Origin of the sequence: Thermomonas sp. (genome assembly GCF_047606765.1) — a bacterium.
Classification (GTDB): domain Bacteria; phylum Pseudomonadota; class Gammaproteobacteria; order Xanthomonadales; family Xanthomonadaceae; genus Thermomonas.
The window spans coordinates 1-57,671 of record NZ_JASGED010000070.1; the positions used below are offsets into that span (position 1 = coordinate 1).

Annotated in this window: 47 protein-coding genes (1 of these 47 running past the window's edge); 22 read left to right on the top strand and 25 right to left on the bottom strand. The window is 66.3% G+C overall.

The window, feature by feature from the left end; all coding sequences use genetic code 11:
* Positions 1-208: 208 nt before the first annotated feature.
* Entirely contained in the window at positions 209-2,056 is a 1,848-nt protein-coding gene (rpoD, locus tag QM612_RS06640) for an RNA polymerase sigma factor RpoD (protein ID WP_415253110.1), read from the bottom strand.
* A 111-nt stretch (positions 2,057-2,167) separates the two neighbouring features.
* Positions 2,168-2,608, bottom strand: coding sequence for a D-aminoacyl-tRNA deacylase (gene dtd / locus QM612_RS06645; RefSeq protein ID WP_415253111.1), 441 nt, complete (start codon positions 2,606-2,608; stop codon positions 2,168-2,170).
* 79 nt (positions 2,609-2,687) lie between these two features.
* Between dtd and QM612_RS06650 the strand changes: the two genes are divergently transcribed.
* A complete protein-coding gene (locus QM612_RS06650) occupies positions 2,688-3,608 on the top strand; it encodes a lauroyl acyltransferase (RefSeq protein ID WP_415253112.1) in 921 nt (306 codons plus the stop codon).
* Between the two features lie 29 nt (positions 3,609-3,637).
* Here the strand turns inward: QM612_RS06650 and QM612_RS06655 are convergent, their stop codons facing one another.
* Positions 3,638-4,777, bottom strand: a complete 1,140-nt coding sequence (locus QM612_RS06655) for a glycosyltransferase (protein ID WP_415253113.1) — start codon at positions 4,775-4,777, stop codon at positions 3,638-3,640.
* A gap of 69 nt (positions 4,778-4,846) precedes the next feature.
* Between QM612_RS06655 and QM612_RS06660 the strand changes: the two genes are divergently transcribed.
* On the top strand, positions 4,847-5,656 hold the full coding sequence (locus QM612_RS06660) for a DUF5672 family protein (RefSeq protein WP_415253114.1): 810 nt from the start codon (positions 4,847-4,849) through the stop codon (positions 5,654-5,656).
* A gap of 9 nt (positions 5,657-5,665) precedes the next feature.
* Here QM612_RS06660 and rsmB read toward each other — a convergent pair whose 3' ends face one another.
* From rsmB to def, 3 genes are all read right to left on the bottom strand, one after another.
* Positions 5,666-6,955, bottom strand: a complete 1,290-nt coding sequence (rsmB, locus tag QM612_RS06665) for a 16S rRNA (cytosine(967)-C(5))-methyltransferase RsmB (protein WP_415253164.1) — start codon at positions 6,953-6,955, stop codon at positions 5,666-5,668.
* A gap of 168 nt (positions 6,956-7,123) precedes the next feature.
* Positions 7,124-8,044 (bottom strand): methionyl-tRNA formyltransferase, encoded by a 921-nt coding sequence (fmt, locus tag QM612_RS06670; protein ID WP_415253115.1) that lies wholly within the window; start codon positions 8,042-8,044, stop codon positions 7,124-7,126.
* Positions 8,045-8,048: 4 nt separating this feature from the next.
* A complete protein-coding gene (gene def, locus QM612_RS06675; protein ID WP_415253116.1) occupies positions 8,049-8,561 on the bottom strand; it encodes a peptide deformylase in 513 nt (170 codons plus the stop codon).
* Positions 8,562-8,717: 156 nt separating this feature from the next.
* Here def and QM612_RS06680 point away from each other — a divergent pair, with 156 nt between their 5' ends.
* From QM612_RS06680 to QM612_RS06720, 9 genes are all read left to right on the top strand, one after another.
* Entirely contained in the window at positions 8,718-9,890 is a 1,173-nt protein-coding gene (locus tag QM612_RS06680; RefSeq protein ID WP_415253117.1) for a LysM peptidoglycan-binding domain-containing protein, read from the top strand.
* An 81-nt stretch (positions 9,891-9,971) separates the two neighbouring features.
* The gene (dprA, locus tag QM612_RS06685) at positions 9,972-11,102 is read left to right on the top strand and encodes a DNA-processing protein DprA (RefSeq protein WP_415253118.1); all 1,131 of its coding nucleotides are present in this window, start codon (positions 9,972-9,974) and stop codon (positions 11,100-11,102) included.
* Between the two features lie 38 nt (positions 11,103-11,140).
* Complete coding sequence (locus tag QM612_RS06690; RefSeq protein WP_415253119.1) at positions 11,141-11,629, top strand: DUF494 family protein; 489 nt, start codon at positions 11,141-11,143, stop codon at positions 11,627-11,629.
* A gap of 143 nt (positions 11,630-11,772) precedes the next feature.
* Positions 11,773-14,328 carry a DNA topoisomerase I gene (locus QM612_RS06695; RefSeq protein ID WP_415253120.1) on the top strand — a complete coding sequence of 852 codons (2,556 nt, stop codon included), beginning with the start codon at positions 11,773-11,775 and terminating at the stop codon, positions 14,326-14,328.
* Between the two features lie 131 nt (positions 14,329-14,459).
* Positions 14,460-15,020: a Sua5/YciO/YrdC/YwlC family protein gene (locus QM612_RS06700; RefSeq protein WP_415253121.1), complete on the top strand. Its 561-nt coding sequence runs from the start codon at positions 14,460-14,462 to the stop codon at positions 15,018-15,020.
* Positions 15,021-15,185: 165 nt separating this feature from the next.
* Entirely contained in the window at positions 15,186-19,643 is a 4,458-nt protein-coding gene (gltB, locus tag QM612_RS06705) for a glutamate synthase large subunit (protein ID WP_415253122.1), read from the top strand.
* A 145-nt stretch (positions 19,644-19,788) separates the two neighbouring features.
* Positions 19,789-21,264: an FAD-dependent oxidoreductase gene (locus QM612_RS06710; protein ID WP_415253123.1), complete on the top strand. Its 1,476-nt coding sequence runs from the start codon at positions 19,789-19,791 to the stop codon at positions 21,262-21,264.
* A 60-nt stretch (positions 21,265-21,324) separates the two neighbouring features.
* A complete protein-coding gene (locus tag QM612_RS06715; RefSeq protein WP_415253124.1) occupies positions 21,325-21,999 on the top strand; it encodes a DUF4124 domain-containing protein in 675 nt (224 codons plus the stop codon).
* Position 22,000: 1 nt separating this feature from the next.
* Positions 22,001-22,642, top strand: coding sequence for a hypothetical protein (locus tag QM612_RS06720; protein WP_415253125.1), 642 nt, complete (start codon positions 22,001-22,003; stop codon positions 22,640-22,642).
* A 6-nt stretch (positions 22,643-22,648) separates the two neighbouring features.
* On the opposite strand, the gene glnE is transcribed toward QM612_RS06720, so the two are convergent.
* Entirely contained in the window at positions 22,649-25,444 is a 2,796-nt protein-coding gene (gene glnE, locus QM612_RS06725) for a bifunctional [glutamate--ammonia ligase]-adenylyl-L-tyrosine phosphorylase/[glutamate--ammonia-ligase] adenylyltransferase (protein ID WP_415253126.1), read from the bottom strand.
* A gap of 43 nt (positions 25,445-25,487) precedes the next feature.
* Between glnE and QM612_RS06730 the strand changes: the two genes are divergently transcribed.
* Positions 25,488-26,972: an AAA family ATPase gene (locus QM612_RS06730; protein ID WP_415253127.1), complete on the top strand. Its 1,485-nt coding sequence runs from the start codon at positions 25,488-25,490 to the stop codon at positions 26,970-26,972.
* A gap of 161 nt (positions 26,973-27,133) precedes the next feature.
* Here the strand turns inward: QM612_RS06730 and QM612_RS06735 are convergent, their stop codons facing one another.
* From QM612_RS06735 to QM612_RS06755, 5 genes are all read right to left on the bottom strand, one after another.
* Entirely contained in the window at positions 27,134-28,753 is a 1,620-nt protein-coding gene (locus QM612_RS06735) for a phytoene desaturase family protein (RefSeq protein WP_415253128.1), read from the bottom strand.
* A 123-nt stretch (positions 28,754-28,876) separates the two neighbouring features.
* Complete coding sequence (locus QM612_RS06740) at positions 28,877-29,848, bottom strand: helix-turn-helix transcriptional regulator (protein WP_415253129.1); 972 nt, start codon at positions 29,846-29,848, stop codon at positions 28,877-28,879.
* 48 nt (positions 29,849-29,896) lie between these two features.
* A complete protein-coding gene (gene hemC / locus QM612_RS06745) occupies positions 29,897-30,808 on the bottom strand; it encodes a hydroxymethylbilane synthase (RefSeq protein ID WP_415253130.1) in 912 nt (303 codons plus the stop codon).
* A 193-nt stretch (positions 30,809-31,001) separates the two neighbouring features.
* Positions 31,002-31,736 carry a LytR/AlgR family response regulator transcription factor gene (locus tag QM612_RS06750; RefSeq protein WP_415253131.1) on the bottom strand — a complete coding sequence of 245 codons (735 nt, stop codon included), beginning with the start codon at positions 31,734-31,736 and terminating at the stop codon, positions 31,002-31,004.
* 45 nt (positions 31,737-31,781) lie between these two features.
* A complete protein-coding gene (locus QM612_RS06755; RefSeq protein WP_415253132.1) occupies positions 31,782-32,465 on the bottom strand; it encodes an alpha/beta hydrolase in 684 nt (227 codons plus the stop codon).
* A 101-nt stretch (positions 32,466-32,566) separates the two neighbouring features.
* Here QM612_RS06755 and QM612_RS06760 point away from each other — a divergent pair, with 101 nt between their 5' ends.
* On the top strand, positions 32,567-33,832 hold the full coding sequence (locus QM612_RS06760; protein ID WP_415253165.1) for a multifunctional CCA addition/repair protein: 1,266 nt from the start codon (positions 32,567-32,569) through the stop codon (positions 33,830-33,832).
* A 38-nt stretch (positions 33,833-33,870) separates the two neighbouring features.
* On the opposite strand, the gene QM612_RS06765 is transcribed toward QM612_RS06760, so the two are convergent.
* From QM612_RS06765 to tsaD, 7 genes are all read right to left on the bottom strand, one after another.
* Positions 33,871-34,917, bottom strand: a complete 1,047-nt coding sequence (locus QM612_RS06765; protein WP_415253133.1) for an acyltransferase family protein — start codon at positions 34,915-34,917, stop codon at positions 33,871-33,873.
* Positions 34,914-35,327 carry a VanZ family protein gene (locus tag QM612_RS06770; protein ID WP_415253134.1) on the bottom strand — a complete coding sequence of 138 codons (414 nt, stop codon included), beginning with the start codon at positions 35,325-35,327 and terminating at the stop codon, positions 34,914-34,916. Before QM612_RS06770 ends, QM612_RS06765 begins: the two co-directional genes overlap by 4 nt.
* 10 nt (positions 35,328-35,337) lie before the next feature.
* Complete coding sequence (locus tag QM612_RS06775) at positions 35,338-36,543, bottom strand: class I SAM-dependent methyltransferase (RefSeq protein ID WP_415253135.1); 1,206 nt, start codon at positions 36,541-36,543, stop codon at positions 35,338-35,340.
* Complete coding sequence (locus QM612_RS06780) at positions 36,543-37,034, bottom strand: 6-pyruvoyl trahydropterin synthase family protein (protein ID WP_415253136.1); 492 nt, start codon at positions 37,032-37,034, stop codon at positions 36,543-36,545. Before QM612_RS06780 ends, QM612_RS06775 begins: the two co-directional genes overlap by 1 nt.
* Entirely contained in the window at positions 37,031-37,726 is a 696-nt protein-coding gene (locus tag QM612_RS06785) for an SDR family oxidoreductase (protein WP_415253137.1), read from the bottom strand. Before QM612_RS06785 ends, QM612_RS06780 begins: the two co-directional genes overlap by 4 nt.
* Entirely contained in the window at positions 37,723-38,085 is a 363-nt protein-coding gene (gene folB, locus QM612_RS06790; RefSeq protein ID WP_415253138.1) for a dihydroneopterin aldolase, read from the bottom strand. Before folB ends, QM612_RS06785 begins: the two co-directional genes overlap by 4 nt.
* Positions 38,086-38,254: 169 nt before the next feature.
* Positions 38,255-39,280 (bottom strand): tRNA (adenosine(37)-N6)-threonylcarbamoyltransferase complex transferase subunit TsaD, encoded by a 1,026-nt coding sequence (gene tsaD / locus QM612_RS06795; RefSeq protein WP_415253139.1) that lies wholly within the window; start codon positions 39,278-39,280, stop codon positions 38,255-38,257.
* Between the two features lie 134 nt (positions 39,281-39,414).
* On the opposite strand from tsaD, the gene rpsU reads away from it, so the two are divergent.
* The 7 genes from rpsU (at position 39,415) to dnaG (ending at position 46,662) form a co-directional block, all read left to right on the top strand.
* Positions 39,415-39,630 (top strand): 30S ribosomal protein S21, encoded by a 216-nt coding sequence (gene rpsU / locus QM612_RS06800; RefSeq protein WP_139716606.1) that lies wholly within the window; start codon positions 39,415-39,417, stop codon positions 39,628-39,630.
* Positions 39,631-39,795: 165 nt separating this feature from the next.
* Positions 39,796-40,239 (top strand): GatB/YqeY domain-containing protein, encoded by a 444-nt coding sequence (locus QM612_RS06805; RefSeq protein ID WP_415253140.1) that lies wholly within the window; start codon positions 39,796-39,798, stop codon positions 40,237-40,239.
* 139 nt (positions 40,240-40,378) lie between these two features.
* Positions 40,379-42,562 carry a TonB-dependent siderophore receptor gene (locus tag QM612_RS06810; protein WP_415253141.1) on the top strand — a complete coding sequence of 728 codons (2,184 nt, stop codon included), beginning with the start codon at positions 40,379-40,381 and terminating at the stop codon, positions 42,560-42,562.
* 38 nt (positions 42,563-42,600) lie between these two features.
* The gene (locus tag QM612_RS06815) at positions 42,601-42,915 is read left to right on the top strand and encodes an iron uptake protein (protein ID WP_415253142.1); all 315 of its coding nucleotides are present in this window, start codon (positions 42,601-42,603) and stop codon (positions 42,913-42,915) included.
* Between the two features lie 11 nt (positions 42,916-42,926).
* Complete coding sequence (locus tag QM612_RS06820; RefSeq protein ID WP_415253143.1) at positions 42,927-44,594, top strand: PepSY-associated TM helix domain-containing protein; 1,668 nt, start codon at positions 42,927-42,929, stop codon at positions 44,592-44,594.
* On the top strand, positions 44,587-44,928 hold the full coding sequence (locus QM612_RS06825; RefSeq protein ID WP_415253144.1) for a DUF3325 domain-containing protein: 342 nt from the start codon (positions 44,587-44,589) through the stop codon (positions 44,926-44,928). The genes QM612_RS06820 and QM612_RS06825 overlap by 8 nt, the downstream gene beginning before the upstream one ends.
* Positions 44,929-44,937: 9 nt before the next feature.
* Positions 44,938-46,662 (top strand): DNA primase, encoded by a 1,725-nt coding sequence (gene dnaG, locus QM612_RS06830; RefSeq protein ID WP_415253145.1) that lies wholly within the window; start codon positions 44,938-44,940, stop codon positions 46,660-46,662.
* A gap of 9 nt (positions 46,663-46,671) precedes the next feature.
* On the opposite strand, the gene QM612_RS06835 is transcribed toward dnaG, so the two are convergent.
* The 6 genes from QM612_RS06835 to QM612_RS06860 all read right to left on the bottom strand — a co-directional run bounded on the left by QM612_RS06835 (position 46,672) and on the right by QM612_RS06860 (position 55,705).
* Positions 46,672-47,973, bottom strand: a complete 1,302-nt coding sequence (locus QM612_RS06835) for an aminotransferase class V-fold PLP-dependent enzyme (RefSeq protein ID WP_415253146.1) — start codon at positions 47,971-47,973, stop codon at positions 46,672-46,674.
* On the bottom strand, positions 47,970-49,679 hold the full coding sequence (locus QM612_RS06840; protein WP_415253147.1) for a hypothetical protein: 1,710 nt from the start codon (positions 49,677-49,679) through the stop codon (positions 47,970-47,972). The genes QM612_RS06835 and QM612_RS06840 overlap by 4 nt, the downstream gene beginning before the upstream one ends.
* Before the next feature lie 70 nt (positions 49,680-49,749).
* Positions 49,750-51,972, bottom strand: coding sequence for a TonB-dependent receptor (locus QM612_RS06845; RefSeq protein ID WP_415253148.1), 2,223 nt, complete (start codon positions 51,970-51,972; stop codon positions 49,750-49,752).
* 129 nt (positions 51,973-52,101) lie between these two features.
* Positions 52,102-52,566, bottom strand: a complete 465-nt coding sequence (locus QM612_RS06850) for a RidA family protein (RefSeq protein WP_415253149.1) — start codon at positions 52,564-52,566, stop codon at positions 52,102-52,104.
* Between the two features lie 5 nt (positions 52,567-52,571).
* Positions 52,572-54,245, bottom strand: a complete 1,674-nt coding sequence (locus QM612_RS06855) for a M20/M25/M40 family metallo-hydrolase (RefSeq protein ID WP_415253150.1) — start codon at positions 54,243-54,245, stop codon at positions 52,572-52,574.
* Positions 54,246-54,334: 89 nt separating this feature from the next.
* Positions 54,335-55,705, bottom strand: coding sequence for an MFS transporter (locus QM612_RS06860; protein ID WP_415253151.1), 1,371 nt, complete (start codon positions 55,703-55,705; stop codon positions 54,335-54,337).
* A 201-nt stretch (positions 55,706-55,906) separates the two neighbouring features.
* On the opposite strand from QM612_RS06860, the gene QM612_RS06865 reads away from it, so the two are divergent.
* Together QM612_RS06865 and QM612_RS06870 are read left to right on the top strand one after the other, a co-directional pair.
* Positions 55,907-56,383, top strand: coding sequence for an Lrp/AsnC family transcriptional regulator (locus QM612_RS06865; RefSeq protein WP_415253152.1), 477 nt, complete (start codon positions 55,907-55,909; stop codon positions 56,381-56,383).
* Between the two features lie 101 nt (positions 56,384-56,484).
* Positions 56,485-57,671, top strand: partial view of a S9 family peptidase gene (locus QM612_RS06870; RefSeq protein WP_415253153.1) — the 5' portion only. The gene runs 787 nt beyond the window's last position; 1,187 of the gene's 1,974 nt are visible here — the first part of the coding sequence; the start codon lies at positions 56,485-56,487; its stop codon lies beyond the right edge, outside the window.

Consider the following 57,671-nt stretch of genomic DNA (forward strand, 5'->3'; position numbering starts at 1 on the left):
AATGCGGGGCTTTTTGTTGGTTCTTCACCGAAGTCCGGGGATTGGCATCAAAAAGGAACGGCAGATCCGGGTGAAGACGTTTGCTCGACACAAACATCTTCACCCGGATCTGCCGTTCCTTTTTGATGCCAATCCCCGGACTTCGGTGAAGAACCAACAAAAAGCCCCGCATTAGCGGGGCTTTCCGTGTGCGAATGCGCGGCTTCGATCAGTCGATGTCGAGGAAGCTGCGCAGGGTTTCCGAACGCGACGGGTGGCGCAGCTTGCGCAGGGCCTTGGCTTCGATCTGGCGGATGCGCTCGCGGGTGACGTCGAACTGCTTGCCGACTTCTTCCAGCGTGTGGTCGGTGTTCATGTCGATGCCGAAGCGCATGCGCAGCACCTTGGCTTCCCTCGGGGTCAGGCCGGCCAGCACGTTGCGGACGGTCTCGGTGAGGTTGATGTCGGTGGTGGCGTCGATCGGGGACATCACGTTGGTGTCCTCGATGAAATCGCCGAGGTGGGAATCCTCGTCGTCGCCAATTGGCGTTTCCATCGAGATCGGTTCCTTGGCGATCTTCATGACCTTGCGGATCTTGTCCTCGGGCATGTCCATCTCTTTCGCCAACTCTTCCGGCGTGGCCTCGCGGCCGTACTGCTGGAGCATCTGGCGGGAGATGCGGTTGAGCTTGTTGATGGTCTCGATCATGTGGACCGGGATGCGGATGGTGCGCGCCTGGTCGGCAATCGAACGGGTAATGGCCTGGCGGATCCACCACGTTGCATAGGTCGAGAACTTGAAGCCACGGCGGTGTTCGAACTTGTCCACCGCCTTCATCAGGCCGATGTTGCCTTCCTGGATCAGGTCGAGGAATTGCAGGCCGCGGTTGGTGTACTTCTTGGCGATGGAGATCACGAGGCGCAAGTTGGCCTCGACCATTTCCTTCTTGGCCTTGCGCGCCTTGGCTTCGCCATAGGCCATCGCGCGGTTGATTTCCTTGAGGTCGGCCAGCGACACCTGCATCGCCTTTTCGATCGCGATGGTGGCTTCCTGCTCGGCGATGATCTGGTCCTTCACGTCGCGCAGGCCCGAGCCCCACTTCTGCTTGCGCTTCAGCAGTTCATCGACCCATTCGAGGTTGGTCTGGTTGCCTTCCCACGCCTTGATGAAATCCTTGCGCGGCATCTTGGCAACGCGGGTGGACAGGTCGAGGATGCGGCGCTCGTGTTCCTTCACCTGATTGACCACGTCGCGCAGCTTCTTGACCAGCACGTCGGTCAGCGGCAGCGGCAGCTTGAAGGTGACGAAGATTTCGGCGATTTCCTCGCGCGCCTTGAGCGCGGCCTTGGCGGTCGGGCCACCCTTGGCATAGGCCTTCTGGAAGCGGGTGAAGGCAGCGCCCATCGCTTCCATGCGGGTGGCGACTTCGGCAGGATCCGGGCCGGTCGGTGCGGGCTCGTCGGCCTCGGCAGCGGTGTCGTCATCGTCGTCGTCATCGACGTCGGCCGCCACTTCCACTTCGGGCAGCGGTTCGGGTTCCGGCTCTTCGTCGTTGAAGCCGACCACGATCTCGGCCAGGCGCTTCTTGCCGGCCTTGTGCAATTCGTAGTCTTCCAGCAGCAACTGCGCCGAGCACGGGAACGTTGCCAGCGCGGCATTCATCTGCGCCAGGCCTTCCTCGATGCGCTTGGCGATGGCGATTTCGCCTTCGCGGGTCAGCAGTTCCACCGTGCCCATCTCGCGCATGTACATGCGCACCGGGTCGGTGGTGCGGCCACCTTCGGTATCCAGCGAGGTCAGCGCGGCAGCGGCTTCCTCGGCAGCGGTTTCATCGACCTCGCGGCCACCGGCCTGCTGGCCGGCAAGCAGCAGGGTTTCGACATCGGGCGCAACTTCATGCACCTCGATACCCATGCCATTGATCATGCCGATGATGTCTTCGATCTGCTCCGGATCGACCATGTCGTCGGGCATGTGGTCGTTGACTTCGGCGTAGGTCAGGTAGCCCTGCTCCAGCCCCTTGGAAATCAGGAGCTTGATGTCGGACTGGGGGGCAATCTGCCGTTCGTTGGCCATGGATCGGGCACCGTGTCGAAAAGGGCGTCAGAAACGACGCGAGGGAACCAAGCATTATACACCGGAGCGCCGCCTCCTTGCCGGGCGATGCCGTCGGGAAGCGGGGCGACCTCAGGCCTTCAGCAGGAAGGTCACCGGCCCGTCATTGACCAGGCTGACGACCATATGGGCACCGAAACGCCCGGTTTCCACCCCCGGCGGGTGCAGGTCCCGACAAATGGCGGCCAGCCGGTCGAAGCCGCGTTCAGCCTCGGCGGGCGGGGCGGCGGTGGTGAAGCTGGGGCGCATGCCGCTGCGGGTGTCTGCGGCCAGCGTGAACTGGCTGACCAGCAGCAATCCGCCGCCGATCTCCGCCAAAGAGCGGTTCATCTTGCCGGCATCGTCGCCGAAAATGCGATAGCCCAGCAGGCGCTGCGCGATCCGCTGGAACTGCGGTTCGGCATCGCCCGGCTCCACCGCCACCAGCGCCAGCAGGCCGGGGCCGATGGCACCGGTCACGGCATCATCGACGGTGACTTTCGCTTCGGAAACGCGCTGGATCAGGGCAAGCATGCCGCATTGTAGATGCCGAGCTTGCCCGGCATGGTCCGGGCGACCTGAGCGGAGCAAGCTCCGCTCCTACAATGGCGGGATGACCGAAATCGTCGCCGCCCTGCTTTACGCCCTTGCCTGGGCCATTGGTCGCCTGCCCTGGCCGCTGCTGCGCGCACTGGCGGACGGCATGGCACGGCTGTGGATCACGCTGGATGCGCGCGAGGCCAAGGTGGTCCGGCGCAATCTGGCGCTGGTGCGGCCCGAAATGGACATCGCCGCGCGCGAGGCGCTGCTGGCGGACATCCTGCGCACCACCACGCGGCAGGCGTTCGAGACGCTGCGGCTATGGACGCGCCCTGCCTCGCGCAATCTTGCGAGCATCACCGAAATCCACGGCGAGGCCTTGTTCGATGCCGCGCTGAACGATGCACGCGGCTTGATCGTGGCCGCGCCGCACATGGGCAACTGGGAACTGCTGAACCAGTGGCTGGCGAAAAAAACGCCACTGGCAATTCTCTATCGCCCGCCGGAATCCGCCATCGGCGAAGCCTTCCTGCGCCGCGTGCGTGCCAATGCCGGCGGCGACGTGGAGCAGGTACGCGCCGAAGCCGCAGGCGTTCGCACCCTGCTGAAGCGCCTGCAGAAAGGCGGCGTGGTCGGCATCCTGCCCGACCAGCAACCGAAGGTTGGCGAAGGCGAGTTCGCGCCATTCTTCGGCGTGCAGGCGCTGACCATGACCCTGCTGGGCCGGCTGGCGAACCGCAGCGGTGCGCAGGTGCTGCTGTGCTGGTGCCAGCGCATTCCCGGCAGCTCGCCGCCGCGCTTCGCCCTGCACATCGAGGCCGCGCCGGAAGGCATCGCCGATGCCGATCCGCAATGCGGCGTGGCGGCGCTGAATGCCGGTGTCGAGGCCGTGGCCAGCCGCGACTTCGCCCAGTATCAATGGACGTACAAACGCTACGGCGCGCGGCCACCGGAAAGCGGTGAACTCAGCCCCTATCACGACATGTATCGCTGATACGCAGCAGCGAACTCAGCCCTGGCCGGCTATCCCGCAAGCTCCAGGAACAACGCCTCGTAACGGCGATTCATCAACTCGCGTCCATGCCGTTCCAATGCGGCCTTGCGTGCGTTCGCGGCCATGCGTGCGGCATCTTCCGGATTGCGCAACAGGCGCTCCAGCGCATCGGCCAATGCAGCCGGATCTGCTTGCGCCACCAGCAGGCCATCCACTTCGTTTTCCAGCACTTCGCGCACACCGGGCACGGCACTGCCGACCACCACGCAACCGGCGGCCATGCCTTCCAGCAGCGCCAGCGGCATGCCTTCGTAATGCGTGCTCAACACGCAGACCTGATGCGTCATCAACCGCTGCGGCACATCGCGCACCACGCCAAGGAACTGCACCTGTTCGGCGATGCCAAGTTCCGCCGCCAGTTTTTCCAGCGGCCTGCGATGCAAGGCCTTGCCACCACCGGCGAACTGCAGCGGCGGATGCAGGCCGCGTTCGCGCAGCAGCGCCACTGCGCGCAACAAGCTGGCGTGGTCTTTCTGCTTGGAGAAACGCGCCACCATCACGATGCCGGGAATGCGCGCCGCAAATGGCTGCGCATCGGCATCGGCAAAAGGCTCCAGCCGGATGCCGTTGGGAATGGCGATGGTGCGCTCCGCCGGCATTCCCATCGCCAGCAGCGCATGACGCACGCCCTCCGAACAACCCACGATGCGATCCGTGCGCTTCGCCAGCCAGCGCGCCTGCGCCAACCGCCAGCGGGTATAGCGCTCGCGGGTGTTGTGTTCGACGTGGACCAGATGCGGCACCTTCGCCAGCAGCCCGGCGTAGCGGCCCCACAGGTGTTCGGAAAAACCGTGTGCGACCAGCACGTCGGGCTGGAACTCGCGGCAGATTTTCACCAGCGCAATGATGCTGGCCGCATGCGACCAGCCCGGCACCACCCGCAGCGGCACGCCGGCCTGTTCCAGTTCGGCGATGCGCCCCGGCGGCGTGCGGCGCTTGTGGCGCAGCACCAGCAACGGTTCGATGGTGGCACTGTCGCGCGCGGCATTCACTAGCTGCACCGCCACCTGCGTCGCGCCGCCGGAGAAACCGCCGGTGACGAAATGCAGGACGCGCACGGGGCGTGCAGGAAAGGGGTGGCTGGACGGCGTTTCCGAAACAGGAGGCATGAGCCATTATGGCCGCACGCGCCTTCAGGCCGATCCTCCCTCGCCGCAACGTCCACGCACCAGCACACCATGACCGCATCGGCACCGACCGCGATCGTCGCAATTCCCATCCACACCACCTGCCTGTCGGCGGATGGCCGGATGGCATTGATGCGCGCCGTGCGCGTGCTGGGCCGGCACCCGATGGCGATCCTGTGCCCGGAAGGTCTTGATCTTGCCCCGCTGCAACCGTTGTTTGGTGCCATCCAGCCACGGGTGGAACGCTTCGACCCGGCGTTCTTTGACGGCATCGCCGGCTATAACCGGTTGATGCTGTCGGAAGTGCTCTACGAACGCTTCATCCACTACGACTATCTGCTGGTCTGCCAGACGGATGCCTACGTGTTTTCCGACCAGTTGCAGGCATGGTGCGCGCGTGGCTACGACTGGATCGGTGCGCCCTGGATCGGCTCGCCCCGCAATGTCTGGTCACGGGCACAACTACGCATCAGGAACCTGTTCCGGCGCAGGAAGAAATACGACGACTATCTGTTCAAGGTTGGCAATGGCGGATTCTCGCTGCGCCGCGTCGCCACTTTCCTGCGGATCGTGCGCGAACAACGCGATGACATCGCCCATCGTCTGGCGCATCCCGATGACCGCGATCTGCATGTGGAAGACCGATACTTTTCGCAGATCGCCCCGGCCCTGTATCCGGACATGCGCATCCCGTCCTACGAGGAGGCCGTGGCGTTTTGCATGGATCGGCGTCCGCACCTGGCCATGGCCATGAACGGCGGACGCCTGCCCTTCGCCTGCCATGGATTCGACAAGCGCAATGTTCGCGCATTCTGGGAGCCGATCCTGCAACGCAGCCAGCAGGAACCTGCCGCCGCCTGAAGCGGTGTTTCACGGCCGCGAAGCTTTCCTCAGCTTCGCGCAGAAAAACCCATCCATCCCACCTTCACCCGGCAGGCGCTGGTAACCGAAGCCGGCATTGATGCCGAAGCTGTCGCCCAACGGTTCCAGCGTTGCATCCGCAGTGCGGGCAAGGAAGGCTGCAACCTGCGCTGCATTTTCCGCATGCAGGATCGAGCAGGTGGCATAGACCAGCGTGCCGCCGGGCGTGAGCAGCGGCCACAGCGCGTCGAGCAGCTTTGACTGGGTGGCGATGAGGGCATCGATATCGGCCTGCCGCCTGTGCAGCAGCACGTCGGGCTGGCGGCGCACGATGCCGGTGGCGCTGCACGGGGCGTCGATCAGGATCGCATCAAACGGCGTGCCGTCCCACCACATCGCCGGTTGCGCGGCATCGGCAGCGCGTGTGTCGATGCTCAACTGCAATCGTGCGAAAGCATCCTGCATGCGGCGCACGCGGCGTGCATCCACATCCAGCGCGAGGATGCGCAGCGCCGGATCGCGTTCGGCCAGATGCGCGGCCTTGCCGCCAGGGGCGGCGCAGGCGTCGAGGACGCGAGCCTGCGACGATGGCGAAAGCGCATCGGCCACCGCCTGCGCGGCGCCGTCCTGCACCGAGACCGCACCGGCATCGAAACCCGGCAACTGCTGCACCGGCAGCGTAGATTGCAGCCGAATCGCATCGGGCAGGGTTTCGTCGGCAGTGGCGTTGATGCCGGCATCGCGCAGCAGCGCCAGATACGCATCACGCGGCTGCACGCGGCGATTCACCCGCAGCCACATCGGCGCTTCCTGCGCACTGGCAGCAAAAATGGCATCGGCCTGCTGCGGCCAGTCGGCACGCACCTGCGCGGCCAGCCATGCGGGCCAGCCGGCATCAAACTGCGCTTCGGGCAAGCCTTCGCGCTGCGCGCGGCGCAACAGCGCATTCACCAGTCCGGCCTGATGCGCGCGGCCCATGGCACGCGCCGCTTCCACGGTGGCGTCCAGTGCGGCGTGCGCGGGCAGGCCCATCTCCAGTTGCGCGAAGCCGGCCAGCAGCAACGCACGCAATTCGCGGTCACGCGCGACCAGCGGCTTCTGCAGCCATGCGGCCAGCGCGGCGTCGAAGCGGGCGTGCTGACGCAGCGCGGTCATCGCCACTGCTTCCGCCAGCGCGCGGTCGCGCACATCCGGCAATGTCGGCAAGGCCTGCGCCAGCGCCGCCTTCAGCGAACGGCCGCGATGCAGTACATCGTCAAGAACATGCGTGGCAGCGATCCGCGCGGCGACGCCGGGCATTGCGTTCACCGCCAACTCCCAACCATCATCCCGGCGGAAGCCGGGATCCAGTTCTTGTTTTTCCGACAAACCGTAAGGCCGAGAGCCGTTGCAAAGGCTGGATCCCGGCTTTCGCCGGGATGACGAGCAAAAGCGAGATGACGCACAAAGGAAAGGGTAGGCACCCGGCTATGCCCCCAACAAATCACGCCGCGCGTTGAGGTAATCCTGCGCGCTGACCGGCTTGCCGCCTTCGCGCTGCAGGCTGCGGATGCGCAGCGCGCCGATGCCGCAGGCGATGTCGATGCCTTCGCGGGATGCCCGCAGCACGCTGCCGGGCGCGGCGGTGTGTGCCTCGTCCAGCGCGCTGGCGGCGTGGATGCGCACGCGCTCGCCGGCCAGTTGTGCTTCCGCCACCGGCCACGGGTTGAACGCGCGCACCTTGTTGACAAGCCGCGTGGCCGGCTGCGACCAGTCCAGCTTGGCCTCGGCCTTGTCCAGCTTGTGCGCGTAGGTCACGCCATCAACCGCTTGCGGCTGTGCCGGCAACTGGATCGTCGCGCGCAGCAGGCCCAGCGCATCGCCCAGCACCTGCGCGCCCAGTTCGGCCAGTCGATCATGCAACTGACCGCCGGTTTCCTCCGCGCCGATGTCGATGGCCTGCGCCAGCAGCACCGGGCCGGTGTCCAGCCCCTTCTCCATCTGCATCAAGCAGACGCCGGTCTGGGTGTCACCCGCTTCGATGGCGCGCTGGATCGGCGCGGCGCCGCGCCAGCGCGGCAGCAGCGAGGCGTGCACGTTCCAGCAGCCGTGTTCGGGAATGTCCAGCACCGACTGCGGCAGGATCAGGCCGTAGGCCACCACCACCATCAGGTCGGGTTCCAGCGCGCGCAGGGTGGCTCTGGATTCCGCCGAGCGGAAACTCTCCGGCTGATGGACCGGGATGCCGCGCTTGACCGCCTCCAGCTTTACCGGCGAAGGCGTCAGCCCGCGTCCGCGCCCGGCGGGGCGATCCGGCTGGGTGTAGACGGCCACGACGTCGGCCTTGTTGGCGGCGGCGCGCAGGCAGGGCACGGCGAACTCCGGCGTGCCGGCAAAGACGATACGCATGCGGTCAGGCTGCGTGCTTGCGCGCCTTCGCCAGCTTCTTGCGCACCATCTCCCGCTTCAGCGGGCTGAGGTAGTCAACAAACAGCTTGCCGATCAGATGATCCATCTCGTGCTGAATGCAGACCGCCAGCAGGCCGTCGGTGGTCAGCTCCTGCGGCTGGCCCTGGCGGTCGAGGAAGCGCACGGTGATGGTGTCGGCGCGGGTCACGTCGGCGTAGATGCCGGGCACCGACAGGCAGCCTTCCTGATAGACCTGCCCGCCCTCGCTGGACACGATCTGCGGGTTCACGAACACCATGGGCCGGCTGCGATCCTCGCTGACGTCGATGACCATGAAGCGCTTGTGCATGTCCACCTGACTGGCCGCAAGGCCGATGCCGGGGGCTTCGTACATGGTCTGGAACATGTCGTCCAGCAGGGTCTGGAAGGCCGGCGTGGACAATTCCGCAGGATCGACATCGACCGCCTTGGTACGCAGGCGCGGATCGGGGAATTCGAGGATCGGGAGCAGGGCCATGGGGCAAATCCGGGCTTCTGTGGAAGCAATGTCGGGAAACAGGTCGCATTCTAGCGCTCCCAACCCCAACAACCGCTTGCCAGATGCCTTGGATTGTGGGCTATAGTGATCCGGTTCCAGGGGGTTTTTTGCAACGGCAGCGGGGAGATAGCCGCCATGTTTGATCGCAATTCTGAAACCAGGCCGCGTGGGCTGCGCACCATGCTTGCAGCCGCACTGCTGACGGTCGCGACCTATGCCGCCGCCGTCGAGCTGCGCAGCGACCATCCCGATACCTATGTGGTGAAGCGTGGCGACACCCTGTGGGACATCTCCGCGCGCTTCCTGAAGAAGCCGTGGCTGTGGCCGGAAATCTGGCAAGCCAACCCGCAGGTCAAGAACCCGCACCTGATCTATCCAGGCGACGTGCTCAGCCTGGCCTACCTCAACCGCGTCACCGTGCAGCCCGGTGCGCGCGTGGAAAGCCCGCTGACCGGCGTGCCGCTGTCCGAGGTCGAGCCCTTCCTCAAGGATTTGCGCGTCACCGACAGCATCGACCAGCTGCCCTACGTGGTTGGCCTTGAAGACAACCGCCTGCGCGGCACGCGCGGGCAGGTGGCCTATGTGCGCGGGCTGGACGGCATTCCCGCCGGCCAGCGCTACCTGATCGTGCGCCCGGAGAAGCGCTATCGCTTCATCGAACGCGCCGGCCTGTGCTGTGACCTGTTCCAGTCCCGCCACCTGGACGCGCGTGGTCGCCCGCGCCTGGACACCACTTCGCCCTGGACCACCGTGGTGTTCCCCAGCAAGCACACCGAGTTCCTCGGCTACGAGCTGATGACCCAGTCCACCGGCACCGTGACCCGTGGCGAAGTGGGCGGCATTCAGGCGTCCACCGTGCTGATCGACGAGGAAGGCCGTGAGGTGCGCGTGGGCGACCGCCTGATCCCGGTCGAAGCGCAGCCCTACGACCTGCAGTTCTTCCCGCATCCGCCCAAGCAGCAGCAGGACTACGGTCGCCTGACCGTGCTGTCGGTGGCCGATGGCTACCGGTCGGGCGGCAGCCGTGACGTGATCGCCATTTCCGGCGGCGCGCGCGAGGGCATCGACAACGGCACCGTGTTCTCGCTGTGGCGTCGTGGCGATTCCGTCACCGACAAGGTCAAGAGCGGGCTGGATCGCGATGAAGAGCTGACCCTGTTCGAGAACAAGGTACGCCTGCCTGACGAGTTCGCCGGCCATGCCATGGTCTTCCGCACCTTCAACAACGTCAGCTACGCGCTGGTGATGAGCAGCGTGAAGCCAACCCAGGTCGGCTACGAACTGAAGCACCCGGACGCCCCGTACTGACACCGCAACGCGGGGTTTTCCTACCAGACATGACAACGGCGCCCGAGGGTGCCGTTGTCGTTTGTGGACGATGCTGGCGGCATGCCTGCCCATGCCGAATCCGAAGCCCTGCTGCGCCTGCTGCAAAGTGGCGCGCCCGCGTCCGCCCTGCGCCGCCTGCTGGACAGCCATGGCACTGCCTGTGCTGCACTCGCCGCCGGCAGCCGCGACTGGGCCAGCCACGGGCTGCGAGCCACCTGCCACGCCGCCATCCGCAACCCCGAGCCACAGCAGCTGGCGCACGCCATGCGCTGGCTGGACGATCCCGCCCACCACCTGCTGGGCTGGCGCGATGCGGCCTATCCGCCGTTGCTGCAACGGATCCCTACGCCCCCGGCGATGCTGTTCGTGGCCGGTGACCCGGCCCTGCTCTGGTTGCCGGCCGTGGCGATTGTCGGCAGCCGCGCCGCAACCGCCGGCGGCTGCGCCAATGCCGCGCAGTTTGCGACCGCACTGGCGAAAGCCAACCTGTGCATCACCAGCGGGATGGCTGCCGGCATCGACGCCGCTGCCCACACCGCCGCACTGGACGCAGGCGGCGTCACCGTGGCCGTACTCGGCACCGGCCCGGACATCGCCTACCCGTCTCGCCATCGCCCATTGCGGGATCGCATTGCAGCCCATGGTGCGGTCGTCAGCGAGCATCCGCCCGGCACCGGCCCGCTGCGCCAGCACTTCCCCAGCCGCAACCGCATCCTGGCCGGCTTGAGCCTGGGCACGGTGGTGATCGAGGCAGCCGAGCAGTCAGGCGCGCTCATCAGCGCGCGGCTGGCCGCCGAAGCCGGGCGCGAGGTATTCGCCCTGCCCGGCTCGATCCACAACCCGATGGCGCGCGGCTGCCATCGGCTGATCCGCGAAGGCGCGCAATTGGTCGCCTCGCCCGATGAAGTGCTGGAGGTGCTGGCCCCTCTCGCTGCCGATCTTGCGCACGCCCTGCGCGGCAGTCTTGAGGCCTCCTGCGGGGCCGCTCAAACCACCCTGCCGGAGCCTTCACTGGGTGATGCCGCCTACAACCTGTTGTGGCAGGCACTGGGCCACGACCCAACCGGTATGGATGCACTGGTCGAGCGCACCGGATTGACGACCGCCGAGGTGTCCTCCATGCTGCTGGCGCTGGAACTCAATGGGCGGATCGCGGCGGAACATGGCCGCTATGCCCGGATCGGGCGCTGAGCGCCATCCATCGCGCCGCCGGGCGCAGGCAGGGGGACATGAAAGAAAGCATTTTGGACGTCCTGCTGTACCTGTTCGAGCACTACTTCACCAACGACGCCATCGTCTCCGGCGACGACCTCATCGCGCACGACGGCCCGTTGATGGGCGAACTGGTCGAAGCCGGGTTCACCCCCGCCGAGATCCGGCGCGCCTTCGACTGGCTGGACACCCTGGCCCGGCTGCGTCCCAGCCCCGGCCAGCCGCGCGCAAACGGCCCCACCCGGGTCTTCCACGGGGCCGAGCTGGACAAGCTGGATACCGAATCGCGCGGCTTTTTGCTGTTCCTGGAACAGCACGGCATCCTCGACGCCGACCAGCGCGAGCTGGTGCTGGACCGGGCGATGGCGCTGGATCAGGACGAACTGGAACTGGACGACCTGAAATGGGTGGTGCTGATGGTGCTGTTCAACCAGCCCGGGGCAGAAGCCGCCTACGCCTGGATGGAAACCCAGATGTTCCTGGACGAGCCGGAACCGGTGCATTGAGGTCCACTTCCGGGCGATTTTGCTTGACAGCCAGCCCCTGCCCGTGATTCCACTATAAAAAGACGCCCGGGGCAGCCGCTCCGGGCGTTGGCTTCTGCGGCGTCCCCGCAACGCCGCCCCGCCGCCCACCGGAATCGCGCCACATGGCCAAGAACCTGCTCGTCGTCGAATCGCCCGCCAAGGCCAAGACGATCAACAAATACCTCGGCAAGGACTTCACCGTCCTCGCCAGCTACGGCCATGTGCGTGATCTGGTGCCGAAGGAAGGCGCGGTCGATCCCGAACACGGCTTCGCCATGCGCTACGACCTGATCGACAAGAACGAGAAGCATGTCGATGCCATCGCCAAGGCCGCAAAGTCTGCGGACGGCATCTTCCTCGCCACCGACCCGGACCGCGAAGGCGAGGCGATCAGCTGGCACATCGCCGAAATCCTGAAAGAGCGCGGCCTGCTGGACGGCAAGCAGTTGCAGCGGGTGGTGTTCACCGAGATCACCCCGCGCGCCATCAAGGAAGCCATGCAGCAGCCGCGCAGCATCGCCGGCGACCTGGTCGATGCCCAGCAGGCACGGCGCGCGCTGGACTATCTGGTCGGCTTCAACCTGTCGCCGGTGCTGTGGCGCAAGGTGCAGCGCGGCCTGTCCGCAGGGCGCGTGCAAAGCCCTGCGCTGCGCATGATCGTGGAGCGCGAGGAAGAAATCGAAGCCTTCAAGGCACGCGAATACTGGACGGTCGAAGCCGAAGTCGCGCATCCCTCGCAGGCCTTCACCGCCAAGTTGTCCAAGCTGGACGGCAACAAGGCCGAGCAGTTCACCATCACCAATGCCGAGGATGCCGAAGCCGCGCGCGAACGCATCCAGAAAGCCGCAGGCGGGCAGTTGCACGTCACCGACGTTGCCAGCAAGGAGCGCAAGCGCCGCCCCGCGCCGCCGTTCACCACCTCCACCCTGCAGCAGGAAGCCGCGCGCAAGCTGGGCTTCACCACCCGCAAGACCATGCAGGTGGCGCAGAAGCTGTACGAAGGCGTGGCGATCGGCGAGGAAGGCACGGTTGGCCTGATTTCCTACATGCGTACCGACTCGGTGAACCTGTCCGCCGAAGCACTGGCCGAAATCCGCGACGTGATCGCGCGCGACTTCGGCACCGCCTCGCTGCCGGACAAGCCGAACACCTACCAGACCAAGTCGAAGAACGCGCAGGAAGCGCACGAAGCCGTGCGCCCGACCTCCGCGCTGCGCACGCCATCACAGGTGGCGCGCTTTTTGACCGATGACGAGCGCAAGCTGTACGAGCTGATCTGGAAGCGCGCGGTCGCCTGCCAGATGATCCCGGCCACGCTCAACACCGTCACCGTGGAACTGGCCGCAGGCAGCGAACACAGCTTCCGCGCCAGCGGTACGACCGTGGTGGTACCCGGTTTCCTCGCCGTGTATGAGGAAGGCAAGGATCAGAAGAACGCCGAGGACGAGGACGAAGGCCGCAAGCTGCCGCTGATGAAGCCCGGCCAGAACGTGCCGCTGGATCGCATCCACGCCGACCAGCATTTCACCCAGCCGCCCCCGCGCTTCACCGAAGCGGCGCTGGTCAAGGCGTTGGAGGAATACGGCATCGGCCGCCCATCGACCTACGCATCCATCATCCAGACCCTGCTGTTCCGCAAGTACGCGGAGATGGAAGGCCGCAGCTTCCGTCCCACCGACGTGGGCCGCGCGGTGTCCAACTTCCTCAGCTCACACTTCACCCAGTACGTTGACTACGACTTCACCGCCAGGCTCGAAGACGAACTCGACGCGGTTGCCGCCGGCGAGGAGGAATGGGTGCCGCTGATGGAGAAGTTCTGGGGCCCGTTCAAGCAACTGGTCGAGGAAAAATCCGAATCGGTGGATCGTACGCAGGCCACCGGTGCGCGCGAACTCGGCCTTGACCCCAAATCCGGCAAACCGGTCAGCGTGCGGCTGGGCCGTTATGGGCCGTATGCGCAGATCGGCGACAAGGACACCGACGAGAAGCTGGAGTTCGCAAGCCTGCGCCCCGGCCAGTCGATGCACACGATCACGCTTGAGGATGCGCTGGAACTGTTCAAGCTGCCGCGCAAGCTGGGCCTGTCGAACGATGAAGAAGTCAGCGTGGGCATTGGCCGCTTCGGGCCGTTCGCCAAGCGTGGCAGCACCTATGCCTCGCTGAAGAAGGAAGACGACCCCTACACCATCGACCTTGACCGCGCGGTGTTCCTGATCGAGGAGAAGGAAGAAATCGCGCGCAACCGCATCATCAAGGAATGGGATGGGCATGAGGTGCAGGTGCTCAATGGCCGCTTCGGCCCGTACATCAGCGACGGCAAGCTCAACGGCAAGATTCCGAAGGATCGCGAGCCGGCTTCGCTGACGCTGGAGGAAACACTGCAACTGCTGGCCGAAACCGGCAAGCCGGTACGGCGCGGCTTCGGCGCGAAGAAGGCTGTGGCGAAGAAGGTAGCCGCCGAAAAGCCGGCAAAGAAAGCGGTGAAGAAAACCGCCACGAAGAAAACGACCGCCAGGAAAGCCACGAAGACGACGGCAGCAAGTCGTGCCGTTGCGAAGAAGGCCTTCAAGTCGATCTCCGGCGTCGAACCGGCACAGTCGGTGATGACCGCCAAGCCGGTCGAACCGGGCAAGAAGCGCATCGTCAAGAAAGCCTCACGCGACGAAGCGCCATTCTGATTTCTTCACCGTCATTCCGGCGCAAGCCGGAATCCAGCTTTGGTTTGTTCCTGCGGACTCAGCAACCAGATCAAGAGCCAGAACTGGATTCCGGCTTTCGCTGGAATGACGAATCGGGAAACTGATTCGACATGACAGAGACCTCTTCCATCGAAACCTGCATCACCACCCTCCGCAACGGCGGCGTCATCGCCTATCCCACCGAAGGCGTCTGGGGTCTGGGCTGCGACCCGCGTGATGAAAAGGCCGTGCTGCGCCTGCTTGCGCTGAAACAGCGCGATGTCGCCAAGGGCCTGATCCTGATCGCCGCCAGCGAAGCGCAACTTGCGGACTGCATCGACCTGTCCACGCTTGATGCCGACCGTATCGCCGCCATCCGCGCAAGCTGGCCCGGCCCGAATACCTGGATCGTGCCGGCATCGAAACATGCACCGCGCTGGATAACCGGATCGCATGAGGGCATTGCCGTTCGCGTCACTGCGCATCCTGTGGTGATCGCACTGTGCGAGCAGTTCGGCCACGCGCTGGTGTCCACCAGCGCCAACATCGCAAGCCAGCCGGCACCACGCAGCCGCGCCGAACTTGACCCGCGCCTCCTTGCAGGCGTTGACGCGCTGGCCGATGGCGAAACCACTGGACTGGCGCAGCCCACCACCATCCGCGACGCACGCACGGGCCAGACCCTGCGCTGAAAGGGGCCTGCGCCAACGCGCGCAAAGGTTTCTTTCGCAACGAAATATTCTTCTGCGATGCGGTTGTCGCAACGCACAAAATGTGTTCTATTCGGATGAAGCGATAGGTTCTGCGGCGGACGCCACGCCACGGAGCCGCCCCTTCCTCCAACGACGAACACGACGATGCGGCATAGCCCGGATCGGGGCCTTTACGACCCCGCCAGCGAACATGACAGCTGTGGTTTTGGACTGATCGCCCAGGTCAAGGGCGAAGGTTCACGCATGATCGTGGATGCCGCACTGGATGCACTCTCACGCATGGCGCATCGCGGCGGCGTGGCGGCGGACGGGCTTTCCGGCGATGGTTGTGGCGTGTTGATGCACGGTGCCGAAGGCTTCGTGCGCACGCTGGCTACCGAAGCCGGTTTCCCGCTGCACGCAGGTGCCGTGGCGGCGGGCAATGTGTTCCTGCCGCGCGATGCCGAAGCCGCGGCGCGATGTCGCAACACCCTGCAAGACGAGCTCACGCGCATCGACGTGCGCGTGCGCGGCTGGCGCGAGGTGCCGGTGGATCCTTCGGCCTGCGGCAAGCTGGCGCAAGGTTCACTGCCACGCATCGAACAGGTGTTCGTGGAAAGCGATGCAACCGACATCGATGCGCTGGAACGCGCGCTGTTCCTCGCACGCAGGCGCAGCGAGGAAGCGCTGCACGATGTCACCGACTTCCATGTCGTTGGCCTGTCGCCGCGCCTGCTGGGCTACAAGGGCATGGTGCTGCCTTCGCATTTGCGGCAGTTGTTCCCCGACCTGTCGCGCCCGGAGCTGGCTGCGCGCGCGGTGGTGTTCCACCAGCGTTTCTCCACCAACACGCTGCCGCGCTGGCCGCTGGCGCATCCGTTCCGCCGGCTTGCCCACAATGGCGAGATCAACAGCATCGAAGGCAACCGCCGCTGGGCGCAGGCGCGCAAGGACGTGTGGCGTTCGCCGCTGCTGAACGTGGATGAGTTCAAAGCCGTAGTCACCCAGCACGGCTCGGATTCGCAGAGCCTCGACAACATGCTGGAGTGGCTGCTGCTGGGCGGCATGGACTTGCCAAAGGCGATGCGCATCCTGATGCCGCCTGCCACGCAGTCGCTGGAATACAAGGACGCCGACCTTGCCGCGTTCTACGAGTACTACGCGATCAATTCCGAGCCGTGGGACGGCCCGGCGGGCGTGGTGACCTGCGATGGCAAGTACGCCGCCTGCGCGCTGGATCGCAACGGCCTGCGCCCGGCGCGCTGGACGCTGACCGATGACGATGTGTTCGTGATCGCATCGGAAACCGGCGTGCTGGATGTCGCGCCGGAGCGCGTCATCGCCAAGGGCAAGCTGGGGCCGGGCGAAATGATCGCGGTGGATCTGGTCGAAGGCCGGCTGCTGGACAACGACGCCATCGATGCGCTCAACCGCGCGCGCGCGCCGTACAAGCAGTGGCTTAAGCAGGGCATGACCTACCTGCACACCGAGCTGATCGACCCGGCGCTGACCGATGCGCCGTTCGACGACGCCACCCTGCTCGGCTTCCAGAAACTGTTCCACCTCACCCGCGAGGAACAGGAAGGCGTGCTGCGCCCGCTGGCGGAAACCGAGCAGGAAGCCATCGGTTCGATGGGTGACGACATCCCGATGGCGGCCATCAGCCAGCGCGTGCGCCCGCTGTATGACTGCTTCCGGCAGGCCTTTGCACAGGTGACAAATCCGCCCATCGACCCGCTGCGCGAGGAGTGCGTGATGACGCTCTCCACCCAGATCGGGCGCGAGGGCAACCTGTTCCACGATGGCCCGGAGAACGTACACCACGTGCTGCTGAACTCGCCGGTGCTGTCGCAGCGCAAGCTGCACCAGTTGCTGGCGCTGCCGCGCTTCGCCGACGCCTACCGCTACATCGACCTGTATTTCGATGACGGCACCTCGCTTGCAGATGCACTCGACCGCATCTGCGCACAAGCCGAAGACGCCGCACGCACGGGCGCGGAAATCCTGATCCTCAGCGACCGTCGCCCGCGTCGCGGCACGGCGGCGGTGCATGCACTGCTGGCAACCGGCGCGGTCAACCAGCATCTGGTGCGCACCGGGCTGCGCTGCGCGGTGAATGTGATCGTGGAAACCGGCACCGCGCGCGACCCGCATCACTTCGCCTGCCTGATTGGCTTTGGCGCAACCGCCGTGTATCCGTACCTGGCCTACCAGACGCTGCATGCGCTGGGCCGGCGCGGCATTCTCGGCGGCAAGACCAGCGGCGAACCGTTGCAGATCGGCCGCAGCTACCGGCGCGGCGTGAAGAAGGGTCTGCTGAAGATTTTGTCGAAGATGGGCATCGGCAGCATCGCCAGCTATCGCGGCGCGCAGTTGTTCGAAATCGTGGGCCTGGCCGATGAAGTGGTCGAACGCTGCTTCGCGGAAACGCCTTCGCGCATCGGCGGTGCCGGCTTTGCACGCTTGGAAGCCGACGCGCGCCATCTTGCCGCGCACGGCTGGGACGACGACGCATTGCCGGAAATCGGCGGCTTGATGCGTTACGTCCACGGCGGCGAATACCACCAGTACAACCCGGATGTGGTGCAGTCGCTGCAACGCGCCGTGCGCAGTGGCGAGCGCGACGACTGGAAGGTGTATGCCGACCATGTGAACCATCGTCCGCCTGCGGCGCTGCGCGACCTGCTGCGATTGAAGCTGGCGGACACGCCGCTTCCGCTTTCGGAAGTGGAACCGGTGGAAAGCATCGTGCGCCGCTTCGACAGCGCAGCAATGAGTTTGGGTGCGTTGTCGCCGGAAGCACACGAAGCGCTTGCCATCGCCATGAATCGCCTCGGCGGGCGCAGCAATTCCGGCGAAGGTGGCGAAGACCCGGCGCGCTACGGCACCGACAGGCGCAGCAAGATCAAGCAGGTAGCATCGGGCCGTTTTGGCGTGACGCCGGAATACCTCATCAACGCCGAAGTGCTGCAGATCAAGGTGGCGCAGGGCGCGAAGCCCGGCGAAGGCGGGCAGCTGCCGGGCAGCAAGGTCAATCCGCTGATCGCGCGGCTGCGCTACGCCAAGCCCGGCATCGGCCTGATCTCGCCGCCGCCGCACCATGACATCTATTCCATCGAAGACCTCGCGCAACTGATCTTCGACCTGCGGCAGGTGAATCCGCAGGCGCTGATCTCGGTGAAGCTGGTCTCGCACGCGGGCGTGGGCACGATTGCAGCAGGCGTTGCCAAGGCCGGCGCCGACCTCATCACGATTGCGGGCCACGACGGTGGCACCGGTGCAAGCCCGGTCGGCTCCGTGCGCTATGCCGGCGTGCCGTGGGAACTGGGACTGTCCGAAGCGCGGCAGGCGCTGCAACACAACGAACTGCGCGAGCGCGTGCTGCTGCAAACCGATGGTGGCCTGAAGACCGGTCTTGATGTCATCAAGGCTGCGTTGCTGGGCGCGGACAGCTTCGGCTTCGGCACCGGGCCGATGATCGCGCTGGGCTGCAAATACCTGCGCATCTGCCATCTCAACAACTGCGCCACCGGCGTTGCCACGCAGGATGACCGCTTGCGCCGCGACCACTACAACGGCCCGCCGGAACGCGCCGAAGCGTTCTTCCGCAACATCGCCGAAGACGTGCGGCAGTGGTTAGCGCTGCTGGGCCTGCGCACGCTGGACGAAGCGATTGGCCGCACCGATCTGCTCGAACAGCATCTGCGCGCCACCCGCGAAGACGTCGATGTTGACCTGTCAAGGCTGCTGGCGCGTGACCCGACGCAGGCCACCGCGTACTGCGGCTCGCCCGCGCTGCAGGCACCGCCGCATGGCCTGGCGGCACGGCTGGATGCGGCACTGGCCGAGGTCATTGCCAGGGGCAACGGCGGCGCACACAGCGACACCATCGAAAACACCGACCGCAGCATCGGCACGCGCCTGTCCGGATTGATCGCACGCCACCACGGCAATACCGGCATGGCCGAACGCCCCATCGAACTGCGCCTGACCGGCAGCGCCGGGCAAAGTTTTGGCGCGTTCAATGCCGGTGGCCTGCATCTGCATCTTGAGGGCGAAGCCAACGACTACGTCGGCAAGGGCATGGCCGGTGGCCGCATCGTGCTGCAACCGCCGCGCGGCAGCCGCTTTGCATCGCAGGATGCGCCGATCCTCGGCAACACCTGCCTGTACGGCGCAACCGGCGGCGAGGTGTATGCCGCAGGCCGCGCGGGCGAGCGCTTCGCCGTGCGCAACTCCGGCGCGACCGCCGTGATCGAAGGCGCGGGCGACCACTGCTGCGAATACATGACCGGCGGCGCAGTGGCGGTGCTGGGCCGCACCGGCCTCAACTTCGGCGCGGGCTTCACCGGCGGGCTTGCCTATGTGCTCGACCTCGACCGCGATTTCGTGGACCGCTACAACCACGAGTTGATCGACATCGTGCGCATCTCGCCTGAAGGCCTGGACAACTACCGCCAGCACCTCACCGACCTGCTGGAAGCGCATGTGCGCCTGACCGGCAGCGCGTGGAGCGCACGCATCCTCGACGAGTTCCGCGACTTCCTCGGCAAGTTCTGGCTGGTCAAGCCGAAGGCGGCGAGCCTTGAAGCACTGGCGCACGAATTGAGGAGAGCCGCATGAATCATTCGTGCCGTCATTCCGGCGAAAGCCGGAATCCAGCTTTTGCACTTGAGTCGTGGAAGCAAAAGCAAAGCCAACGTCTGGATTCCGGCTTTCGCCGGAATGACGAATCTCAGCGTTTCGGGACGATGTGGGAAGCGGTGCCATGAGCAAGAAGCAGGTCTTCCAGTTCCTCGACGTGCAGCGCGAAATGCCGCCCAAGGTGCCGCTTGCCGCGCGCGTGGCCGGCAGCTTCGACGAGTTGTACGGGCACTTCGGGCAACCCGAAGCATCGCATCAGGCGGGTCGCTGCCTTGATTGCGGCAATCCCTATTGCGAAGCCAAGTGCCCCGTCCACAACTACATCCCCAACTGGCTGCAACTGGTGCAGGAAGGGCGCATCACTGAAGCGGCGGCGCTCTGCCATGAAACCAACCCGCTGCCGGAAATGTGCGGCCGCGTATGCCCGCAGGATCGCCTGTGCGAAGGCGCATGTACGCTCAATGACGGCTTCGGCGCGGTCACCATCGGCGCGGTGGAGAAGTACATCGTCGACACCGCATTCGCGCAGGGTTGGCGGCCTGACCTGTCTTCGGTTGCATCCACCGGCAAGCGCGTGGCGGTGATCGGCGCGGGGCCAGCGGGCCTTGCCTGTGCGGATCGGCTTGCACGCAGCGGCATCGAAGCCACCGTGTTCGACCGCTACGAACAGATCGGCGGGCTGCTGCAATTCGGCATCCCCAGTTTCAAGCTGGACAAGTCGGTGATTGCAACAAGGCGCGAGGTGCTGGAAGGCATGGGCGTGCAGTTCCGGCTTGGCGTGGACGTGGGCCGTGATATCGGCATCGACGAACTGCTGGGTCAGTTCGATGCCGTGTTCCTTGGCCTTGGCGCATATCGCTACACCGACGGCGGCCTGCCGGGACAGGACATGCCCGGCGTGCTGCCGGCGCTGCCCTTCCTCGTGCAGAACGGGCGCATCGTCACCGGGCGCGACCCGCAGGGCCAGCCGATCTCCGGCTGGGAAGACCAACTCGCCCTGCCCAATCTTGCCGGCAAGCGCGTGGTGGTGCTGGGCGGCGGCGATACCGGCATGGACTGCGTGCGCAGCGCGATCCGCCTGGGCGCGGCATCGGTGACCTGCGCCTATCGCCGCGACGAGGCCAACATGCCCGGCTCCGCGCGCGAAGTCGCCAACGCACGCGAAGAAGGCGTGCAGTTCCTGTTCAATCGCCAGCCGCTGGAAATCATCGGCAGCGGGCAGGCAAGCGGTGTGCGCGTGGTGGAAACGCGACTGGGCACGCCCGATGCCAACGGTCGCCGCAATGCGCAGCCCATCCCCGGCAGCGAATCCGTCATCGATGCCGACGTGGTCATCATCGCGTTCGGCTTCTCCCCGCGCGCGCCGAAGTGGTTGGAGGCGCTGGGCGTGCAGGCACAAGCCAATGGCCGGCTGCTGGTCGGCGGCAATGGCCGGCTGCCGTACCAGACCGGCCACGACAAGCTGTTTGCCGGCGGTGACTGCGTACGCGGCGCGGATCTGGTGGTAACGGCGGTGCAGGAAGGACGCGATGCGGCAGCCAGCATCGTGCGCGCGCTGCGCGGCATCAAGGCGATTCCGGCGGCATTGGAGTTTGCCTAAGCTGAACGGCGGCGGCTGACGGGCTTTCCCCGCGCCGCCCACACGCGCCAAGATAGGCGCATGCTGCGCCTCGCCTTGCTGCCGATGCTTGCCCTCCTGCTGCTGCCCGCCACCGTGCAGGCGCAGGCCGGTGGCGGTGTCACCGTGTATCGCTGCCTTGATGCCAGCGGCAAGCAGGCGCTGCGCGACACGCCCTGTCCAAAGGGCCAGAAGCAGCAGGCGCGCGACATGTTGCGTCCGGTGGATGCACCCGCAAAGCCGGCGCAACCGGCATCCACGGCATCGACACCCACGCCACCGCCCGCACAGCACACCACCGTCTATCTGGTGCCGCCGCGCGCGATGTACGAATGCACCACGCCGGAAGGCCAGCGCTATACCAGTGACGATGACGCCGGCAATCCGCGCTGGGTGCCGTTGTGGACGCTGGGCTATCCGGTGGTGCGATCGCAGACATCGCTGGGCAACAACATCGGTGGCCCGCCGCCACACCCGGACAGGCCAATGCGTCCGCCGCCGCACCGGATCAACTGGCCGGTCGCCACCGGCGGCGGCACATGGATACGCGACACCTGCGTGATCCTGCCGCCGAGTGAAACCTGCTCGCGCCTGCGTGATCGCCGCGATGCCATCCGCACCCGTTTCTTCAACGCGCAGGAGAAGGAACGCGATGCCCTGCGCATCGAGGAACGCGGCATCAACGCGCGCCTTGCCAACGACTGCGGAGACCGCTGACATGCGCCGGATCGCCATCGCCCTGCTGCTCCTGTGCGCGCCGCTGGCACTGCACGCGCAGGAGACCGTGCTCTACAAATGCACCGATGCCAAGGGCGCGGTGACGATGCAGAACGGCGTGCCCTGCGCGCCCGGCATGAAACAGGACGTGCGCCGCATCGGCGAGGTGAAGACGGTGCCTGTACCGGTGCAGAAGCCGAAGGTCGATGAACCGCCGGATGCGCCGGTGTATGGCGAGTTCATCCAGGTCGGTGGTCCGCGCACGCAGCGCACACCCGCGCCGGAAGCCGCCGGCCTGCCCGCGCCGCCCGCGCTGTTCCAGTGCACCACATGGAAGGGCGAAACCTATCTGGGCGAAACTGCCACGCCCGAACCAAAATGCGCGCCGCTGGCGATCACCGGCATCGACGGCAACTCCGCCTTCCAGATGGGCAGCGCCTGCGAAGTGAAATACGACGAGTGCAGCGCGATTCCGGCCGAGCAGTTGTGCGATGCCTGGTATCGGCGGCTGGACGATGCCGACTTCAAGCGCCGTTACACCAATGGCGATACCGAACGCGAACGTCAGGCCGCTTACGAATCCATCGAGGCCAAGATCAAGGCCAGCAACTGCTCGACGGTCGCGCCGACGCCCGCACCCTGATCCGGTTCACGGCACAGCTTCCACATCGAAACGCAAACCCTGCGCGCACACTGCTTCGCGGATCGCGTCACGTGCCGCATCGATGCGCGCATCCGCCGGCACCCGGCGCGGACGCCGATCCAGCGTGCAGCGCAGGCCAGCATCCAGCAACACCGCATGCGCGGCCTGCAGCGCGGCATGCGTGGCCTGATCCAGCAAGCCTGCTGCGTGTGCTGCATCCAGCAATGCAGGCGTGGCGCGCGCTGCGCGCAACGCCGGATGCGCCGCGCCATCGCGCAGCACAAGGAACTGCAGCAGGAACTCCAGATCGACCAAGCCGCCATCGCCCTGCTTGATGTCGAACAGCGCGGCATCGCTGCGGTCCAGCTCCGCACGCATGCGTCGCCGCATCGCCGAGACTTCATCGCACAATGCGTCGGCTGCACGCGGGCGGGCCAGCACATCGTCGCGCAATGCCTGAAACGCCTGCAACAGCGACGCATCGCCGGCCACGCCGCGCGCACGCGCCAGCGCCTGATGCTCCCATGTCCATGCACGCTCGCGCTGGTACTCGGCGAAGCTGGCAAGACTGGACACCAGCAAGCCCTTGGCACCGTCCGGGCGCAGGCGCATGTCCACCTCGAACAAGCGGCCCGCGCCGGTGCGGGTTTCCAACAGGGCGACCACTTTCTGCCCGAGCCGCGCACTCCAGCGGCTGGCATCCAGCGCGCGCGCGCCGTCCGATACCGCATCCGCTGGCGCATCAAACAGGAAGACGAGATCGAGGTCGGAACCGAAGCCGAGTTCCTCGCCGCCCAGGCTGCCGTAGCCCAGCACGGCGAAGTGCGCGCCCTTGATGTCACCATGCGCGGCCTGCATGTCGGCGCGCGCCAGTTGCAGCACGCAGGCGACCACCGCGTCGGCCAGTGCGGCCAGCCGCCGCGCGCAATCCTGCGCGTCGATGCGTTCATCCAGCAGCGCCAGCGCGATGCGGAAACTCAACGCCTGCCGGACTTCGTTCAATGCATCCAGTGCGGCTTCGGTATCCAGCCCGTTGATCGCCGCCGCGCATTCGGCCTGCATCGCGGCCTGCCCCGGCAATTCGCCAGCGATGCGCACGTCCAGCAATTCGTCCAGCAGCAGCGGATGCGCGGCCAGCCGTTCGCCCAGCAGCGCGCTGCGCGCCAGCGCACCCACCAGACGCCCCAGCGCGGCGGGTTGTTCGTCCAGCAGGGCCAGATAGCTGGCACGGCGCAGCACCGTATGCAGCAGCGGCAGCACGCGCCGCAGCACGGCATCGGGCTGGGCGGAGGCGGACGCCGCCTGCAACAGCGCCGGCAATACCCGGTCAAGCCGGGCACGCGCGGCATCGGACAAATCGCGCACGCCGGGCGCACGGGCGAAATCGCGCAGGCTGGCGTGCAGGCCGTCTGCATCCTCGAAGCCCGCAGCCTGCAACGCAGCAGCTTCGCTGGCATCCGGCAAGCCGCGCCAATAACCCGCGAGGTCACTGTCACCCGTCGTCTGCCTGCTGCGCTGTGCAAGCAATGCGCCGAACTCCTCCGCCACCCGTTCGCGCTGCGCCTGCACGTCCTGCATCAATGCATCCCAGTCCGCATGCCCCAATCCAACAGCGATGCGTACACGCGCCAGCAATGACTGCGGCAATGCGTGCGTCTGCGCATCGCCCAGCATCTGCAAACGGTTCTCCAGCCTGCGCAGGAAGCGATACGCCGCCGCCAGCATGTCGCCGGCAGCGGCATCGACATGCCCGGCATCCACCAGCGCACGCAATGCCGGCAGCAGGCGGCGTTCGCGCAATGCAGGTTCACGCCCACCACGGATGAGTTGCAAAGCCTGCACGAGGAACTCGATCTCGCGGATGCCGCCCGGCCCGCGCTTGATGTCGTCGGCCATGTCCTTGCGCGCCACCTCGGCGGCGATCATCGCCTTCATCGCGCGCAGGCCATCCAGCGCGCCGTAATCCAGATAGCGGCGATAGACGAAGGGACGCAGCGCCTGCAACAGGCGTTCACCGGCTGCGATGTCGCCGGCCACCGGGCGCGCCTTCTGCCACGCATAGCGCTCCCAGTCGCGGCCCTCGTTCTGGAAGTACTGCTCCATCGCCGTGAACGACAGCGCCACCCGCCCGGCGTTGCCGAACGGGCGCAGGCGCAGGTCAACGCGATGGCAGAAACCGTCCGCCGTCACTTCGTCCAGCAGCTTTGCCAGTTGCTGGCCCAGCCGCGCGAAGTAGTCCTGCGCCGCCAATGCGCGCGCGCCGTCGGACTCGCCTTCGTGCTCATAGGCATAGACCAGATCAACGTCCGAACTGAAGTTCAATTCGCCGCCGCCCAGCTTGCCCAGCGCGAACACCACCAGCCGCTGCGGCTGTCCATTGGCATCGCGAATCATGCCGTGGCGCTGCGCGAACTCCTCCTCCAGCGCAGACAGCGCACGTTGCAGGCAGGCATCGGCCAGCGCGGTGCTGCCGGCGAGGATTTCATCGACCGGCGCGTCCTCGATCACGTCACGCCACACCAGCCGGGTGGATTCCGCCTGCCGGAAGCGCCGCAGCAGGCGCGGCCAGTCGGCGCGGTTGTCGGCATCCAGCAAAGGCGGCGAAAGCGATGTGGCAGCATCTTCGCGCAGACGCGCCAGCAACTCCGGCTGCGTCGCCAGCGTGTTGATGGCGAAATCGCTGGCCACCGCCAACCTGCCGAGTGCGTCCTCGCTGCCGTCGATGCCGCAGCCGGCGGCACGCAGCCGCTGCAGTGCGCGCTCACGGATGCCGGCCAGTGCCTGCGTGCTGTCTTCGTCCATGCGTGGATTGTGGCATCGCAGGGCTGCCGCTATCGTGCCCGCCATGAGCGAATTGCAGGATCTGGTCGCGCTGATCCGCGCGGAAACCCCATTGCTGGTGATCGAAACCCCGGACGAGGCGCGGGTGGTCGATCTGTTCCGGCAATCCCTGATGCACGCATGGCGCGCGCTGTACCGCTGGACGGTGACCGAAGGCCTGCGCCGGATGGACATGGATCGCGAGGACGAAAGCCACATCGCGCCCGATCTCAGCGCCACCTTGCAGGACATCCGCAACGCCAACCAGCGCGGCATCTACCTGCTGCTGGATGCGCATCCCTATCTTGGCTATGCCAGCTACCAGCGCGCGCTACGCGACCTGATCCAGCGCCGTGGCAGCCAGCCGCATGTGATCGCGCTGATCGGCACCAAGGTGGAATTGCCGGAAGCACTGGAACCCTTCGCCACCCGTTTCTCGCTGCGCCTGCCGGACGCCAACGCGCTGCTCAAGATGGTGAAGGACGAAGCCCGCGACTACGCCACGCAGAACGGCGGCAGGCGGGTGGAAGCCAATCCCGATGCCGTGCGCCAGATCGTGCGCAACCTGCACGGACTGACCCTGACCGATGCGCGCCGCATCGCCCGCCACCTGATCTATCGCGACGGCGCACTGGATTTCGACGACCTGCCGGAACTGGCACGGCTGAAGTTCGAGCTGCTCAACAAGAGCGGCCATCTGCATTACGAATACGACACCGCGCGCTTCACCGATGTCGGTGGTGCCACGCGCCTGAAACGCTGGGTGGAGCAACGCCGCGCGCCGTTGCTGCAGGATCCGCCGCCACCCGGCCTGCCTCCGCCGAAGGGCATGTTGCTGCTGGGCGTGCAGGGCTGCGGCAAGTCGCTGCTGGCGAAGGCGGTGGCGGGCGGCTTCGGCGTGCCACTGGTGCGGCTGGATTTCGGCACTCTGTACGACAAGTACCACGGTGAAACCGAGAAGAACCTGCGCACCGCGCTGGCATCGACCGAACAACTCGCACCCTGCGTGCTGTGGATAGACGAGATAGAGAAAGGGCTGGCCGCTGGCAGCGGCGAGAGCGATGGCCTGTCACGGCGCGTGCTGGGCTACCTGCTGACGTGGATGGCCGAACGCACATCGCGCGTGTTCCTTGTCGCCACCGCCAACCAGGTACATGACCTGCCTGCGGAACTGCTGCGCAAGGGCCGCTTCGACGAAATCTTCTTCGTTGATCTGCCAGGCCCGCAAACCCGCGCCGACATCTTCGCGTTGCATCTGGACAGCCGGAAGCTGCCGCACGAGCACATCGACCTGTCCGCGCTGGCAGCTGCCGCTGATGGTTTCTCCGGTGCGGAGATCGAACAGGCCATCGTCAGCGCGCTGTATGCCGCGCATTCCGAACAGGCGGGACTGGATACGCAATCGCTGATGCAGGCCATCCGCGACACTCGCCCACTGTCCGTGCTGATGGCCGAGCAGGTGCAGTCGCTGCGCGAATGGGCGCTGCCGCGCACGGTGCCGGCGGATTGAGGCAGGCCCGCCAAGCGACGGGCGTAAAAAAGCCCGCTCAGACTTGAAGTCTCAGCGGGCCTGCTCCCTCCCCCACGTCGGGACGCGGGGCAATCGTGAAGGAAGCGTTAGTGCCTTTGCACGCTGCAGCGCAAAAATGCACTCGATGGTTCATAAATGAATCAGTCGGGGCGCGGTTTCCTGCCCAGATCACGCAGGATTTCGCGCGCCGCATTGCGCCCCGGCAAGCCAGTGACGCCGCCACCGGGATGGCTGCCGGAGCCGCACAGGTACAGGCCCTTGAACGCGCCACGATAGTTGCCCTGCCCCAGCAGCGGGCGGGCGCTGAACATCTGATCCAGGCCCAGCGCGCCGTGGAAGATGTCGCCACCGACCAGGCCGATACGGCGTTCCAGATCAAGCGGGCTCAATGCCTCGTAAGCCAGCACGCTGCGCGCGAAGTTCGGCGCGTATTCGTTGACGGTATCGATCATCAGCTTCGCCACGGTGTCACGGTGCGCATCCCAGCCGCCGTCAACCTCGGGATTCACCTGCTGGCAGAACAGGCTGGCGACATGCTGGCCTTGCGGCGAAAGCGTGTCGTCCAGCGTCGAGGAAATTACGACTTCGACAATCGGCTTGCGCGCCCAGCCGGCGCTGTGCGCCTTCGACTTCGCATCGAAATACGCCTGCTCGAAATACTTGAGCGACGGCCCGATCAGGATGCCGCTCTGGTGATGCGGTTGCAGATGCGTGCCCGGCATCGCGATGAAATCCGGCAACTCACTCAGCGCCACGTTCATGCGGAACGTGCCGGAGCCGCAGCGATAGCGGCTGATGCGCTGCGCGGTGTCATCGTCGAGCTGCCCCGGTTCCACCAGTTTGGTATAGAGCAGCTTCGGATTGAGGTTGCTGGCAATCGTCGATGCGCGCAGTTCGCGGCCATCGGCCAACACCACACCTACGGCGTTTTCGTTTTCGATGATGAGCCGCGCGACTTCCGCATCCGTTTCGATGGCGACGCCGCGCGCTTCGCACTCCTTGCGCATCGCCTGCGTGATCGCGCCCATCCCGCCGATGGCATGACCCCATGCGCCGACCTTGCCATTCACCTCGCCAAACAGATGGTGCAGCAGCACGTAGGCGCTGCCCGGCGTGTAGGGGCTGGCGAAATTGCCGACCACCGAATCCCAACCCAGCACCGCCTTCAGCGGTTCGCCCTCGAACCAACTATCCAGCAACTCGCCAGCGGACTTGGTGAACAGGTCGAGCAGATCGCGGCGAGCGCGCATGTCCAGCGACTTCAATTGCTTCGCGGCGGATGCCGATGCAATCCAGTCGGCCAGCACGAAGCGATCACTCACGTTCGGCGGCGTGCGCCGCATCAGCTCACGCAGCACGACGACGATGCGGTCGAGCATCGCGTAATACGCCGGCAGCCGCTGCGCATCGCGCGCCGACCACTTCGCCACTTCCGAATGCGTGTGCTCGCCGCCGAGCCGGAAGCAGCGCCCATCCGGCAGCGGCAGGAAATTGGCGTAGGGCCGCTCGACCACACGCAGCCCGTGCTGATGCAGGCGCAGGTCGTGGATCACCGCCGGGTTGAGCAGGCTGACCGTGTAGCTGGCAACGGAATTGCGAAAGCCGGGATGGAACTCTTCGGTCACCGCCGCACCGCCAACGATATGGCGACGCTCCAGCACCCGCACCTTCAGCCCGGCACCAGCCAGGTAAGCCGCGCACACGAGGCCGTTGTGGCCTCCACCGATGATGAGGACGTCGTCGTGCTGATGAGCATGCATAGAGTTTCTACCAACCTGATTTTCCACAAACTTCCGGGTGAAGCCGGAGCCTTAAATCGGGTCAGCGGGCAAGCAAGCCACCGTGCCGCGAAGCAAGTGAAACCGCCGCACCATTGCCGCCCATCAGATGTCCTGGTAGTTGCCCAGCGCGAGTTGCAGATGCGCGCGTGCCTGCTCGCGCAGCGATTTCGGCTCCATGATTTCGGCATCCGCACCGTAGTGCAGCACGTCCATCAGCAGTTCGCGCGGCACCGAATACGGCAGCTTCAATTCATAGCGACCATCGGGCAGGAAACGCCCTTGCTGCTGCGAATGCCAATGTTCGTCGGCCACCCAGCGCGCGGCCTTGGCGCTGAACAGGATCGTTGCCCAACCCTTGGGCGCGCCGGAAAAGATGCCGTAGCTGCCGGCGAGATGCGCGTTCAATTCGTCTTCGGCCACGTCGCGCGCCTTGCCGTCGGCAAAACGTGCGCCGCTGATGCGGTCGATGGAGAAGCTGCGCAAACCCTGCTTGTCCTCGTCCCACGCATCCAGGTACCAATTGTCGCGATAGTGCGTGAGCCGCTGCGGCGAAACCGTCCGCCGGGTCTTTTCATCGGTGGAACGCGCGCGATAGTCGAAGGCCAGCTTGCGCCGCTCCAGCACGCTGGACGCGACGATGCGGAAGGCGTGTTCGTCCATCCTGCGGATGCGATGCGGAATGACGCGCACCCGCTCCACCGGCCATCTCTTGCCGCCGGAATGCGCGTCCAGCAGCTTTTCGACGCGCTGCTGCAACGGTGCCAGCGCCGAGGACAACATGCCGCCACTGCTGCGCGCCAGCAGTTGCTGCGCGGCGAGCAGTGCGTGCAATTCCTCGGAGTTCAGCCACAGGCCGGGCAGTTCGAAACGCTCGGCCTCGGTCTTGTCGTAACTGAAACCGGTTTCGCCATCGCCGGTCACCGGTGCCATCAGGCCATCGCGCAGGAAGGCGATGTCGCGATAGACGGTGGCGCGCGAGCAACCCAGTTCCTCCTGCAACCTGGCCACGGTGACGGGGCGGCGCGCGGCCTGCAATTTGTTGTGCAGGGCGATGATGCGTTCGTAGCGATCCATGCCGGCGATTATGCCGCCGAATGCGCCGTCAGGATGCCCCAGCCTGCGTTACGCGCACTGGTCGATCAGCGCGCGCGCACCCTGCGCCAGCAACTGCTTGGCCACGTCCACGCCCAGCGCATCCGGCGCGTCGCCCTCGCCCTGCGCACGCACCACGCGGCCATCGGCGGCAGAGCCCACAAGACCGGCCAGCCGCAACCGTTCGCCATCGCGCTGCGCCAGCGCCGCCACCGGCACATGGCAACTGCCGTGCAGGGCGCGGTTCATCGCCCGCTCTGCCGAAACGCAGGCACGGGTATCGGCATCATCCAGCGCTGCACACAGCGCCTGCACATGCGGATCATCACTGCGGCATTCGATGGCAATGGCCCCCTGCGCAGGCGCGGGCAGCCACGCGGGCGCGTCCAGCCGCGCGCGGATGCGTGCATCGAAACCAAGCCGCTGCAAACCGGCGCAGGCCAGCACGATGGCGTCATAGTCACCGGCGTCCAGCTTCGCCAGCCGCGTGTTGACGTTGCCGCGCAGGTCGAGCAGTTGCAGGTCGGGACACAACGCACGTAACTGCGCCTGCCTGCGCAGCGAGGATGTGCCCACGCGCGCGCCCTGTGGCAGCGCGTCGATGTTGTCGAAGCGATTGCTGACGAAGGCGTCGGCATGATCGGCGCGGGTCAGGATCGCCGGCAGCGCGAAGCCCGGCTCCAGTTCCATCGGCACGTCCTTCAGCGAATGCACGGCGCAATCGGCTTCACCGCGCTGCATCGCGATTTCCAGTTCCTTGAGGAACAGGCCCTTGCCGCCGATGGCCGCCAGCGAGCGATCCAGTATTTCATCGCCGCGCGTGCTCAGCGGCACCAGCTCAACCACGAGACCGGGATGCGCGACGCGCAGGCGGTCGGCGACGTGCTCGGTCTGCCACAGGGCGAGCGGGCTTTTGCGGGTGGCGATGCGCAGGATGGTCATGTGGGCATTATCGCCCGCCGTCGCGGAAGTGGGGTGTGGCATCACGGATGGCCTGACGAACGTCATCCCGGCGAAAGCCGGGATCCAGCTCTTGAATGCAAACTAAAAAATCTGGATTCCGGCTTTCGCCGGAATGACGGAGAAACGCAACACCAGACAAACTCGCCCCTCGGGCACTCCATCCGCGCCGCAATCAGAGATGCCGCAAGGTGTCCCGCAACTGCGCCAGACAGCGCCGGCTGATTTCCAGCGGTTGCCCGCCATTGCGCAGCACGGCCTGCGTGTGGCCATCGGCGGTGCGACGCAGTTCGACGATCTCGCCGCGCGCCACCAGGCAATTGCGATGGATGCGCACGAAGCGTTCGGCGAATTCGGCTTCCAGCGACTTCAGCGATTCCTCGATCAAGTCCTCGCCGCGGGCATGATGGACGACCACGTATTTCTCTTCCGCCTGCAGATAGCGGATGTCGTCGATGGGGATCAGCCGCAGGCTGCCGCGCAGGCGCGCACACAGATGCGTGCGCTGCTGCCCTGCCTGTTCATCGCGCGTGGCATGCAGCCCGCGACCGGCGGCGAACGTGCGCACCCGCGCCAGCGCGGCGGACAGGCGCTCGGGCCGCACCGGCTTGACCAGATAGTCGATGGCATCGGCTTCGAACGCGGACAGCGCATGCTGGTCGTACGCAGTGCAGAACACCACCGCAGGGCGTGGATCAAACTCGCGCAGGTGGCGCGCGGCTTCCATGCCGTCGATACCCGGCATCGAAATATCCAGCAACACCATGTCGGGATGATGCTCGGCACAGGCATGCAGCGCGGCGTGGCCGTCGCCGGCCTCGGCCACCACTTCCACGCCCGGCTGTGCGGCCAGCAGCGCGCGCAGGCGCTCGCGCGCCAGTGGCTCGTCATCGGCGATGACCACTTTCATCGCAACCCCCGCCGTGTCCCGGTTGCCGGCATCGTCGCGCAGGTTTCAGCCGGCTGCAAACCGCGCCGCCATCCAGTCGCCGAGATTGTGGATTTCCTCGGGGCAGACCGCGTGCTGCATCGGGTAGCGCCGCCACTGCACATCGAAGCCCAGTTCGCGCATCGCCTTCGCACTGGCCTCGCCCGCTGCCGCCGGCACCACCGGGTCGAACACACCGTGCGCCATGAACATCGGCTGCGCATTTGCACCCGGTTGCAACGCGGCGCGCGCTTGCTCGATGCCCATCGGCAGATAGGTCGAAAGCGCCATCAACCCGGCCAACGGCGTCTTGCGGGCAATGCCGGCAGCCAGCGTGATTGCGCCGCCCTGCGAGAAACCGGCCAGCAGCAAACGTTCCGGTGGAATACCGCGCTCGCCCTCGCGCGCGATCAGCGCTTCCACCTGCGCCACCGACTCCGCCACGCCTGCATGATCGGCGCGGTTGGCATCGCCAAAATCGAAGGACGTGATGTCGTACCACGCCCGCATGCGCGCGCCACCGTTGATCGTCACCGCACGCACCGGCGCGTGCGGAAACACGAAGCGCAGCGCCGGCCAGTCCTTGCGCACCAGCTCCGGCACGATGGGCGCGAAGTCGTTGCCGTCCGCGCCCAGCCCATGCAGCCACAGCACGGCCCAGCCGGGGTTCGGCCCGGTTTCGTGTTCGACGGTTTCCAGCAGTTCGGCCATGAGTTTCCCGTTTCGATGCGTGTTCCCTGCGCCAGTCTATCCCGACACCCGCCGCGCGTTCGGGCATCATCACCCGCATGACGGCAACACTCCCGGACAATGTGCAGGTCTATCTGGTCGGCGGCGCGGTGCGCGATGCGCTGCTCGGCCTGCCTGCGGGCGACCGCGACTACGTTGTCGTTGGCGCAACGACGCAACAGATGCTGGATGCCGGCTACAAGCAAGTGGGCCGTGACTTCCCGGTATTCCTGCACCCGCTCACGGGCGAGGAACACGCGCTGGCGCGTACCGAGCGCAAGTCCGGGCGTGGCTATACCGGCTTCGTGGTGCATGCAGACCCGTCGGTGACGCTGGAGGACGACCTGCGCCGCCGCGACTTCACCATCAATGCGATTGCACAGGCGGCGGACGGCACGCTGGCCGATCCGTTTGGCGGTGCGCGTGATCTTGAAGCGCGCGTGCTGCGCCACGTCGGCGACGCCTTCGTGGAAGATCCGCTGCGGGTGCTGCGCGCGGCGCGCTTCATGGCCCGCTTTGCCTACTTCGGCTTCACCGTTGCACCGGAAACGCTGGCACTGATGCGCGGCATGGCGCAAAGCGGCGAGCTGGCCGAGCTGGTGCCGGAGCGGGTCTGGCAGGAATTGGCGAAGGCACTGCGCAGCGCCACGCCATCGGCCTTCCTGCGCACCCTGCGTGAGGCCGATGCCCTGCGCGCGGTGCTGCCGGAAGTCGATGCGCTGTACGGCGTGCCGCAGCGCGCGGAGTTCCACCCCGAGGTCGATACCGGCATCCACTGCGAACTGGTTTGCGACATGGCGGCGAGGCTGGCACCGGGCGATGACCTGATCGGTTACGCCGCGCTCTGCCATGATCTTGGCAAGGCGCTCACGCCCATCGATGTGCTGCCACGCCACCTGATGCACGAGCAGCTCGGCGTTGCGCCCGTCATCGCAATGAGCGAGCGCTTGAAGGTGCCGTCGGAACACCGCGAACTTGCGGTGCTGTGCTGCCGCGAGCATCTCAACGTGCATCGCATCGACGAACTGAAAGCCGCAACCGTTCACGACCTGATCGCCCGCTGCGACGGCTTCCGCAAACCGCAGCGCATCGGCCAGCTAGCAACCGTGTGCGAAGCCGACAAGCGCGGCCGCGCCGGCATGGCCGATACCGACTACCCGCAGGGCGACACCGTGCGCCGCCTGCATGCAGCGGCAATGGCAGTGCGCAGTGATGCCATCGCCGCGCAGGGCATCACCGGCCCGGCGTTTGGCGAGGCCTTGCGCAAGGCGAGGATTGCTGCGATTTCAGAGGCGGCGCGTGGAGCAAGCTCCACGCCTACGAATGACGCGAGTCCCAATGCCCTATAGGAACGGAGCTTGCTCCGTTCAAGCCGATGCAACACTGACTAGATCGTCACCCGCCAGCCTTTCTTCTCCATCCCCCACATCAGCAGCCACCACAGCGCCACGAAGGCGATGGCGAATGCGAGCGATGTAGCTTCCTCACCAAACCGTGTACCGATGCTCGGCAGAAACACGCCGCGATACAGCGCACCAAACAGGCCGAAACGCTCCATCAGGCAGGCCATTACCCACGAGCCGGCATAGGCGGTGATCGCATTGATGCCCATGCTGCGTCCAAACGCGCGCAGGCCGCGCACGTCGAACAGCCAATGGCACAGCGCCAGCAGCAGCATCGACCACCCTGCCGCCCACAGCACATAGGACGATGTCCACAGGTTCTTGTTGAGCGGCACCGCCTGCGACCACAGCCAGCCAATCGCCAGCACGGCAAGGCCAGCCAGCAGCAGTCGGCTCGCGCCATGCGTGCGCAACCACGCGCCGGCACGCACGCCGATCAATGTGGTGGCGATGGCCGGCAAGGTACTGAGCAAGCCTTCCGGCTCATGGCCCAGGCCGGTTGCGGCATCGAACTGGTAGGCATGCGCGCCCAGCATCCACGCATCCAGCCTGCTTGCGATGTTGACCTGCGGCGCGTAGCCACCGGTGGCGGCAAGCAATGCCCAATAGCCCAGCAGGATGGCGACGATGACAGCCCATTGCCCGCGCGGCCGCAGCGTCAGCGCCAGCGTGACGGCCACGCCGTAGCAGAGGCCGATGCGTTGCAGCACGCCCCACGGGCGGAAGTCGGCCTTGCCGTAGGCCCACATCGCAAGCGCGTGCAGCAGCAACCCGACCAGCACCAGTCGCAGTGCGCGCAACCAGATCTTCGACAGCGGCGCGCCTGGACGCAGCCCCAATGAAATCGACACACCGACCACGAACAGGAAGGTCGGGAAGATCAGGTCCGTGGGCGTGAAGCCGTTCCACTCCGCGTGCAGCAGCAGCGGATACACATGCCCCCAGTCGCCGGGATAGTTGACCAGCAGCATTGCCGCCACCGCCCATCCGCGCAGCACATCGACCGAAGAAAAGCGGCGCGGCGCGTTCACAGGCGACGATCAAAATGCAGCAGCGCATCGCGCAATGGCGTGAACGCGGTGGCAAGCCCGATCAAGACACCGATGGTGTTTGCCAGTGCGTCATTGCGATCCAGCATCCGCCCCACCGCCATCTGCGCCTGCATGTATTCCAGCCCGATGCCCAGCAGTACCAGCAGCACGCAGACGAAGCCCCACGACAATCTCCGCACGAACAATTGCACAGCGCCTGCTGACAGCACGGCATAGGCCGCGAAGTGCTGGAGCTTGTCGCTCACATTCACCGAGGGCAGCGCCTTCGCGGGCATCAGTGAACCCGCCACGACGATCGCAATCGCCAGCATCCACAGCCCGGCCCACAGCCACGGGCGCTTGAACGGTTTCAGTGAACGGCCCACGCGCGGGCGCTTCGATGCACTCATCGACGATGCCTCACAAACGATGACTCAAATCGCCAAGCAGGAAGGCCGCGCCCAGTTCAACACCGCGCTGGAAGCCCATCGCCTGGAAGCGCTCGCCCATTTCACTCGGCAGGGTCAGCAGCTTGGCCTGCTGGCGCAGGTTGTGGCGGGCCACGTCATCGGCAGCGCGCGATTCGGCCAGCGCAAGGTTCTGTTCCAGCCGGTTGCCGATCAGGAAGCTGGCCTGCGAGCAGTAGCCGGCAAGATCGAAACCCGCGCCTACGCCCGCCTCTGCCAGCGCGGTGAAATCGACGGACGCGGTGATGTCCTGCAAGCCGGGCCATGCGAACACGTCATCAACGACATGATGCTGGCGAAATGCCCGCACGGTGCCGTCATCGCGCTCCGGCAGGTAGTACTCGGCGCGCGCGTAGCCGTAGTCGATGAACAGCATCGCGCCATCGCCCATGCCACCCACGATGGCCTGTATCCAATACGGTAACTGCGCCAGCGCCTCGCTGCGGTAGCCATCGGCAAACGGCTGCGGCAATTGCCGTTCGACGTTGCGCACGGCTGCAGCCAGCATGGGGTCGGCGGGACGTTCTGCACGGACGAAGTGGAAGCTGTCATCGTGCAGGCGACCCGCCACTTCGACGTGTTCTTCCATGACTTCACCATCGCGGATCACGAAACGCGGCGCGGGCAGCGCGTCGATCACTTCATTGGCGAACAGCACACCGTTCCATGTGTCCTGAATCGGCCCGTCCAACCATTCCACCAGTTGGAACAACAGCGGCGGCAGGCGTTCCTGCAAGCGCTGCCGCTGGCGCTGGCGCAGGTCGGCGCTGGGTTCGAGGATGGCGTAGCGTGCAGGCAGCGCATCGTTCGCAAGCAGTTTCGAAAGCGCGGTTTCGGCAAACGCACCACTGCCGCCACCGACTTCCATGAACACCGCTTCGGATCCGATTTGTCGCAGCACGGGCGTCAAGGCATCGGCCACGCAGGCGGCAAACAGCGGCGACAGTTCCGGCGCGGTGGTGAAGTCGCCGCCCGGCCCGAACTTGTGCGCGCCCGCGCTGTAATAACCCAGCCCCGGCGCGTACAGCGCCAGTTCCATGAACTTCCAGAACGGCAGGCTGCCGCCAGCAGCGATGATCTGCTCGGCAATCAGGTCGCGAAGCTGCGCGCTATGCGCCTGCGCATCCGCACCCGGCATTGGCAAGGTGTGCGCGGCCATCAGTCAAAGCGCATCTTGCGGCCCGCGCTCTGGCCGGGGCCGGAGAACACGCGCACTTCGATGGCATCGATGCGGTGCGCACGCAGGGCTTCGCTGTCTTCACCCAGCCGCGCGAGGAACCACGCCGCGAACTCTTCCAGCGTGGCGTTTTCGATCGGCAGCAGCAGCACGTCGGCGCGCAGGAATGGAATGCGCTGGTTGTCGAACAATGCAAACACCTGCTCGCCATCCTCTTCGATACGCAGATGCTGCGAGCGCGTCGGCAGGATCGTCCATTCGTTGAGTTCACGACACAAGGCGACGATGCGATCCTTGTAGATGCCGTAGTCGAAGCACATGCCATTGCCCAGCATGCGTGCCTCGATATCGACTTCGACGCGGAAGTTGTGGCCGTGCAGGCGTTCGCGCTCGCTGGCGTTGAAGATGGTGAAGTGGGCTGCGGAGAACTTCATGTTCTCCTTCGCAAGACGAATGGTCACGGATTCGCTCATGCAAAGTCGGCCTCGCCGATATCGCCAAGCTGCGGACGCATCACGATGTCCTCCACCACGGTGCGCGCGGACAGCGACCACGCCGTCCACGCCATCTCCGCCACGTCTTCCACCGGCATGAGCCGCTCAGGTGGTAGCGGCACGCCATCCCATGACGAGGTAAGCGTCGCGCCCGGCAACAGTGCCGCCACGCGCACGCCATGCGGCTTCATTTCCTCGCGCAGGTTGCGCGAGAAACCGTGCAGCGCATGCTTGGCGATGCTGTAGGAACCGCCGTTCGGATAGGCGGCGATGGACGCGGTGCTGCACACGTTCAGCACCATGCCGCTGCGGCGTTCGATCATCTGCGGCAGCAAGCGTTTGGTCAGCCGGTACGCGCCGAACAGGTTGGCCTGCAGCATGTCCAGCAGCGCATCATCGTCTTCGGAATGGATCGCGCCGGGGCGGTAGGCACCGGCATTGTTGACCAGCAGATCAACGGCGCCGTGCTTCGCCAGCACATCGCGCGCCAGCGCATCCACCGCGTCGTCATCGCGCATGTCGCAGGTGATGGTGTCGATGGCAGGATCAAGCCCGGCAAATCCCGCCTTGCCGCGTGCGCAGGCAATGACCGTGCAACCACCACGCGCAAACCGCTCGGCGATCGCACGCCCGATCCCGCGCGACGCGCCCGTGACCAGCACAACACTCATGATGCAAAGCTCCCGCGTTCAATCACCACGCCCACCGTGTCCGCCGCTTCGAACGCACCCGGCTTGCTCAGCTTCAGGCGCACGCCAGCCGCACCGAACTCGCCAAGAATCAACGCGGCGCATTGCTCCGCCAGCGTTTCCACCAGATTGAAACGGGTCTGGCCGACGAACTCGACCAGCCGCATCGACACCGCGTGGTAGTCCAGCGCATCCGCCAGCGCATCACTGAGCGCGGGAATGCGGTTGTCGAAGCGCATCTGGATGTCGAATACCAGCGGGCGCAGGGCGTGGCGTTCGTGCGCATGCACCCCGATCAGGGCGTCGATGCGCAGGCCTTCGATGAAAACTGTGTCCTGCATTCGTCCCTTCCTCTTCGGTTGAATGCGGGCGGCGCCTACCGCCGGGTGTTCGCTTCGCGGCTCGAAATGCCGCTGCGCGATCCACCCGACGGTCTCGCCGCATCGCACCGTCGGCACTACGGTTTTCCGGATATTTCCACGGCATCCACGGCCTGCCCGCAGATGCCGCTCATATTGCCGACAACGATGCCATTTCCCAACGCGGCACGGCCCGGATCGCGGCATCGTCATGCTGCCCGGCAGCCAGTCGCAGCGCACCGGCAAAGGCGATCATCGCGCCGTTGTCCGTACACAGCGCCGGGCGCGGGAAGCAGGCGCGGCCGCCGCGCGCTTCGCACATCGCCGCCAGCTTCGCCCGCAAGCGCTTGTTGGCACCCACGCCACCGGCCACGATCAGGGTGTCGCAGCCGGCTTCGTCCAGCGCGCGTTCGCACTTGATCGCCAGCGTGTCCACCACCGCATCCTCGAAACCGCGCGCAATGTCGGCGCGGGTCTGCTCCGACTGGTCGCAATCGCGCCACGCCAGCAATACCTGCGTCTTCAGGCCGCTGAAACTGAAGTCCAGACCGGGCCGGTCGGTCATCGGGCGCGAGAACCGGAACCGCCCCGGCACGCCCTGCTCCGCAAGCGCAGCCAACTGCGGCCCGCCCGGATACGGCAGTCCCATCAGCTTGGCGGTCTTGTCGAAGGCCTCGCCGGCGGCATCGTCCAGCGTTTCGCCCAGCAGCCGGTAACGGCCGATGGCCTCCACCGCCACCAACTGGGTATGACCGCCGGACACCAGCAGGGCCACGAACGGCGGCTGCGGCGCGTCGTCCTCGATCAGCGGGGCCAGCAGGTGGCCTTCCATGTGATGCACGCCGATGGCGGGCACCTCCAGCGCCCACGCCAGCGCGCGCGCCACCCCCGCACCGACCAGCAGCGCGCCGACCAGACCCGGACCTGCGGTATAGGCCACGCCATCGATGTCGGCGGTGGTCATGCCGGCCTCGGCCAGGGTCTGGCGGATCAGCGGCAGCAGCTTGCGGACGTGGTCGCGGCTGGCCAGCTCCGGCACCACCCCACCGTATTCGGCATGCAGGGCGATCTGGCTGTAGACCGCATGGGCACGCAGACCCGCCGCGCCGCCGATGGCGGTGTCGTACACCGCCACGCCGGTTTCGTCACAGGAGGACTCAATGCCGAGGACTTTCATCCCCCTATCTTGCACCGGCTTGGCCGGCGCTGCTATCATGCGCGGCTCGCCCAAGCGCCTTGGGCGGCGTATGCGGATCCCTCCGCAACAACCCGGCCATCCTTGGCCGGACTTTTCAATTACGAGATTCCACGATGCCCAGCGTCAAAGTCCGCGAAAACGAACCGTTTGAGTTTGCCCTGCGCCGCTTCAAGCGCACCTGCGAAAAGGCCGGCGTGCTGGCCGAAACCCGCAAGCGCGAGTTCTACGAGAAGCCCACGCAGGAACGCAAGCGCAAGGCCGCAGCCGCGGTGAAGCGTCAGGCGCGCCGCGCCGGTCGCGACGTCACCAAGCGCCAGCGCCTGTACTGAGCGCGCGTTTGTTGCGCCCGAAGCCGGCCGCGTGCATGCGCTGCCGGCTTTTTGCGTTTCTGGGCATCGCATCCATGTAGGTGCGGGGCTTGCCCCGCACATTTCCATCCATGCGGAGCAAGCTCCGCATCTACGCCTCGCACCACACATCATCGGGAGCACCCCATGAGCCTCAAGCAACAACTCACCGACGACATGAAGACCGCGATGAAGGCCGGCGAGAAGGAACGCCTTGCCGTCATCCGCCTCATCAATGCCGCCATCAAGCAGAAGGAAGTGGATGAGCGCGTCGAGATGACCGATGCGCTGGTGCTGGCCGTGCTGGAAAAGATGGTCAAGCAGCGCAAGGACTCCATCACCCAGTTTGAGGCCGCCGCGCGCGACGACCTGGCCGCGCAGGAGCGCTACGAGCTGGGCGTGATCGAGGCTTACCTGCCCGCCAAGATGGGCGAAGCCGACATCCTGGCCGAGATCGACAAGGCCATCGCTGCCACTGGCGCGGCGTCTGCCGCCGACATGGGCAAGTTGATGGGCGTGCTGAAGCCCGCACTGGCTGGCAAGGCCGACATGGGGCTGGTCAGCAAGCTGGTGAAGCAGAAGCTGGGCTGAGCCGGGGCATGTGGAACGCCCGATGCGGCAATCGCCAATCCTTTGATTGGTTTGGCCTTTCAGGCAAGTAACGATAATCGTTTTCATTTAGAATACTCCGGTCGAGCGCTCGCTCATCGCCTCTCCCCGGAGCATTCCCGTGTCGCATTTGCCCCACTTCCCTGTCGTCTCTCCGCGCCTGTCCCTGCTTGCTGTCGCTCTGCTTGCCAGCCTGCAGGCCAACGCGCAGTCCTCGTCTGACACCAACACCGATTCCACGCCCACCGACCTGGACAAGGTGCTGGTGGTTGCCCAGCGCGCCGAGCGCGTCAGCAAGGGCGCCACCGGCCTGGATCTGGACATCAAGGACACACCGCAATCGATCAGCCTTGTCAGCGCCGGGCAGATGCGCGATTTCGGCGCGGACAACATCGACGATGCGCTGCGGCTGGCCACCGGCATCAACGTCGAGGAATGGGAAACCAACCGCACCAACTACACCGCGCGCGGCTTCGATATCGTCAACACGCAGGTGGATGGCGTGGGCATGCCCAACGACTGGGGCATCGTCACCGGTGCCTTCGATGCCTTCGGCTACGAGAAGATCGAGGTGATCCGCGGCGCCAACGGCCAGCTCACCGGCGTCGGCAATGCGTCCGGCACGATCAACTACGTGCGCAAGCGGCCCACCAACGAGCGCCAGGGCGAGTTCAACGTGAAACTCGGCTCGTGGGGCAACACGCGCGCAGAGCTCGACTATTCCACCCCGCTCACGGGCGACGAACGCTGGGCGGGCCGCGTGGTCGCCGCGTGGGAAGACGGAGATTCGTATCTGGATTTGCTGCACGAGGATCGTGCATTCCTGTACGGCGTCGTTGACGGCCAACTGGGTGAAAACGCCACGCTCACGCTGGGCTACTCGCATCAGAAGGCCAATGCCGACAGCCCCACGTGGGGCGGTTTGCCCTTTGCCTACAGCGACGGCACGCAGGCGGAATGGCCGCGCAACACCACCATCTCGCAGGACTGGGCGTACTGGAACACGGTCAACCAGACCGCCTTCGCCGAACTGACCTATGCCTTGCCCAACGACTGGCAACTGAAGGGCACTTACAACTTCCGCAAGTCAACCGAAGACGAAAGCCTGTTCTACGCATGGGCGGGTGCAGGCCTCGATCCGGTCACGCACGAAGGCATCCAGGCCTATCCGGGCTGGTATGCCGCCAATGGCAGTGGACACTTTGGCGAAGTATCCGTGTCTGGCCACTTCACCGCCTTCGGTCGCGAGCACGAGGCGGTGCTGGGTTATGCCCAGTCCTACGGATCGTTGCGGTACAGCACCCGCGACCCGGTCAACGATGTCGAGGCGGGCGATCCCGATCCCTACATGTTCATGCCGCCCTTCCCGTATGCGGGCAACGCCATGCCGGAACCGATCTGGGGCACATCGTATGAATACCAGCGCGGCAGCCAATGGTTGCGCCGCGCCTATGGTGCCGTGCGCCTGGGTCTGACCGACCGGGTGAAGGCCATCGTCGGCTTCAACCACACCTACTTCCACCGCAAGGGCGAGGACATCTACGGTGGCCCCTACGACCAGTCGCAGGGCAAGCTCTCGCCCTATGCCGGCCTGACCGTCGATGTCACCGACAACGCACTGCTGTACGCCAGCTATTCGGACATCTACCAGCCGCAGGACCAGCAAGACATCAATCACCAGTACCTCGACCCGACCAAGGGCGTGAACTACGAGGTGGGCGCGAAGGCCGAATGGTTCGGTCGCCGCCTGCTGACCACGCTGGCGTGGTTCTCCGCCAGGCAGGAAAACCTGGCCACGGAATCCGACACGCCGGCCTTCATCGACACCGACGGCGATGGCGTCGATGATGATTTCTTCTGGTATTACTACGGTGCCAGCGTGAACTCGAAGGGTTGGGAGTTCGAGGCCACCGGCAAGCTGAACGACCATGTCGAGGTGGTATTCGGCTACACCGCGCTGAAGCTGACTTCACCGCAAGGCGACGACGTGTACCCGTGGGTTCCGCGCCACACCGCGAACCTGGCCGTCAGCGCCGCGTTGCCATCGTTGCCGCAACTGCGCTTCGGCGTGAGCGGGCGCTGGCAAAGCGAAGTCTGGAATTACGATGACGCGCTGGTCGCGGAAATCCACCAGCGTCCGTATGCCGTGCTCAACGCCTTCGGCGAATGGAACTTCAACAACCGCGTTTCCCTGCGCGCCAACGTCAACAACATCACCGACAGGACATACATCAGCAGCGTGTACTGGGTCGGCTACTACGGCGCGCCGCGCAACTACTCGCTGAGCCTGAACTGGAAACTCTGAGCCAGCACGGCTTGCGCGCACAGGACACAGCCATCGCCATGTCCCATCCCTCGACACCCGCCCCGGCAGGCCACCGACGCGCGCAGATCGCCGCGCGCGTCGGCGCGGCCACGCTTGGCGGCTATGCCTTCGCCTGGGGCTTCATCGCCACGTGCATGAGCCTGCTGTTCGCCGCCGGCATGGCGTTCCACGACGCCGAGTTCCTCGCCATGCTGCTCGGCGTGCTGGCGTTCCTCGCCGCGTTCCTGTGGGCATTCGCAGTACGGAGGCTGTGGATGGCGTGGGCACTGCTGCTCGGCGGCGGCGCATTGCTGGCGACCATCGGCACGCTGGTGCAGACAACCCAGGCCTGAGGAGATCGAACATGTTCCAGAGCTTCCGGCAGGCGATGGCATGGGTACACACCTGGTTCGGGCTGGTGCTTGGCTTCGTGCTGATGGCGGCGTTCTTCTTCGGCGCGCTGTCGGTATTCGACCGCGAGATCGATCGCTGGGCGATTCCGGAAAGCCGCTTCGCGCCGCAGCCCATGCCCTCGTTCGAGAAGGTGTTGCGGCCGGCGTTTGAACGCATGCAGCCAACGCCGCAGGCCATCGATGCGATGCGCCCGCGCGTGGATGGGCCGATGCCCGAACGCTACGACACCGTGGCCGAATGGAGCGCCTACACCACGCATCGCGACCCGGTGCAGGAACTGTATGCCGGCTTCGACGTGCCCAAGGCGCGCGACCCGGAGGAGCTGATCTGGGCCGATGCCACCATCGATCCGCGCGATGGCTGGCTGCTGCCGCATGACCGGCTGAAGATCGGCAGCGGTTTCTTCTATCCGCTGCACTACGGCCTGACCCTGGACTGGAAGAGCCTGGGCATCCGCATCGTCGGTTTCTCCGCACTCATCATGCTGGTCGCGCTGGTCAGCGGCGTGGTCATGCATCGCAAGCTGTTCCGCGAGTTCTTCACCTTCCGCCCCGGCAAGGCGCGCCTGCGCAGCGTGCTGGACCTGCACAACCTCACCGGCGTGGTGGCACTGCCATTCCACTTCTTCTTCGCCCTGACCGGCCTTCTGATCTTCGCCAGCACGTATTACTTCCCGCTTGGTGAAACCCAGTTGCACCGCCTGCACGAATTGCACGAACAGGCAGAGGCACAGGAAACCGGCCTGCCGCACGAGCGCGCCGGCGTGCCTGCAGGGCTGGCCGATGTCGATGCGATGGTGGCCGCGGCGCAACGCCGCTGGCAGGCGCAGGGCAAGGCGGGCGAGGTCGGTTACCTCGGATTGACCCATGTGGGCGATGCCAACGGCTATGTCAGCGTCTATCGCGCCGGCACCGACCGCATCGCCTTGATTGGCGACGGCATCCACTTCAAGGCATCCACTGGCAAGCTGATCCGCGAAGACCCGCCGGCAACGCCGGTCGCGCGCATCAACGAGTTCCTCACCGGCCTGCACCTGCAGCATTTCCGCCACTGGCTGCTGCGCTGGCTGTACGTGCTGGGCGGGCTGGCGGGCGCGGTCTGCATCGCCACCGGCTTCATCTTCTTTGTCGAAAAACGCAAGCGCCAGCATGCAAGGCAAGGCAGCCAGGGCGCGCGCGTGGTCGATGCGCTGGCGGTGACCACGATCACCGGCATGCTGCTGGCGACGCTGGGCATCCTGATTGCCAACAAGCTGCTGCCCGGTGACCTGCCCGCGCGCGGCGACTGGGAACGCTGTGCCTTCTGGGGAACGTGGTTGCTTGCGTTGCTGCATGCCGCATGGCGCAGCGCAGCGGTTGCACGCGGCCTGCCAAACCCGGCCTGGCGCGAGCAGTGCTGGGCAATCGCGGCATTGGCATTGGCTGCCGTGCTGCTGAACTGGATCGTCACCGGCGACCATCTGCTGCGCACGCTCGGTGCGCATTACTGGCCGGTGGCCGGCTTCGACCTCGCGCTGCTGGCAACGGCCGCAACCGCCTGCTTCGCCGCGCGCAGGCTGCAACATCGCACCGTCATCGAGGATGACCCGATGATGGACGCGGAGACGACCCATGCCTGAACACACATCCGCTGGCTGGATGCTGCTGGCCGCGTTGCTTGCCAGCGTTGCCGGCATGGGCTGGTTGGCACTGTCGATGCCGGTGCATGCGGCGCAGGTCTGGGGCGCGCCACTTGCCAACGGTGCGCTGCGCCTGCTGCGCTGGTTCGGTATTGCCGGCGTGCTGGTGTCCCTGCGCCTGTGCCTGCATGCCAACCATGCCAGCATGGCCGTACTGGTCTGGGTGATGGCGCTGTCCGGCGCAGCCCTGCTGGTCGCGTTCCTGCTGGCCGCTCGCCCGCGCTGGCTGCGTCTGCTGGCACCCTGGGCGCGGGAGCAGGCGCGCAACGCTTAAACTGCCGGGATGGCCCGCATCCCCGACGCCTTCATTGACGATCTGCTTGCGCGCACCGACATCGTGGAGGTGGTGGGCAGCCGCATCCCGCTGAAGCGGCAGGGCAAGGAACACGCGGCGCGCTGCCCGTTCCACGACGAGCGTTCGGCCAGCTTTACCGTCTCGCCAACCAAGCAGTTCTACCACTGCTTCGGCTGCGGCGCGCACGGCACCGCGATCAGCTTCCTGATGCATTACGACCGCCTCGAGTTTCTCGACGCGGTGGACGAACTGGCCAAGCGCGTGGGCATGGAAGTGCCGCGCGATACCCAGCAGCGCAACGCCAATCCGGAAACGCGCGACCTCTACGGCGCGATGGAGGCGGCATCCACCTTCTTCCGCAACCAGCTTGCACGCAGCGACAAGGCGCGTGCCTATGTTGAAACGCGCGGCATCGCGGCGGAGATCGTCGAACGCTACGCGATCGGCTATGCGCCGGATGGGTTTTCCGCACTGCGCGACGCGCTCGGCACCGACCCGCGCCGCATGCAGTTGCTGGAACGCGGCGGGCTGTTCTCGAAGAACGACAAGGGCAACATCTACGACAAGTTCCGCGACCGGCTGATGTTCCCGATCCATGACCGACGCGGGCGCACGATTGCGTTTGGCGGGCGCGTGATCGATCCCGAGGATTCGCCGAAATACCTCAACTCGCCGGAAACCGCGCTGTTCCACAAGGGCCGCGAGCTGTACGGCCTGTGGCAGGCGAAACAGGCCAACGCGAAGCTGGAACGGCTGATCGTGGTCGAAGGCTACATGGACGTGGTGGCGCTGGCGCAGTACGGCGTTTCGCAGGCGGTGGCGACGCTGGGCACCGCGACCACGCCCGACCACGCCGAGCTGCTGTTCCGCAACGCGCCGGACGTGTATTTCTGTTTCGATGGCGACCGCGCCGGGCGCAGCGCGGCATGGAAGGCGTTGGAATCGGTATTGCCGCGCATGAAGGACGGGCGGCAGGCGTTCTTCCTGTTTTTGCCCGATGGCGAAGACCCGGATTCGCTGGTGCGTCAGGAAGGTGTCGATGGCTTCGACGCACGCTTGCGCGCGGCCACGCCGCTGTCGGCGTTTTTCTACACATCACTGTCTGCCGACGTGAACCTGTCCAGCCTGGACGGCAAGGCGCGGCTGGCCGAACGCTGCAAGCCGCTGCTGGCGCAGATTCCCGATGGCGCCTTCGGCGACCTGATGCGCCAGCGCCTGACCGAACTCACCGGCGTCGGCGCGCGCACAAGTACACCACAGACGCATGTGCCCGTGCTGCGCGCGTCACGCAACAGCCCTGCGCAGAAACCCAGCCTGGTGCGCGGCGCGATCACACACTTGCTGCATCGCCCCGGCTTCGCACTCGACCTGCAGCCGCCCTATCGCTTTGCCGCGCTGCGCCAACCCGGCATTGATCTGTTGTCGGAACTGGTGTTGCTGGTGCGCGAGCGCCCGGACATCACCACCGGCGCGCTGCTGGAACATTTCCAAGGGCGCGAGGAACTGGCCGCGCTGCAGAAACTTGCCACGCAGGAACTGCCCGGTGAGCAAGCCGACCTGCGCACCGAGTTCCTCGATGCCATCGCGCAACTGGAAAAGCAGGTGCTGCAGCAGCGCATCGAGGAGTTGCAACAACAGCAGCGCGACGGTGGTCTGGGTGATGTGGAAAAGCAGGAACTGCGCGAATTGCTGCAGGCGCGGATGCAGCGCTGACCGGCGCGATCAGGTACACAGTTCAAGCAGCCGCTCGATGTCATCCATCTGGTTGTGGAACGATGGCGAGATGCGGATGCGGTCCTGATACAAGGTGGCTTCCATGCCTGCCGCTGTGAAGCGTTCCTGCAATCGCTTGCCCACGCCGCGCGCGGCGAAGGTGACGATGGGTGAACGCGAATCCGCTGGCGTCATCGGCAGGTAGCCCAGCGCCGGCATCGCCTGTTGCAGGCGCGCCAGCAACGGCTGCCGCCACGCGCTGATGCGTTCCACACCCAGTTCCAGCAGCAACTCCAGCGATGCCCGCAACATCGCAACGCCGGCATAGCCCAGCGTGCCCACTTCGATGCGGCCCGGCGTGTCACTGCGCGCCACGCTCTCGAACGGCGCGCTGCCGGGTGGATCGAACGGGTACAGATGGGTGGTGAAAGACTGTTCCTGTCGGTACCCCCACTGCGAGCGCCGCAACGCCGGCAGGCTGCTGGCACGCACGTACATCAGGCCGATGCCGAAATCGCCCATCAGCCATTTGTAGGTCGAGCACGCTGCAAAATCGACGCCGCAAGCATGCAAATCGACCGGCACGGTGCCGGCCGCCTGGATGATGTCCGCATAGACCAGCGCACCGCGCGCATGCGCCACGTCGCACAGCGCCTTCAGGTCGTGCTCGAAGCCGTTGAGGCTGGAGACCTGCGAGACCGCGACCAGCCGCGTGCCGGGCGTGATCGCGCGCGCCATGTCCTCGATGTGGATGCGGTTGTCGCGTGGGCGCACGACGTGCAGATCCAGCCCTTGCTTGGCAAGCTCGCTGTACATGAACAGCGAGCCGCTGAAGTGGTAGGCATCGGTCACCACCCGTGCGCGCGTTCCCGGCAGGCCCAGCCCCGACACCACATGGTTCTCGCCGACCATCGTGCTGGGCACCCAGGCCAGTTCGGCGACGTCGGCATTCACCAGCCGCGCGAACAGCCGCATCGCCTGCTCGCGTTCGGCCATGAGATCCACCGACCGGCCATCCCGGTTCATCAGACGGCCATCGAGGTAATGGCGCAGGCTGCTTGCAGCCCCGCGCGCCACCGGATGCGTGTAGGCACCATTCAGATGCGTGCCTGCGTATTCGAAGCGCGCACGCGCGCCATCCAGCCCGCCGTGCCGCAATGCCGCACGCACCGGCGATGGCGTGCGTGCCTGCGCCGGCAGCGCCGGCAACACCGCCAGCGCGGGCAGTGCGCCAAGGCCGCGCAGCCAGCGTCGGCGTGCCGGATCGATGGCATCGTCGCGGTGCGGCAACTGCGTTGCGTCCGTCGTCATGGGGCGTGCCCTGCATGGCAGGCGGCGTTGCCGGGCGCGTCGGCCAGCACCCACTGATAGCCGGGGAATGGCGCGCCAGCGGGGACGAACGACACCTCGAACCTGCGGCCTTCGCGTTCAACGTGCAGCACGATGGCGTCACCGGGCCGCGACTGCTGGGCATCCAGCCCCACCGAGCGCGTCACCGCATCGCCATTGCGCAGGCCGGCGCGTGCTGCCGGGGAATCGGCCACCAGCCCGCGGATCACGCGCGGCACCTGCATCAGGCTGGCGATGTCAAAGCCCAGTTCGAACAGCGGCATCGCCACCTGTTCACGGCGAAAGCACGGGCCGAAGGCGTCTTCGGGCAGCACCAGCAGGCCACCGTCGCGCAAGGCGGCGTAGTCCGCATGCGCCTGCGGGCCGATGTCGCGCTCCAGCATCGCCAGCCATGCCGCCACGTCCACGGCCTGTCCGGCCCGGCGACGCGCGAGGAACGCGCGGATCGCATCGTCCAGCGAACGCCTGCCGCCACTTGCCGCCTGCAAGCGCGCATTGACCAGCAGGAAATACACGCCGCCGCGCGAATAGGGCTGCATGCGCGCGCGCGCGTCAGTCCAGAACGCGGCTTCGGCCTGTGCCATCGGCATGTCCTTGCGCACGTTGCTGTAGTAGGTGCGCAGGGTGTCGTTGATGCCGTCGATGTAGCGCTGACGCGAGAACAGCCCCAGCCGGTACGGCGCGCGCACTTCATAGGCCACGGCTAGGCCTTCCTGGAACCAGCTCTGTTCCTCCAGCCCGTCCAGGAACACATGCACCATTTCGTGTACCAGCAACTGCTCAAGCTCATCGCGCGGCAGGTCTGGTGCCATCGTGCTCATCAATGCACCCGGCATGGCCGTACCGCTCATCGCGGTGAGCGGGTTGGTGCGGAACAAGGTGGTGAACGGCGGCAATTCGGCTTCGCCGAAGAAACCGCTCAGCTTGCGGTAGGCCTGCTGCGACCACGCCAGCAGATCGTCCTGGCTGTAACCCGGGGTATCGGCGGTGGATGCCGCGCGGAACGGGCCGCTGGCCGTGGCCAAGCGGGCCGGAAGGGCATGCAGGTCGCCGGCCATCAGATAGGCGTTGCGCAGCGCATCCAGCAGCACCGGCTGGCCACCATTGCGCGCCGCTGCAGGCAGGCTGTCCAGCGCCTGCGCGCCCTGCGGATAGGCGGACAGATCCCATTCGACGACGATGCGGTACGCGCGCGGGTCGTCGGGCAGCAACAGGAAGGTGCGGCCTGCGCCGCTGATGCCGCGTGGCTCCGAGCGCAGTTCCCAGATCGGGCCGGGCACGCTTTCGGTGGACACGGCAACCCGGTAATCCAGCACAACCTCGCCACGGGTGGCGCGTGCGGGCAGCCAGCGGCGAGTACGGCTTCCCAGCATGCCATCCGCCGCGCCGTCCTCGATCCGCCACGCAAGCGCGCCAGCGGCATCGCGCAGGCGCACGTCGCTGACGCGGTCTGCGATGCCTTGCAACGGCCCCAGCGAAACCGGCAGCCCCAGCGCGCGCACGCCGCGCGTGCCCGGCGTGATGCTCATGCGCACCTGCATGCCGGGCGCCGGCGTGCCGGCCAGTGGCGTCAGCCGCAGACGCAGCACCGGCACGTCGCCTGCCATCGCCTGCGACATCGACAGCCACATGCAAAGCGCAGCCAGCAGGCGGCGCAATCCGGTCATGTGCATGGGTTCTCCCTGTCCTGCACAACACGACCGGGCCGGCGGCGATGCCGGCCCGGAATCGGCAGCGTCAGAAGTTCCAGCTTACCGAAACGCCCACGGTGCGCGGGCGGATCACGGTGACACCATATTCGCCGCCGCTGCGCGAGATCGCGGTCAGGAAGCTGTAGGCATCGGTGGCGTTGCGCAGGTAGGCGGTGACGTTCCACTGGTCGCCTTCGATGCCGGCGCGCAGGTCGGCGGTGGTGTAGGCCGGCATGTCGAAGCGTGCAACGGCGGCGCTGCTGCTGAAGCCGGACAGGCGACTGCCGACATGGGTCAGGCTGCCGCCGACGAAGGCGTACAGCGACCCCACCGGCACCGAGTAGTCGGCGGTCAGGCTGCCGCTGAAGCGCGGCGAATACGGCAGCCGGTCACCGGCCTTGCCCACCGTGCCGGCAGGCAGGTCCTGCTCCAGTTTCGCATCCGAGTAGGCACCATTCAGGCCAAGCCGCAGTTTGTCGGTGACGCGCCATTGCGCCGTCCACTCCAGCCCCGTGCTGGAGGCCTTGCCGCCATTGGTGTAATAGGTTTGCTCCGAAGCCGCATCGAGGATGCTGAGCTGGATGTCGGTCCAGTCGATGTAATAGGCCGCCACTTCCACCGTCACCCGTCCGTCGGCGCTGCTGGCCTTGTAGCCGGCCTCGTAGCTGACCAGATTGTCGGAGTCGTAGCTCTCCTGATACGTGGTGCCCGGCATCGGGTTGTTGTGGCCACCTGCCCGGTAGCCCGATGCGACGCGCCCGTAGAACATGCTGTTTTCGCCCAGCTTGAAGCGCGGCGAAATCAGGAAGGTGAATTTCTTCTCGCTTGCGTCGGGATCCACCTCGGTTGATGCGCCGCCGTTCATCGGCCCGTCGTAATCGGTGAAGGACGACTGGCCGATCACGCTGTAGCGCCCGCCAAGCTGCAGGTCGAAACGCGGGCTGAAGTGGTAGTCGATGTCGCCATAGACCGCCCTTTCGTTGAAATTGGACGGCGCGGTTGCGGTGTAGGCCGGCGGGAAGCCGAGATCGACGCCGGTGACGGCATCGACCGCGCGCAGCGCCTGGTAGCCCTCGGTCTGCTCGCGCGTCCAGTAGCCGCCAAGCTGCCAATCCAGCGTGCGCGCGCCCTGCGAGGAAAACCGGAACTCCTGCGACCACTTTTCGGTGCCGCGGCGGTTGTCGATGATGACGCCGGGGCGCGGGCTGATGCCGTAGATCATGCCCAGCAGGCCACCGAAGATGTTGCTCACGTCCTGCGGGCCGTCATGCTCGTACTCGCCGAAAGCGGTGATCGAGTCGAACGCCATGCTGCCAAGATCGGCGTTGACCTTGAGGTTGTACAGGCGCACCTTGCCGTCGTAGATGTCGGTCATGCCCAGCCGGCGGCGGGTGTACTTGCCATACACCGGATCGCCGTTGAGATACACGCCAACGGCAGGCGTGCCCTGGCTTTCGGCATCCTGCGCCAACGCGCCCAGGTCGATGGTGATGTTCTCCGCAGGCAGCCAGCGGGCGGCGACGCGCGCGCCTTTCACGCGGCCCTCGTTGACTTCCTCCTTGTCCTGCTGCTGGTCATAGATGTAGCCGGCATCGGTGCGGTCGAACGCGCTCACGCGCAATGCGAAGGACTCGCCCGCCGGGACATTGATCGCGGCGCGCACGCCGTGGCCGATGCCGCCATGCGCGGTGCTGGACACGTCCGCCTGCACCCGGCCACTGAAGCCGGCCTGCGGGTCTGGCTGCACGGTCACGTATTTCAGCAGGCCACCCAGGCTGCTGGCACCGTACAGCGTGCCCTGCGGCCCGCGCAGGGCTTCGATCGCGGTCAGTTCGGACGGGTCGAGGTCAGGCGCCTGGATGTCGGTGGTGGACGAACCAAACGGCACGTCATCGATCACCACGCCCACCGTCGGGCTCTGCTCGGTGGCAGTGGCGATGCCGCGCATCACCAACTGGGTGCGGCCGGAGCCACGCGCGTTCAGGCTCAGGCCGGGCACCTGCGCGAAGTAATCGGTCAGCTGCACCGCGCCCTGGTCGGCCATCTGCCGCGCATCCACCACGCTGACCGACATCGCCACGTCCTGCAGGCGCTCCACGCGCTTCTGCGCGGTCACCGTGATGGCGTCCAGCTCGGTGGGTTGGTGCGGCGGTGTGTCCTTGGCTTCCTGCGCACTGGCGGCGACACAGGCGGACGACAGTGCCACGGCGATCGCGGCTGCGATCAGGTTGCGGGTGCAGGGCTTGCGATGGTGGGGGCGGATCGACATGGCGATTCCTTGTGCGAAGGTTGGAATCACCTTATCCGCGAGCCGCCGCAATGGGTGCGCATCCTTGGCGGCAACAGCCACGTCCCGTGCAAAAAATTACCCGATTTCACGCATGCATGCACAAAATCATCAGGGCATGCCCTGCGTGCCTTGCTGCGGATAGTGCGCGATGCACTCCACTTCCAGTGCCGCGCCCAGCGCCAGCCCGCTGGACCCGAACGCGCTGCGCGCGGGCAGGCGCGCGCGATCCGGGAAATAGTCCAGATACACCCGGTTGAACTCCGGCCAGCGCGCCATGTCCTCGATCATCACCACGCACTTCACCACGTGCTGCATGCCCAGGCCGGCCATGCTCAGGGCCGCGACCAGATTGTCCATTGCCTGCCGCGCCTGCGCCTCGAAATCCGCCGGCAGCTTGCCCTGCGCATCCACCCCGATCTGGCCCGACAGGTACAGCGTGTCGCCCGCGCGCACGGCCGCCGAGAACGGATACGGGCTGGCCGGGTCGCGGAAATGCTGCAGCGGCGAGGCGGGCTCGCCGGCGGACGCGACGCCCGCGATGGACAACAGGATGGCGGCAAGGAATCGGGACATGGGCATCACCGGTGCGGGGAAGAAAACAGAGGTTGCGGGCGCGGCATCGGCGCATCCCGCTGCGCGGCATCGAGCGCCAGCAGCGCCTGCACGGTGGCGATGCGGGTCAGGCCATCGAAGTCGAGGCGCTCGTATGCATCCACGCTGGTATGGCGGGCGCGGGTCATGTAGTCGGTCGGATCCTGCAGGAACAGCAGCGCGGGCAGGCCGGCATCGGTATAGCTGGACTGATCCGCAGGCCAGCCGGGGCCGTCCAGCACGAACTCCACGCCAAGCGATGCCAGCCGTGGCTGCCACTGGCGCAGCAAAGCTGCCATCGCCGGGTCGGCACCGGCGTAGATGCCGCGAATCGGGCCGCTGCCCATGTCCACCAGCATCGCCAGTGACAACGCCGCATGCGCGGCGCGCGGCACCGGCGCACCGGTGACCAGACCGCTGGCAGGGTCACGCGGCACCTGCGCGTAATGCGCATCCACGTAGGCGCGCGAACCCAGCACGCCTTGCTCTTCGCCGGTGAACAGCACCATGCGGATCGTGCGGCGCGGCGCGATGGCAGAGGCACGGATGATGCGCATCGCCTCCAGCGCGCCGATCACGCCGGCACCGTCGTCCACCGCGCCGGTGGCACCGGCCCAGCTGTCGAGGTGGGCCACGATCTCGACGGCCTCGCCACGCAGGCATGGGTCGGTGCCGGGGATCTCCGCGATCAGGTTGGCGGCGCGCACCGGTGCAGGCGTGGTGGTGGTGGCGACTTCGTATTCCACCTGCACCTGCACGCCCGAGCGCAGCAGGCGCGCAACCCGCCCGAACCCTTCGTTGCCGGCCACCAGCACCGGGAAGGCCGGTGCCCGCCCGGTTTGCCAGGGCCGGGCCACCAGCAGCGCGCTGTCATCCAGCAGCAGGCGCGCAGTGCCGGAGCCGGCGGCGGACGGATCCCCCGCCAGCACCACCGCCTGCACGCCCTCGTCCATCAGGAACCGCGCCAGCCTGTCACGGAAGGCCCCACGATCAAGGCGGGCGGGAATGCGCGCGGCACGCCCGGCGAAATAACGCCGCACGCTGTCCAGTTCACGGCCTGCGCTGGCCGCATCGAAACGCGGCGATGGCGATGGCTGCGCCGCCAGTGCATCCTGCGGCGGCAACGCGCCCAGGAACAGCACCTTGCCGCGCAGCCGGCCACGCCAGGCATCCAGCGCGGCGGCATCGTCCAGCTCGGCCCATGCGGCATCGCCCTGCACCACGCCCGCACTGGCGACCGACCACGGCGCGGCCTGCGCCACGAACATCATCGGCACCGGTGCCTGCATGCGCATCCACGCACGCTGCTGGGTCCAGCCGTGGCCGAACACGCCCCAGTCCTCGAGACGCACGCGGGCCAGCCCGATCGCCCGCGCCTGGTCACTGGCCCAGACCAGCGCCGCGTCCAGGCCAGGCGAGCCGGTCAGGCGCGGCCCGATGCGATCCAGCAGGCCATGCGCCAGCGCCGGTGCGCGCGATGCCCCCAGCCCCAGCGCCTGCACATGTTCGCGCTGCGCGGCATCCAGTCCCTCGATGCCGCGCGCCGGGCAGCTTCCTGCGGATACCGGTGCCGGCCGCGCCAGCAGCGCCAGCCCCAGCAGCGCCGCAACCTGCCATCCGGCGTGCCCGTGCCTGTTGCGGTTGCGTGCGCGTGTCTGCATTGCCGGATCATAGCCACGCCGCGCCGCACGGAATGTGCGAACGGGCACCGGTTCAGCACCGCAATCGCGCAAAACGTGCATCGCGCGCATCACTTCACCGAACCTGCGGCATGCCGCGCCAATTGCTGGCGCATGGCCTCGAAGGTGGTGGCATCGATCGGGTAATGGCGCACGATCCATGCCGCCACCAGCACCAGCAAGGCGGGCAGCAGCGCAATCCCGATACGCAGGCCATCGCGCACGCCGGCATCGGCAGCATCCACGCCATGGAAACCCACCACGGCAAGCAGCAGGCTGACCAGCACGCCCCCCAGCACCATGCCGCTTTGCTGGATCACCACCCACAGGCCATAGATCGCACCTTCGCGACGCCCGCCGCCCTGCAAGGCGTCGTACTCCACCGTGTCCGGCACCATCGCGTTGGGCAGCAGTTCCGCGCCTGCATTGAACACGCCGAACACCAGCATCATCGCCACCAGTGCAGCCACTGTGCCGCCTGGCAGCCACAGGCTGCCTGCCCAGCAAACCACCAGCCCCAGATAGGCGGCGATGCAGGCCTCGCGCTTGCCGATGCGCGCCGCCAGCCATGCCCATAACGGCGTGCTGGCAAGGCTGGCCAGCGACCCCGCCGGAAACAGCAGGCCCATCAGCGTGGCCGGCTGCCCATGCACCACGGTGACGGCATAGATCAGCGCACCACTGAAACAGACATTGGCCATGTTGGCGACCAGATAGCCCGCGCCCAGCACGGCCAGCGGGCGGTTGCGGCGCAATGCCCGCCACTGCATGCGCAGGCCGTCCTGCGCCGGCGGCACGCGCACATCTGCGGCCTGCGGCGCGCGCGCAGTGGCGAAGAACACCAGCAGGCCACTGGCCAGGATCACGCCGCCGAACACCAGCCCGGCATTGCGATACCCCTGCAACGGCGTTGCCGCGCGCTCGACGATCCACGGCAGCACCGAAATCGCCAGCAACACCGCCAGCCGCGATGCCATTTCCTTGTAGCCGATCAGGCCAAGGCGCTGCGCATAGTCCGGCACCATTTCCGGTGCCATCGCCGAGTACGGCACGTGGTAGAGGCTGACGCCGGTATTCACCAGCAGGTAGAGCAGCAGGAACATCACCGCCAGCAGTGGCGCGCCAGCCCCTGCCGGCAGCCAGAACATCGCCGCAAACGCCGGTGCCCAGAGCAAGGTTCCTGCCAGCACCCAGGGCCGTCGTCGTCCCCAGCGCGAGCGTGTGCGATCGGACAGCACGCCTGCCAGCGGATCGGTGACGATGTTCCAGACACGCGGCACCACGGTGACCAGCCCGGCCAGCAAGACCGGCACCTGCAGCACCTCGGTCAGGTAATAAAGCAGGTAGATGCTGACGATGGCCATGTGGCTGGCAATCGCGAACTGCCCCGCTGCCCAGCCCAGGCGAACGGCAAGCGGAAGCGGCGTGGCGGGCGTTTGCACGGGCGGATCCTGCGAGGGTTGTGGGCAAGGCCACAGGGCCAAGGCGTCCCGGCACGATCCTAGTCCACGCCACCACTGCATGCACAGGTTTTCCGCAGAACCACGCGCGGCCATGCAAAAATCCGCTTGCAGGCTGTCTGTCACGCACGTTATCGACGGCCAGAACGGCACAGCCACTCAAATCAGGCACGGGAGCATGCGATGACCGCCCTCGACAGTTACGACATCCGCATCCTGGAAGCCTTGCAGGTGCAGGGCGACATGACCATGTCCGACCTGTCCGAGCGCGTGCATCTTTCGCATTCGCAGTGCTCCCGGCGCGTCAAGCACCTGCGCGAGACCGGCCTGATCCGGGGCTTTGCCGCGATCCTCGACCCCGCCAAGCTGGGCCTGCAACTGAAGGCCTACATCACCGTCACCCTGAAGCTCAATTCGCAGGCCGCCACCGAGTTCCGCGCGCTGATCCGCGACACCGCCGAAATCCTGGAATGCACGATGGTCACCGGCGATGGCGATTTCCTGCTGAAGGTGCATACCCGCGACCTGCCGCATTTCCGTGACCTGCTTTCGCAACTGGCGCAGGTGGACGTGGTGGCCAGCATGCGTTCCGTGATCGTGATCGACGACCTCAAGAACACCTCCGCGTTGCCGGTCTATCCGCAACCCGTGGCGCGTTGAGCAATAACGAAGCACGCGCGGCGGCATTCGTGACTTCTGATCGAGGCATCCTGCAGCCTGCGCACTAAGCTCGCATTTCCATCCGGGCCCGGGACGCCACGATGCTGCATCGCACCCTGCTGCTTGCCACCCTGTTCGCCGCACTGCCCGCTTTCGCACAAACCGCCGAGGTGAAGCGCGAGGTCGCGGGCAACCGCACCAGCGAGAACATCCCGCCGATCCCGGCTGAGTTGCTGGAACAGCTCAACCGCTACCAGAACACGCGCGGCGCAGGCGTTGCCGGCTGGACGAAGGACGGCTGCCTGCTGATCTCCACCCGCTTCGCGGAAACCGCGCAGGTGCATCGCGTGTGCCAGCCGCTTGGCATGCGCGAGCAACTCACCTTCTATCCGGAACCGGTTTCCGGCATCACCCCGTCACCGGCCAGGGCCTCGCGCGATGGCTTCGTGTTTGCCAAGGACAAGGGCGGCGACGAATACAGCCAGCTCTACTGGTTCGATGCACAAACACGCGCCACCACCCTGCTCACCGACGGCGGGCGCAGCCAGAATGGCGGCACCACGCTCAGCGCGGACGGCGGGTTGATGGCGTACAGCAGCACCGCGCGCAACGGCACCGACCGCGACGTGTGGCTGCGCGATACCCGCACTGGCGCAACGCGGTTGCTGGTGGATGCCGGCGGCAGCTGGACGCCGCTGGACTTCTCGCCGGATGGCAAGGAATTGCTGGTGATGCGCTACGTGTCCGCCGCCGAATCGCATCCGGGCGTGGTCGATGTGGCCAGCGGCAAGCTGACCTTGTTCCCGGTGGATGGCGGCAAGGCTGCATTTGGCGGGTTCGCCTTCGCGCCGGATGGCAAGACGGTGTATTTCGTTTCCGACGAGGACGCAGGCGGCAAGCCGCAGGAGTTCAAGACCCTGCGCCATCACGACCTGGCCAGCGGCAAGCTGGACATGCTCAGTGCCGGCATTCCGTGGGACGTGACGGGCTTTGCCATCGCCGAGGACGGCAGGCATCTGGCCTATGTCACCAACGAGGATGGCATCGGCAAGCTGCGCGTGCTTTCGTTGCCCGGCCACAAGGAAATCCGGCTGCCGGCATTGCCGGTCGGCCTGATCGGCGGGCTTGCGTTTTCGCCGGACGGCAAGCGGCTTGCCATCGGCATCAACAGTGCGACCTCACCCAGCGACGCCTACGTGATCGACCTTGCCGCCGCCACGCTGACGCGCTGGACGCGAAGCGAAGTGGGTGGCCTGGATGCATCGAAGTTCGTCGCGCCCACGCTGGT

Bases quoted from the DNA above. Each gene is read 5' to 3' on its own strand.
- rpoD (WP_415253110.1), bottom strand. From the start codon at position 2,056: ATGGCCAACGAACGGCAGATTGCCCCCCAGTCCGACATCAAGCTCCTG.
- dtd (WP_415253111.1), bottom strand. From the start codon at position 2,608: ATGCTTGCCCTGATCCAGCGCGTTTCCGAAGCGAAAGTCACCGTCGAT.
- QM612_RS06650 (WP_415253112.1), top strand. From the start codon at position 2,688: ATGACCGAAATCGTCGCCGCCCTGCTTTACGCCCTTGCCTGGGCCATT.
- QM612_RS06655 (WP_415253113.1), bottom strand. From the start codon at position 4,777: ATGCCTCCTGTTTCGGAAACGCCGTCCAGCCACCCCTTTCCTGCACGC.
- QM612_RS06660 (WP_415253114.1), top strand. From the start codon at position 4,847: ATGACCGCATCGGCACCGACCGCGATCGTCGCAATTCCCATCCACACC.
- rsmB (WP_415253164.1), bottom strand. From the start codon at position 6,955: ATGCCCGGCGTCGCCGCGCGGATCGCTGCCACGCATGTTCTTGACGAT.
- fmt (WP_415253115.1), bottom strand. From the start codon at position 8,044: ATGCGTATCGTCTTTGCCGGCACGCCGGAGTTCGCCGTGCCCTGCCTG.
- def (WP_415253116.1), bottom strand. From the start codon at position 8,561: ATGGCCCTGCTCCCGATCCTCGAATTCCCCGATCCGCGCCTGCGTACC.
- QM612_RS06680 (WP_415253117.1), top strand. From the start codon at position 8,718: ATGTTTGATCGCAATTCTGAAACCAGGCCGCGTGGGCTGCGCACCATG.
- dprA (WP_415253118.1), top strand. From the start codon at position 9,972: ATGCCTGCCCATGCCGAATCCGAAGCCCTGCTGCGCCTGCTGCAAAGT.
- QM612_RS06690 (WP_415253119.1), top strand. From the start codon at position 11,141: ATGAAAGAAAGCATTTTGGACGTCCTGCTGTACCTGTTCGAGCACTAC.
- QM612_RS06695 (WP_415253120.1), top strand. From the start codon at position 11,773: ATGGCCAAGAACCTGCTCGTCGTCGAATCGCCCGCCAAGGCCAAGACG.
- QM612_RS06700 (WP_415253121.1), top strand. From the start codon at position 14,460: ATGACAGAGACCTCTTCCATCGAAACCTGCATCACCACCCTCCGCAAC.
- gltB (WP_415253122.1), top strand. From the start codon at position 15,186: ATGCGGCATAGCCCGGATCGGGGCCTTTACGACCCCGCCAGCGAACAT.
- QM612_RS06710 (WP_415253123.1), top strand. From the start codon at position 19,789: ATGAGCAAGAAGCAGGTCTTCCAGTTCCTCGACGTGCAGCGCGAAATG.
- QM612_RS06715 (WP_415253124.1), top strand. From the start codon at position 21,325: ATGCTGCGCCTCGCCTTGCTGCCGATGCTTGCCCTCCTGCTGCTGCCC.
- QM612_RS06720 (WP_415253125.1), top strand. From the start codon at position 22,001: ATGCGCCGGATCGCCATCGCCCTGCTGCTCCTGTGCGCGCCGCTGGCA.
- glnE (WP_415253126.1), bottom strand. From the start codon at position 25,444: ATGGACGAAGACAGCACGCAGGCACTGGCCGGCATCCGTGAGCGCGCA.
- QM612_RS06730 (WP_415253127.1), top strand. From the start codon at position 25,488: ATGAGCGAATTGCAGGATCTGGTCGCGCTGATCCGCGCGGAAACCCCA.
- QM612_RS06735 (WP_415253128.1), bottom strand. From the start codon at position 28,753: ATGCATGCTCATCAGCACGACGACGTCCTCATCATCGGTGGAGGCCAC.
- QM612_RS06740 (WP_415253129.1), bottom strand. From the start codon at position 29,848: ATGGATCGCTACGAACGCATCATCGCCCTGCACAACAAATTGCAGGCC.
- hemC (WP_415253130.1), bottom strand. From the start codon at position 30,808: ATGACCATCCTGCGCATCGCCACCCGCAAAAGCCCGCTCGCCCTGTGG.
- QM612_RS06750 (WP_415253131.1), bottom strand. From the start codon at position 31,736: ATGAAAGTGGTCATCGCCGATGACGAGCCACTGGCGCGCGAGCGCCTG.
- QM612_RS06755 (WP_415253132.1), bottom strand. From the start codon at position 32,465: ATGGCCGAACTGCTGGAAACCGTCGAACACGAAACCGGGCCGAACCCC.
- QM612_RS06770 (WP_415253134.1), bottom strand. From the start codon at position 35,327: ATGAGTGCATCGAAGCGCCCGCGCGTGGGCCGTTCACTGAAACCGTTC.
- QM612_RS06775 (WP_415253135.1), bottom strand. From the start codon at position 36,543: ATGGCCGCGCACACCTTGCCAATGCCGGGTGCGGATGCGCAGGCGCAT.
- QM612_RS06780 (WP_415253136.1), bottom strand. From the start codon at position 37,034: ATGAGCGAATCCGTGACCATTCGTCTTGCGAAGGAGAACATGAAGTTC.
- QM612_RS06785 (WP_415253137.1), bottom strand. From the start codon at position 37,726: ATGAGTGTTGTGCTGGTCACGGGCGCGTCGCGCGGGATCGGGCGTGCG.
- folB (WP_415253138.1), bottom strand. From the start codon at position 38,085: ATGCAGGACACAGTTTTCATCGAAGGCCTGCGCATCGACGCCCTGATC.
- tsaD (WP_415253139.1), bottom strand. From the start codon at position 39,280: ATGAAAGTCCTCGGCATTGAGTCCTCCTGTGACGAAACCGGCGTGGCG.
- rpsU (WP_139716606.1), top strand. From the start codon at position 39,415: ATGCCCAGCGTCAAAGTCCGCGAAAACGAACCGTTTGAGTTTGCCCTG.
- QM612_RS06805 (WP_415253140.1), top strand. From the start codon at position 39,796: ATGAGCCTCAAGCAACAACTCACCGACGACATGAAGACCGCGATGAAG.
- QM612_RS06815 (WP_415253142.1), top strand. From the start codon at position 42,601: ATGTCCCATCCCTCGACACCCGCCCCGGCAGGCCACCGACGCGCGCAG.
- QM612_RS06820 (WP_415253143.1), top strand. From the start codon at position 42,927: ATGTTCCAGAGCTTCCGGCAGGCGATGGCATGGGTACACACCTGGTTC.
- QM612_RS06825 (WP_415253144.1), top strand. From the start codon at position 44,587: ATGCCTGAACACACATCCGCTGGCTGGATGCTGCTGGCCGCGTTGCTT.
- dnaG (WP_415253145.1), top strand. From the start codon at position 44,938: ATGGCCCGCATCCCCGACGCCTTCATTGACGATCTGCTTGCGCGCACC.
- QM612_RS06835 (WP_415253146.1), bottom strand. From the start codon at position 47,973: ATGACGACGGACGCAACGCAGTTGCCGCACCGCGACGATGCCATCGAT.
- QM612_RS06840 (WP_415253147.1), bottom strand. From the start codon at position 49,679: ATGACCGGATTGCGCCGCCTGCTGGCTGCGCTTTGCATGTGGCTGTCG.
- QM612_RS06845 (WP_415253148.1), bottom strand. From the start codon at position 51,972: ATGTCGATCCGCCCCCACCATCGCAAGCCCTGCACCCGCAACCTGATC.
- QM612_RS06850 (WP_415253149.1), bottom strand. From the start codon at position 52,566: ATGTCCCGATTCCTTGCCGCCATCCTGTTGTCCATCGCGGGCGTCGCG.
- QM612_RS06855 (WP_415253150.1), bottom strand. From the start codon at position 54,245: ATGCAGACACGCGCACGCAACCGCAACAGGCACGGGCACGCCGGATGG.
- QM612_RS06865 (WP_415253152.1), top strand. From the start codon at position 55,907: ATGACCGCCCTCGACAGTTACGACATCCGCATCCTGGAAGCCTTGCAG.